This window comes from Staphylococcus microti (genome assembly GCF_000934465.1).
Classification (GTDB): domain Bacteria; phylum Bacillota; class Bacilli; order Staphylococcales; family Staphylococcaceae; genus Staphylococcus; species Staphylococcus microti.
On record NZ_JXWY01000175.1, the window covers coordinates 57672 to 109117 of the forward strand.

Genomic DNA, 51446 nt, shown 5'->3' on the forward strand with positions numbered 1-51446 from the left:
GTTAACAGAAGGTGCAGAACTCACGTGGATGCGTCAACCGCACTATTATATGGGGCTTTATCCGTATACGTATTCTGCAGGTCTTACAATTGGCACGATTATGGCACAACGCATTCAAGCGGAAGGTCAACCTGCTGTGAATGATTGGCTTGCGACATTACAAGCGGGCGATAGTGTGTCTCCTGTCGAACTTGCGAAGATGGCAGGTATTGACGTTACAACCGATCAACCTTTAAAACAAACGATTGCTTATATCGGTAGTTTAGTCGATCAACTGGAAACGTTAACGGATGATTTAGCATAATCCAAAAAAATAGGACGTACAAGCGACAGAAAATTGCTTGTACGTCCTTTAACTTATTTGGCTGATGTGTCTTCAGCACGTGCCCACCCTTTTTTCGTGAGTGTAATGTGACCTGTTTCAATATTGATAATACGTTGTTTATATAAATGACCGATGGCGCGTTTGAATGCCCCTTTACTCATATTGAACACTTCTTTGATTGCTTCAGGACTTGATTTATCCCAAAATGGCAATATGCCATCGTATTCAACGAGCAATTGGAAAATCGTTTCGCCATCATCGTCTAAACGTTCATGTGCGAGTGGTAAGAATGAACCATTTAACTCACCTTTGTCATTGTGTCCGATAATACGTACAGACATCTGTTGACCGAGTCGTGGTTCATGTTGGCGCTCTGATTCATGCACAAAAATTTTATGCCCTCCAGATGTTAGTAAAAATGTACCGACACGTAATAAGCGATATGGACGCGCCGTCAACATGTCGTTTTGGAATTGATCGTCATGAACAGGTGTAAACATCTGTTGTACCGTCGTTTCAGATGCTAAACGTGCGAACATTTGACGGTCACGATCGATACGTAACGTACACAAAACTTCATCTCCTTTTTCAGGCCAAAGCGACTTTAGTTTTGGTAGGTCTTCCCATGGGATTAACACTTCACGTGGCAAGCCAACGTCTACACGCGCCCCATCACGATCTGTGCTTAACACGCGAACAAAGTCATAACGCCCTACTGTAATATCTGGCATATTTTGTGTGGCGAATAAATCTCCAGAACGGTTTGGGTAGACGAAAAAGCTGTATGACTCCCCTATTTCTAATACGTCAGATTCATTGACTTCTGATTGATTAAGCTTGACGATCTCTTTATTCGGGCCTTCAAGGATATATGTTGAACCTTCAAGTGCTTTTACTTCTAAAAACTCAATAGTTCCAACGATTTCATTTTCTTTAAAAGACATAACGTTCTCCTCTTGTTTGTAAGTTACATCTATTATAGCATGCGTCACATTGTTAAGCATTAAAGGATTGCACGTTCTATCATGTAAATACATCATTATATCGAAACCGCGTATGTTATATGGTATAATGCTTCCGTTAGAATATATATAAAGGAGACAGTCCATGTTACAAGTTACGGATGTTAGTTTACGTTTTGGTGACCGTAAATTATTTGAAGACGTTAATATTAAATTTACACCAGGCAACTGTTACGGCTTAATCGGAGCAAATGGTGCCGGTAAGTCGACATTTTTGAAAATTTTATCAGGAGAAATTGATTCTCAAACAGGTCACGTATCATTAGGCAAAGATGAACGCCTTGCTGTGTTGAAGCAAGATCACTTCGCATATGAAGATGTGCGTGTGTTAGACGTTGTGATTAAAGGTCATGAACGTTTATATGAAGTCATGCAAGAAAAAGATGCCATTTATATGAAACCAGATTTCAGCGATGAAGATGGTATTCGTGCTGCAGAACTTGAAGGCGAATTTGCGGAAATGGATGGTTGGAATGCTGAATCAGATGCTGCAACGTTATTATCTGGTCTTGGTATTGAGACAAGCTTGCATGACAAAAAAATGTCTGAGTTAGAAAACAATCAAAAAGTGAAAGTCTTGTTAGCACAAAGCTTGTTCGGTTCACCAGATGTATTATTACTGGATGAGCCTACCAATGGTTTGGATATTCAAGCGATTAGCTGGTTAGAAGACTTTTTAATCAACTTTGACAACACAGTTATTGTCGTATCCCATGACCGACACTTCTTAAATAATGTATGTACACATATTGCCGACTTAGATTTCGGTAAAATTAAAATTTATGTTGGTAACTACGATTTCTGGTATCAATCAAGCCAGCTTGCACAAAAAATGGCGCAAGAACAAAATAAGAAAAAAGAAGATAAAATTAAAGAGTTACAAGAATTTATTGCGCGTTTCTCTGCGAATGCTTCTAAATCAAAACAAGCAACAAGTCGTAAAAAGCAATTAGAAAAAATCGAATTAGATGACATTCAACCGTCATCACGACGTTACCCATTTGTGAAATTTACACCTGAGCGTGAAATTGGTAATGACTTATTGTTCGTTGAAGGCGTGTCAAAAACAGTTGATGGCGAAAAAGTGTTGGATAATATTTCATTTACGATGAATCCAAATGATAAAGCGGTATTAATGGGTCAAAGTGAAATTGCCAAAACAACATTGCTGAAAATTTTAGCAGGCGAGTTAGAACCTGATGAAGGTACAGTTAAATGGGGTGTCACAACATCTCAAAGCTACTTCCCGAAAGACAATTCAGCCTTTTTTGAAGGTGTTGATATGAACCTTGTCGATTGGTTACGTCAATATGCGCCAGAAGATGAGCAAACAGAAACATTTTTACGCGGTTTCTTAGGGCGTATGTTATTCAGCGGCGAAGAAGTAAAGAAAAAAGCGAGCGTACTTTCAGGTGGCGAAAAAGTTCGTTGTATGTTGAGTAAGATGATGCTTTCAAGTGCGAATGTGTTATTACTTGATGAGCCGACAAACCACTTAGACCTTGAAAGTATTACGTCAGTCAACGAAGGCTTGAAATCATTCAAAGGTTCTATTATTTTCACTTCACATGATTTTGAATTTATTAACACAATTGCGAACAGAGTTATCGACTTAGATGTACCAACAGGTTTATCTAAAGAAATACCTTACGAAAGTTATTTAGAAGAAAAAGGTATTTTAAAATCAAAATAAGTATTATAACAAAATCGGACTGAATTATAGGTCCGATTTTTTGCTTGGGAGCGGGACAGAAGCTGATTGTTGTATTTCTACACTTTCAAGTTTGGCACATATCTAATCAACCTTGTAGGGGCACTATGACGAAGCCAATGCTATTAGCTAAGGTTTCTGTAGTACTTCCAAAGTTTTTTAAAGCGTACTTTCACTTCATACACCTACTGCCAATGAGTGCTTTTCTCTCATTACTTAGGATAATTTTCCTTATGTCCCCACCCTAGCCCATTAAAAGCACTTAGTTTTATCAACATTTCGTATATAGCAATAAGTGGACAATCATGATGCTTCAGTACCGTCATTTCTTTAGTGTGTGCTTTTCAGCAGGTCTTGAACGATATAAAGTGTATTTTTATCGAACGTTGTTTACGCATCCTACCCTACTTTTGCTCTATATCTAACATTTTGCACATTATTGTCTGTAAATTTAAAAAAGTTTGCGAATTGGTGTTTACAGGGATAGTCTCAGTATGTATAATATGAACCATATTAATTTAATAATTTTTGATGAGGCGCATCAATCATGAGTAGCTATAGATATTTGTCTGCAAACAATCTATATCCAAAGGGTGCGATGCCGAAATAAACAGACTTTGCAGAATCTGTTTATTGGATTCTAAGGTTAAGAGCTAAGAATCTGTCATTATTCTAATGATAATGGAGTGCATCACTTGTATATAAATGAGACAAGTTCGCACGACGGACTTGTTTTTTTATATATTATGTGACTCTCCCCTATGTGAGGAGGTCAAAAAATGAGACATATTATGATGAAATTAATTGTTGATGGATAACAATATAAAAAGTCAACGATTTATTTTCTGAATTATGCGAAATAAAAAATAACTATTTAAGAAGATGGAGTGAATAGCATGGTAAAATTAGCAGTCGCAGGTGCAACAGGATTAGTAGGTTCTAAAATTTTGGAGACAATTGATCGTAAAGGCATTGCTTTCGATGAACTTGTATTATTTTCATCAAAACGTTCTGCAGGACAAGAGATTGAATTTCAAGGTCAAACGTACATTGTACAAGAGCTTACTGAAGCAGCGACAGATGGTGACTTTGATTATGTGCTAATGAGTGCAGGTGGTGAGACAAGTAAACGCTTTGCCCCACTCTTTGAACAACATGGTGCGATTATTATTGATAATTCAAGTCAATGGCGTATGACGGAAGATGTAGACTTAGTCGTTCCGGAAGTCAATGAACCGAAATTTACACGTGGTATTATTGCCAATCCAAACTGCTCAACGATTCAATCAGTTGTACCGTTGAAACCATTACTTGATCAATATGGATTGAAACGTGTCGCATATACGACATATCAAGCAGTATCAGGTTCAGGTATGCAAGGTAAAAAGGATTTAGCGGATGGTGCAAATGGTGCAGCGCCAAAGGCATACCCGCATCCAATTTATAATAACGTCTTACCACATATCGACGTCTTCTTAGAGGATGGTTATACAAAAGAAGAACAAAAAATGATCGATGAAACGAGAAAAATTTTAAATGAACCTACTTTAAATGTTACAGCTACTTGTGTACGTGTACCAGTGCAAGACAGCCATAGTGTACATATCAATGTAACACTTGATAAACCTGCAACCGTTGAAGAACTTCAAGCGTTATTCGATGAAGATCCACGCGTTGTATTAGTTGATAACCCAGCAAACAATGAATACCCGTTAGCCATTCATTCAACAGGACGTGATGAGGTATTTGTAGGACGTATCCGTAAAGATGACTCATTAGATAATACGTTCCACCTTTGGGTAACATCAGACAACTTATTGAAAGGTGCTGCACTGAACGCTGTACAAGTGTTGGAACAGGTTCTCAAATTGAAGGGAGAATAATGTTATGACACATATTTTTGAAGGGACAGGCGTTGCAATGGTAACCCCTTTTACAAATAACGAGGTAGATTATGAGGCAATTCGCAAACAAGTCAACTTTTTAATCGACAATGGCATTCAATCTTTAGTCGTGAATGGTACGACTGCAGAAAATCCATCACTGACAGATGCTGAAAAAGATCAAATATTACAAACTGTGATTGCGGAAAATCATGGTCGTGTACCGATTATTGTTGGAACGGGTACAAACAATACACAGCGTTCCATTGACGCCTCATTGCGTGCGAAAGCATTGGGTGCAGATGCGATTATGCTCATTACACCGTACTATTTGAAAACGAGTCAGCGTGGGTTGATTGCCCATTTTGAAGCGATTGCTGACGCAGCAGAGCTACCAGTCGTTTTATACAATGTCCCATCAAGAACGAATAGCACAATTGAACCTGAAACAATCGAACATTTAAGTCGACATCCATATATTGTTGCATTAAAAGATGCAACGAATGATTTTGATTACTTAGCAGATATTCAATCGCGTGTAGACACGTCACAATTCGCTTTATATAGCGGTAATGATGACAACATTGTCCAATATTTTAATGAAGGTGGCAATGGACTGATTTCAGTGGCTGCCAATGTCATTCCAGCAGCATTTCAACGTGTTTATACAGATGCTACACATCGTGCGGAACATTTCGAGCCGATTGGCAAACTGTTACAAGCGATGTCAGTTGATGTAAATCCAGTGCCAATCAAATATTTAGCTGCATTGAAAGGATTTGGTCAATATGAAGTGCGCTTGCCATTAGTTGCGTTGAATGAACGAGAACAAGCTGTGTTAAAAGAAGCGTATGATCACTTTAAAGCGGAGGTTCAAGCATGAAAATATTATTAATTGGTTACGGTGCCATGAATCAGCGTGTGGCACGCCTTGCAGAAGCGGAAGGTCATGAAATTGTTGCTGTCATTCCGAATAAAAATCACGACAGTATCCCCTACCCGACTGTTAGCCAAATTAGCGAAGCAGCAGAAGCGGATGTTGCGATTGACTTTTCACATCCAGAGTTATTGTTACCATTGCTTGAGCAAGACTTTGAATTGCCATTAGTCATTGCAACAACTGGTGAAAAAGAGACGATTACCTCAAAACTAGAAGCACTTTCTCAAAAAATGCCTGTCTTTTTTAGCGCCAATATGAGTTATGGTGTACATGTACTGACAAAATTATTAGAAGTTGCAGTACCGTTATTAGAACAATACGACATTGAACTGACAGAAGCACATCACAATCAAAAAGTAGATGCGCCAAGCGGAACACTCGTTAAGTTGTACGATGTAATCGAGCGTTTACGTGATGAAGTTCAACCGATTTATGATCGAAGTCAGCAAAATATAAAACGTGAACAGAAAGAAGTCGGTATTCACTCATTACGTGGTGGTACAATTGTTGGCGAACACGATGTGTTATTTGCAGGTGTTGATGAGACGATTACCCTTTCACACCGTGCACAATCTAAAGATATTTTTGCGAATGGTGCGTTAAATGCAGCACAAAAGCTTATTCAACAAGCACCGGGTTATTATACATTTGATAATTTATAAGGAGTGTTAAACACATGGTCAAAAATTTTACTGCCGAAGAAATCATTCAATATATTAGTGATGCGAAAAAGTCTACCCCATTAAAAGTATATGCAAATGGACATTTTGATGGGATTGCTTTTCCTGAATCATTCAAAGTGTTCGGTTCAGATGATTCTAAAGTAATTTTTTGTGAAGCGAGCGATTGGCAAGCGTTTTACGAACAACATCAATCAGCGATTACTGAATTAGAAATTGAAATGGATCGTCGTAACTCAGCGATTCCATTGAAAAATTTAGTGAATACAAATGCACGTATCGAACCAGGTGCATTTATTCGTGAACATGCGGTGATTGGTGACGGCGCCGTTGTGATGATGGGTGCAACAATTAATATTGGTGCCGTTGTCGGCGAAGGGACAATGGTTGATATGAACGCGACATTAGGTGGTCGTGCAACAACAGGTAAAAACGTACACGTTGGTGCAGGGGCGGTGTTAGCTGGTGTCATTGAACCACCAAGTGCCGATCCGGTTGTGATTGAAGATAATGTCTTAATCGGTGCAAACGCCGTTGTTTTAGAAGGTGTTCGTGTTGGCGAAGGTGCAATTGTAGCTGCCGGTGCAATTGTTACACAAGATGTGCCAGCCGGTGCGGTTGTAGCAGGAACACCCGCTAAAGTCATCAAACAAGCAAGTGATGTTGCAGATTCAAAACGAGAAATCGTTGCAGCATTGCGTAAATTGGATGATTAATCGTCACGTAATATGCCATATATTAGTTGAAATGAAAGAAGCGAGAGTGTAATTTTTAAAAGCTTTCGTTGTCTTAACCCTATTTGGAGTGGGAAAACCAAAACACAAAAGATTTGGGACCCCACTTCTTTTGTTACATAACAAGGAGTGAAAAGAATGAGTGAGTTAGAGTTTGTTACGCAACATAGACGTTATTTACATGCACATCCAGAGTTGAGTTTGCAAGAATATGCAACAACGGATTACATTGTACAGTTTTTAGAAGCTGAAGGTATTGCTTATGAACGCCCGTTAGAAACCGGTGTGATTGCTTATTTAGAAGGTCATTCAAATAAAACACTTGCGTTCAGAGCTGATATTGATGCGCTACCGATACACGAAGAAAACGACATTGACTATCGCAGTAAAGTCGATCAAGTGATGCACGCTTGTGGTCATGATGGTCATACTACCGCGCTGATGTTACATGTTAAAAGATGTAAGGCGCTTTATGATGAAGGTCGTCTTCCCCACAACGTGGTCTTTATTTTTCAACCTGCCGAAGAATCAGGTGGTGGCGCAAACTTGCTCATTAAAACGAGTCGACTTGATGCATATGATATTGATGCGGTTTATGGCGTACATATTATGCCGTTCGTCGATGAAGGTTCTGTTGTTGTACGTGATGAAGAAATTACAGCAAGCGCAACGGAATATCGTTTTTATTTAGAAGGCAAATCTAGTCATGTAGCGAACAAAGAACAAGGTCACTCAACTGGCGAAGCGATGCAACATTTATTAATACAACTCTCACAAATTCAGCAATATCATTTGAATGGTTTGCAACGTAACATCGTCCATATCGGTCGTTTTAATGCAGGAGAAGCGATTAATACTGTCCCTAGTAAAGGTTACTTAGAAGGTACAATCCGAACATACGATTTGACGGATTTACAACAAGTCCAACAGCAAATGCAAAAAATTGCTGAAAGTATCACGTTATTATTTAATGTGCAATGTGAAGTGAAATTTGAAGAAGGCTACCCACCAACGATTAATACGCCGAGCCTTAAAAAGTATGTTGTTGAAAGTTTGAATTACAATCAGCAAACAATTGTAGAGCCTAAAACACCGTATTTATTTGGTGAAGATTTTAGTTTTTATCATCAAATTGCGCCAAGTTATTTCGTTTTTGTTGGTACTCGAAATGAAGCGCGAGAATTTGTACATGGTTTGCATACACCACAGTTGAACTTTGATGAAAAGATATTAATCGGCATTGCCGACTATTATGAACGTCTATTATTTAATTATGATGAGGTGGTCGAATGACAGCGATATGGCAAGTAGACCAACAAATCTTTCAACAAAATGTACGCCAAGTACAAAATGGTCAGCCGATAATGGCAGTCGTTAAAAACAATGCGTACAATTATGGATTAACGTTTGCGGTTGAACAATTTTTGGAAGCAGGCATTAGCTGCTTTAGTACAACATCATCGAATGAAGCAATTAAAATTCGTGAATTAGCCCCTACCGCAACGATATTTTTAATGAATGCGACACGAGAATTTGACGTATTGCGCACGCATGATATTCATATGACACTTCCATCTTTGAGCTTTTATAAAGCACATAAACAAGCTTTAGCCGGTGTCAAAGTACATTTGGAGTATGAAAATTTATTACATCGCTCAGGTTTTAAAACGTATGAAGAAATAGTAGAAGTACTAGAAGATCATGCAGTCAATGACGCACCTAAAATGCAGATTACAGGTTTATGGACGCATTTTGGATATGCCGATGAATTTGATGTGTCTGATTATGAAACAGAGCGTTCTGCATGGCTCAATATCGTCGAAAACTTGTTAAATCAAGGGTATTCATTCGATATGATTCATGCACAAAATAGTGCGAGTTATATACGCGAAGGGCAAATCTTCCCCCATCATACACATGCACGTGTAGGTATCGCATTGTATGGCTCTCGTCCCTACTCGTCTTTGTCGAGATCAATGATCTTACAATCACTTACAGTACAAGCGAATGTGATACAAGTACGAACGGTTCAAGCTGGTCAGCATTGTGGCTATAGCTTTGCATACACAGCAGAACGAGATCATACACGCTTGGCAGTCGTTGATATCGGTTATGGTGACGGTGTATTACGTACACGCGCACAACATGATGTATTAATTAATGGTAGACGCTACCCTATTCGTGCGTTGATGATGAGCCATATGTTTGTAGAAGTGGATGAACATGTTGAAGCGCAAGATATTGTGACATTATATAACGACGAATTAAGAATTGACGATTATACATTCAAAGGTGTAGGTGCAAATTCTGAACAATTGAGTGCACTGAACTTGGATTCTTTAATAAAGGAGTACAAATAAATGACAGTAACATATAATAAATCTGGAGAATTGACAATCGACGGTACAAGTTTGAAAACACTCGCCCAAAGTTTTGGGACGCCAACGATTGTGTACGATGAAAATCAAATCCGCCAACAAATGAGACGTTATCACCAAGCATTTCAACACAACGATATTGGCTACGTTTTATCGTATGCGTCTAAAGCTTTTACGTGTATTCAAATGATTAAACTCGTTGAAGAAGAAGACTTTGACTTAGATGTTGTATCTGAAGGTGAATTGTATACAGCGATTGAAGCGGGCTACGATCCAAAACGTATCCATTTTCATGGTAACAACAAAACGAAACAAGAAATTCAATACGCCCTCTCACAAGGTATTGGCTACTTTGTCGTCGATGCACTTGATGAAATCGCAGTATTAGATGAATATGCGACAGAACCCGTTGAAGTGTTGATTCGTGTCAATCCAGGTGTTGAAGCACATACGCATGAATTTATTCAAACAGGACAAGAGAAAAGTAAATTTGGTTTATCTTTAAAACACGGTCTCGCTGAACAAGCCGTTGAATTGATTCATCAAAGCCACCATTTAACATTAAAAGGCATTCATTTCCATATTGGCTCACAAATTGAAGAAACAACAGGCATGATTGAAACAGCTAAAATGGTGTTAGAGTGGTTAGATGAACATGCGATTGAAATCGAGTTGTTAAATTTAGGCGGTGGTTTTAGCGTAGAATATGTTGAAGGTGATCAATCATTCGATATTGAAGCGGGCATTACTGAAATCGTTCAAGCCATTAAACAAAAATGTCGTGACCTTGACTACCCTATTCCAACGCTAAGTATTGAACCAGGACGTTCTATCGTTGCAGAAGCGGGTGTGACATTATATGAAGTCGGTACAATTAAAGAAATCCCTTCTGTTAATAAATATATTTCAGTAGATGGTGGGATGAGTGATCATATTCGCACAGCGCTTTATGATGCAAAATATAAAGTAATGCTTGTCAATCGTAACGAAAAAGCAGATCAAGTCGTGACATTAGCAGGAAAATTGTGTGAATCAGGTGATATTTTAATTCACGAAGCAGCATTACCTTCAAGTGTTGCACGTGGCGATTACTTAGCAGTATTGTCAACAGGTGCGTACCACTACAGTATGGCATCTAACTACAATCAAATTCAAAAACCAGCTGTGTTCTTTGTAGCCAATGGTAAAGCACGTGAAGTTATTAAACGTCAATCATTACGTCAATTAATTATTAATGATGTAAAATAAATGAACTAAAGCGCCAACATATTAGCCGATAGTGGCTATTACGTTGGCGCTTTAACTATGTAAATATAGAAAAAAGCAAGCACACGTAGTATGCCCGCTTTTTGTAAGTCAACATTGCATCTATTTATTATAGTTTAACAACGTTTGCAGCTTGTGGGCCACGGTCGCCTTCAACTACTTCAAATTCAACTGCTTGACCTTCTTCTAATGATTTGTAACCTTCTTGGTTGATAGCTGAGAAGTGTACGAATACGTCGTTTTCTCCTTCAACTTCGATAAAACCAAAACCTTTTTCAGCGTTAAACCATTTAACTGTACCTTGTTTCATAATATGTGAAACCTCCAAGACTAAAATTCAATATGCGCTATTCGCATATTACAAAAAATACTACTTTTCATCAATATTCTTTGCAATATGGAATAATGCAATTGCTTACATACTATTATAATGTAAGGTAGTACCATTTGCAATACAGAAATTAAAAATTTTTAATCAGTTTATTAATGGTGTGTTTAAATAAATTTCTTTATTTTTTAATACAATAAAACTATAGAAAATTTGAAGATCTTCACCACAATCTTCGCAATAATTCATATCGCAATTATTGTAGAAAGCGTATATATTATGTTTGCCGACCACATGATTATCGTAGTGTTTCATTGCTTGTTTAATCGCTGCTTCATACCCTTCAACAAATGCGTCATAAGTTGTAAAGGATTGTCTTTCGATAATATGTTCCGGCCAGTCATCAAAAAGCCACCAGCCTTCATAGTCTGCACGAATCTTTGTGAGTTCCCACATAAAAATGCCCTCCCAATAAGTACTGACGTTCAGTGAATCAATATGTAAGCTTTTCACAAAATATGAGTTATTATTTGTGAGCCTACTTCAACAACTTAAGACTTTTAGGCGTAAAAATCAAGTTTTTCAACTTAACATACTGTTTATGTAAATGAGATTAAAGAATATTGCATGTGCAATGGTGTCGTTAGTATTGTATGAAAATGGTGTAGCTTATAATATATGTAATTATATTTGCAAAATGGTTTTGTATAATATGTATTGGCGTACAGTAAATATTCGTAAATACTTATAGAATAGCGTATAATTTATACGTAATTATTAAAGATATTAAAAATCTAATAGGGTTAATATAATGATGAAAAAACTTTTATTAAATGTGATTTTGGTTATTTTAGTAATTTCGGTTATGGTAAATATCATGGTTGTAGTAGGCTTTTTGGATTTTAATGGCAGATCTTATGGCGTATTTGTACTTATCACATTATTGTTAGCATTTATTTATTTCAACGGGCATAATAAAGTTCAGAAGTAAGCAACTTAAGCATAGTTTGTTATCTTTTCAATTGTTAGTACTTCATAATTTCACATATATATTTTAATATTTAAAGCTACTTTTCAAATCCTATTCTTCACTCCCTTCAAAATTCCACTTATTTAATGAACATCTAATTACATCCTATTTCTCAATTATTAGTCTTTTACTCTAAAAATACGTATAATTGAAGAGAGAGGTGATATAACATGCAACGTTATTTAATAAGGGTATATGGTCGCGTTCAAGGTGTAGGTTTTCGCTATTTTACGGAACGTCTCGCATTGAAATATCATATAACAGGTACGGTTCAAAATGTGAATGACTATGTTGAGGTTGTTGCACAAGGCGAAGATAAAGACTTAGAAGCATTTACACAAGCAGTAATCAAAGGCGCCTCCCCTGCTTCATCTGTTACACATCACCATATTGAAAGTCTCGACATAGCACCACAACTTGAAAAATTTAAAGTATTGGGATAAAGGAAGTTGTCACGATGAGATATAATCTATCGCGTATTTTAGGGATTATTGTCGGCATACCGGTTGCGACATTGTCATTTTTAGCAAGCGTATTTGGACTAGATATTCAATTTATATTTGATCTGCTGATTGGGAGTGCAGGTTTTGTTTTAGGCTATGTGCCAACACAAAGATTATCATCGAAAAGTTATTTAAACGAATTAGGTTTAACTCGAAAAGACTATCGTTATATTCGACATCAAATGAATGCCGCACAAGGTAAAGTGAAACGTATTTTTAAAACATTCATCAACGTTCGCTCGATTCAAGATTTTAAGCTTGTGAATGATATTTATCGTTTGTCGAGAACAATTAATCAAATTGTTCGTCAACAGCCAAATCAGTTTTATTATATTGAGAGTTTTTATTATTCACATATTGATAATGCGTTGAATTTAGTTGAAAGCTATACGCATTTAGCGAAGATGCCTATGAAATCGAGTGCGGATCAACAAGCATTACATCAGACACGTATAACGCTTGAAGAGATTAAACGCACATTGATTGCGGACTTAAAACGGGTTAATGAGCAACATTACAACCAATTAGATACAGAAATGCGCTTAACAAAACTTTATAAAAAAGATAAAGCAAAGGAGTATGATAATGAAAGAAAGTAAGCAAACAACTACAACTTCAGCACATCCTTTAGATCATTATTTTGAGTCGTTTGAACAATCTGCATCGTCACAAACAAATGCTGTGACGCCAAACGAACAAACTGAAGTTGTCGCACCACAGTTTTCGGAACAAGATCAACAAAAAATTACAGCCTTGGCACAAGAAATTGAGCCACTCAATAATGATAGTTTATTAAAATTTGGTTCTAATGCGCAATCACACTTATCTAACTTTTCACATCAAATGTTGAATGATATACAAACGAAAGATATTGGTACAATCGGTGAAACGCTTGAAAGTTTGATGAAAAAATTAAAAGAAGTTGATCCGGACGAGTTATCTCAAAAAGATATGTCAATGTTAAAAAAATTATTCAAACGTTCTAAAGCATCATTGCAACAAGTGTTTTCACGCATGCAATCAGTGAGTGCACAAGTCGATAGAATTTCAGTAGAACTTGATAAAAACAAGTCTGAGTTAATTAAAGATGCACGTTTATTAGATGAATTGTACCAACAAAATAAAGACTATTATGATGTCCTGAATCTTTACATTGCTGCGGCACAAAATAAACGAGATGATTTGGTACAAAATGTGTTACCACAATTGCGTGAGACGGCGAAAAATTCAGATAATCAAATGGCATTACAGGATGTGGCGGATATGGAGCAATTTTTAGATCGCCTTGAAAAACGCATTTATGATCTTCAACTATCACGTCAAATTACATTACAATCAGCACCACAAATTAGAATGATCCAGAATATCAACCAAGCATTAGCAGAAAAAATTCAAAGTTCTATTTTGACAAGTATCCCCCTTTGGAAAAATCAAATGGCGATTGCTTTAACGTTAAACCGTCAAAATAAAGCAGCGCAAGCGCAAAAACAAGTTACTGATACAACAAATGAAATTTTAATACGCAACTCTGAAATGTTACGTCAAAATGCGCGTATTACTGCTGAAGAAAATGAACGCGGTATCGTCGATATAGAAACATTGAAAACGACACAAGATAACATTATTCAAACAATTGAAGAAACGTTACAAATTCAAGAAGATGGTCGTCAGAAGCGTCATCAAGCTGAACAAGATTTAAAACAACTTGAACAAAACTTACGTGAACGTTTAATGACTGCAAAAGATCAGCGAAATGATTTTAAGTAGTCACATACAAAAAAAGCCCTACCGCGATGGTAAGGCTTTTTTAATATTGCTATTCTTTTTCATAAACGATAATATTAGATGATTTTGCGAAATATCCAATGATGTACGCAATAATTAATGTTACGACAGCAATTGGGAACCATTCAAGTGTATATTCATGGAATGGTAATTGTTCGATGAATGGAATTTTCATCCAACCGTTCGCGTTAACAACACTCAAAATAGATTCAATTGTTACAACCGCAACTGTAATTTGTTGTGTAATACGTCTTGTTGGTACGAAGCGTCCGATCAAGATTAAGAAAACAGTTGTGATTGCGACTGGGTAAACAATTAATAATACTGGAATTGATAATTTGATTACTGCGTTTAATCCTAAATTTGATAAAACAAAGCTAATTAAAGTAAAGATAATAACATATGTTTTATATGATAATTTCGGTAAAATGCTATGGAAATATTCACTAACTGCGACAACCAAGCCACATGCTGTTGTTAAACATGCAAGTGCAACGATAATACCTAGTAAGTATTTACCAAAAGCACCATAACCTGTACCAGCCATTGTGATAAGCAAGTGTGCACCGATGTTTTGATCATTTTCAGTCAATTGTTTCAAAGTTTCTTCGCTAAGCACCATGTGGTTACCGATATATCCTAATGAAATATAAATAAATGCAAGTGCAGCTGCAGCGATTAATCCAGCAATTGCAGTTTGCTTGAAAATATCATCTGCATGTTTGATGCCTGTTGCTTTAATGGCATTTACAACAATCATTGAGAATGCGATTGCAGCGATGGCATCCATTGTTAAATAACCTTCTGTAAACCCTTTTGAAAAGCCTGATAGGTTTGATGAATATACGGCAGGATCAGCTGTTGTGTTTGCTTTGCCACCAAAGTCAATGAAACCTTTAACAATCATAGCTAGAATTGTGATTAATAATAATGGTGTTAAAATTGCACCGATACGGTCAACAATCTTCCCTGGGTTAAAACAAAGATATAATACAATCGCGAAGTAAATCACTGAGAAAACGAATAACCATAATGGGCTACTAGAATTAATGATTGGTGTTACTGTCATCTCAAATGATGTTGATGCTGTACGTGGGATTGCAAACAGTGGACCAATTGTTAAATAAATTGCTACTAAAAATACGACCGAAAAAGCTGGGTGTATTTTGTTGATTGCACCAATATAGCCCTCTTTATCAAGCGCCCCTACAACTACGCCGAGTAAAGGTAAACCGATACCGGTAATAACGAAAGCGATGATAGATGGCCAGAAATATTGGCCACTTGCAAGCCCTAAATTAGGTGGGAAAATCAAGTTACCTGCTCCAAAGAATATAGCAAATAACATAAAGCCGATAAATAAAGTATTTTTGTTCATTTTACTTACTCCTAAACCTTCCTTTTTGAATTTATGACTCATTTTATCATATTAAAAATCATCCGTCTATTAGATTTCTGAAAATTTCTAAAATCATACTTATGCACAACAAAGTTTTAAAGGAGTAAAAACTAAATTATGCAAAAGGTTCTCATAATCTGTGTTTTTACTCCTTTATATTTAAATCGTCTAAAAGGATTTAAGTAATAATTTTTTCAAAAGTGGTGAGAGTTGACTCGGTAAATGTTCGACGCCTTCTACAAAAATCGCAAATGGCCCGTATATGTTATGGATGGTTTGTTCAATTGCTTCTGTAATCGTTTCTTGGCTTAAGAATACATTAAAGACTTCAATGCCCAATTTACGTGACATTTCAACAGCTTCATACGTATCGAGTATCCCTTCTTGTGCATAATTAAATGCAGAAGGTTCGCCATCTGAAAAGACGATCAAGAATTTTTGCTTTTCGGCACGTGTTAACAATCGTTCACTCGCAACACGAATTGCCACTCCATCTCTATTATCATCTTGCGGTGTAAGCGACATAATACGTGGTGCTTCTGCTTGATAAATAGACTGATGATAGTTGATGATTTCGTCGATAATATTTGGCTGGTTATCTTCATCAGAATCGAAAGCGTCTTCGTTAAACGCTAAAATTTCATGGCGGACATTAAGTGCTTTTAATGTTTCGTGGAATAAGACAACGCCTTTAATCGTTTCATCCATTTTGTCGTGCATGCTTGCTGAAGCGTCAATTAGTAATGTAAAAGTCGCATCAAACGTCTGGCTTTGGTCAGCTTTTTTATAAAAGAGCTTGTATTGATCATCAATAAACCAATTAACTAAGTTGCGTTGTAAACGCCCTTTTGTTAAATTCATGCGCATATCTTGGAATTCACGATCAATCGTTTTTTTAATAATTTGTATTAAATCTTTAATTTCGTATTGGACGTCTGTTTGAACTTGACGATAAGACTCAACATATTGTGGCAAAATCGTTGGGACGTTCCATTTGATGCTGACATTTGCATTGATACCGGTAAGCCCTAATAGACTAGAAGATGGCCCTTGACTGCCCCCTTCTTCATTTTCAAGTGTATCTTCGGAACCTTTACCTTTTTTCGATAGCATGTCTGTCATATCATCAGAACTGTCACCTTCACGAGCTGTGTCGTTGTCACTCAATGCTTCGCTACTTTCGCCTTCATGCAATTCTGTTTCTAAATAAGCGCCACCAGCTGTATCTGAATCAGCAGACTTCGAGTCGATTTCTTCAGTTTCGACATCTCCTTGTTCGTCTGTTTGACCGTCTGTCTGTGCCGCATCCATACGTTTGATATCGTCTAAAGTTAAATCTTCTAATGCTTCATATACATGGCGTGGAATGTGATAGTATTCGTTTAACATATCATCTTTAAGCCAATCATCTACTTGGAACATGATACGCTGTGTTAAATACATCGCTTCTTCACTTGAACGAATATTGAAGATGTCTGGTAAATATTGATACATCATTTCTAAAACAGGATTGATTTCTGAATGAATTTCCGGCACTTCAAAAAAGTTCTCTGTTAAAAATGAGCGTTCCAAATTTAAAAACAATAAGTCTGTATACATCGTTTTAGTACGGTAAAAATTAATTTGTGTTTCACAATATTGTAAACGCATTTGGCGGCGTACATTAATCAATTTTGCTGTGCGCGGACGTTCATTTACAATCAGATTTAAAACTCTCATTTCTTCAATTAATTTAAACAATTGACGATACAGTTTTGGATGACGAAAGCCTTCTTCGTTTGAAATGACTTCATTGACGATTTGGGGCGACATATTAAAATAGCTATACGTTGCTAATAAAATATCGGTTTTTAAGCCTGTATGTTCAATATGTTCCGGTCTATGTGACCAGAATGAACTACAAATCACTTCATTGTTAATCGCATCGTAATAAGGAAATTTATGAATTTTTACTTGTGTATTTTCATCTTTTAATAATAAACGTGCAAGGTCTTGTAACATCATGACTTTCATTGCATCAAGTTGTTCATCATTAAATAGGATAAAGCGATCGCTCATTGGTATCACCCTCTAAAAGTTCAGTTCTACAGCATTTTTAACAGCTTGTTGTTCGCGTTCATCTTCCAATTTATCAATAATTGTACGTTGAATGGCACGTTCGATTGGCATAACCGTCGCTAGGTCACTCATATCGATCAATGCACGAATACTTGCAGCCTCTTCAGATAGCTGACCTTGTTGTGTCATTGTACGCATATCTTCGTTAAATTTAATAATTTGATCGATCAACGCATCATCTTGTAATAAACTTTGTGACTTGATGACTTCGTGTAATGTATCGCCATCAATATATTCAACGTTGATAACAACAAAGCGGTTTTTTAACGCTTCATTCATAGGAAGTGTGCCGACATAACCTTCGTTAATCGCAGCAATCACTTTAAAGCCAGGTGCCGCTTTAATCACTTCGCCTGTAAATGGGTTTGTCAGTTGACGACGATAGTCAAGGACACCGTTTAGAATTGGTAATGTTTCAGGTTTTGCCATGTTAATTTCATCAATATATAAAATATGACCTTCTCGCATTGCTTTAATAACAGGGCCGTCAATAAAAACAATTTCTTGATGTCCTTCATCTGACGTTTTAATCGTTTTGAAACCGAGTAGACTTTCAGCGTCTAAATCTACAGAACAGTTAATTTGATGCATTGGGATATTCGTTGTTTCACTTAACGTTTCAGCTAGTCTTGTTTTACCAGATCCTGTAGGTCCTTTAAGTAAAATATTTTTGTTCAAGCTAAATAACTTCTCAGCATCTCCAAATATGGTTTTGTCTGAGTTGATATAACCAGTGTTGATTTGAGTCATGATTCTCACCTTTCTAATACACGTCTATTTTATAATGGAATTTTTAATAAAAACATAAGAAAAAAGCAGATAATACCTAAGTACATCGCTTTTTCATTGCGGCAAAGATAACAAGGTTTGCACGATGTCATGTGCTTTCAAGCCCTTGTTATTGCTTGCCAGTCATTTAATTATGAAAGGACAGATTATACTGTCCCAGGTACTTCTTCAAAATATGTTTTGTAATAGCCACCAACAAGTCCTGAATTATCGATAATTTGATAATATTCTTCAGTTTCATTTACAACATCATATGTTTGACCAATTGTTAACATATCACTGACTGTAAACTTTTTAGCATCTGTATGAAGCACTTTAACTCGTTTGATGGGTGCTTTCTCTTTCCAATTTTCATGTAGCATAACTGTCACCTCTTATAGTAATCCTCATTTATTATGAAATAAAACAACGACTTTGTCCATAAGCTCAGACAATAAAGTTGTGTCATCTAGCGTATCTTGTAGTCTTCAAAACCTATTATAGCTAACTTGAAAATAAAAGTAGCGCATTGTGCTTAAATTATTGAAAAAACACGCCGAACAAAATAAAAATAATGCCTGCGTAAAAATAAAAGGCGCGTTGCTTACGTTCTTGTAAAACATCAAAGCCATATAAGACGATGAGACCTAAGCCGATTGTTTGAAAGACGGGCCAGTAATCGGTCACACCAAACAGGCTTGTTAAAATAAAGATAAAGTTAATTAAAATAATTAATACGCCTAGTGATAAAACAGGAACGAGTAGTTTTTTATTAATTTGCATATGTGAGATCTCCTATTTTTTCATTAACACTAGCGTATCATACATTTGTATTGTGAAAAACCCGGTTATTATAGGAAGTGGAGTTAAATAAGTAACTGTGACATCGATGATAGATGTATGAAGCGACTATGTGTTTTAAGATTAGTTCGAGCGAGGCCTGCAAGAATGCAAGCAATAAAAAAATGTTGGTACTGAAAAAGTGACACCACATCAACATGGTACGCTTTGACATGCCTAGCTGTTTTTGCGCTTTTAATGATTTATCCACCACAGAAGATGGACAGTCAAAGAAAAAAGGAAGCCCCTTTTACAGAGACTTCCCAATAAGTGTGATTCTATCAATTATGATTCAAGTAATAAATCTTCAGGATTTTCAATCAGTTCTTTAATTGTTTTTAAGAATCCAACTGCTTCTTTACCATCAATGATACGGTGGTCATAGCTAAGTGCTAAGTACATCATCGGTCTGTTCTCAATTGTATCTTTGTCGATGGCAATTGGACGTGTGATGATTGAATGCATACCTAGGATGGCTGCTTGGTTACCGTTAATGATTGGTGTTGACATCATTGAACCAAAGATACCGCCATTTGTAATTGTGAATGAGCCATTAATCATATCATCTAATGAAAGTTTGTTGTCACGTGCTTTAGCCGCTAAGTTTGCAATTTCAGCTTCAATTTCAGCGAAGTTTTTCTTATCACAGTCACGCACGTTCGGTACTAACAAGCCACCTGGTGTCGATACAGCAACACCGATGTCGTAGAATTGTTTAGTTACCATATATTCGCCGTCGATTTCTGCATTAACTTCAGGATATTTTTTCAATGCAGCAACTGCTGCTTTTGTGAAGAATGACATGAAACCAAGTTTTGTACCGTTATGGTCTTCCATAAATTTATCTTTTTTGCGTTTACGAAGTTCCATTACGTTTGTCATATCCACTTCATTAAATGTTGTTAACATCGCTGTGTTGTTGCTTACTTCTAATAACTTGCGTGCCGCTGTTTGTTTTCTGCGATTCATTTTTTCACGAATCACTGGTTTTGACGGATTTTGTGGTGCGGCAGGTGCAGCCGGTTTATCAGCTTTTGTTTCAGCTGGTTTTGCGGCTTGTTGTTTACCACGTTCAACATCTTCTTTGCGTACAATATCGCCTGCTTTAGCACTCACTTCAGCTAAGTCAATGCCTTTTTCACGTGCCGCACGACGCGCAGAAGGAGTCGCGTTTACACGTTCGTTTGACGATGGTGTTTCTTCTTTTGAAGGTTTTGCTTCAGCTGCTGGTTCTTCTTTTGCTGCTAGTTTGTCATCTGATGACGCCGCTGTTTTTGCAGCACCTTCTCCAACGATTGCAATTGCTTGTCCCACTTCTACAGTATCGCCAGCTTCGGCAAGTAATTCTTGAATTGTACCTGCTTCTTCAGATACAACTTCAACATTTACTTTGTCCGTTTCAAGTTCTAATAGTGCTTCACCTTTCTCAACGGAATCCCCTACTTGTTTTAACCACTCTGCAATGGTACCTTCCGTAATAGATTCTGCTAATTCTGGAACTTTTACCTCTGCCATTTTGATATGCCCCCTAGATATTTAAGCTATTTTCAATGATTTTATTTTGAACAATTTTATGAATTTCTCCATCGCCTTCAGATGGTGCTGCACGGTGTGGTCTACCTTCATACTCAAGTGTATATTTATCGCCAACAATACGCGTAAGTTGAGGGTAAACAAAGTGCCATGCCCCTTGGTTTTGTGGTTCTTCTTGAACCCATGCTACAGCTTCAAGATTTGGTAATGTTTCAAAGAATTGAAGAATTTCTTCTTCAGGGAATGGATACAATCTTTCTACTGCAACAAGTGCAACTGCTTCATTTGGTTCTTTAGCTAGACGCTCTTTAAGGTCAACGAGCATTTTACCTGATGCAAGAATCACTTTCGTTACTTTTTCAGCATCATGTGTGCCAACTAAAATAGGTTCAAAGCCACCTGAAGTGAACTGATCAATTGGTTGTGCAACTGTTTTATTACGCAATAAGCCTTTCGGTGACATCAGTACAAGAGGTCTCATCGCATCCGTACCTAGACTTGCAGCTTGTGCACGTAATAAGTGGAAGTAGTTGCTTGAACTTGATAAGTTACAAATCGTCATATTATTCTCAGCAGCAAGTTGTAAGAAACGTTCAAGTCGTGCTGAAGAGTGTTCAGGACCTTGACCTTCAAATGAATGTGGTAACAAGAATGTTAAACCAGAACGCTCGCCCCATTTTGCGTTACTTGAGAATACAAAGTTATCAAAGTACATTTGTGCCATGTTAGCGAAGTCACCAAATTGTGCTTCCCAAATATTAAATGACGCTGGATTTTCAACATTGTAGCCATATTCAAAACCAACAACTGCTGATTCAGATAATGGTGAGTTGTGAATATAGAATGATCCTTTTTGATCTGGTACATGTTGTAACGGAATATGCACCTTATCGCTGTTTTGATCATGTAAGACAGCGTGACGATGACTAAATGTACCACGTTCACAGTCTTGACCTGTCATACGAATTGGCGTACCTTCCTGCATCACAGACGCAAAGGCTAATTGTTCAGCGTGTGCCCAATCTACTAAACCATCTTCTTTTTCAAATGGCTGACGTCTTTGTTCTAAAATACGTTGTAACTTACCGAAAATATTAAAGTCTTCAGGATAAGTCAGCATCGCATCATTGATTTCTTTTAGTCTGTCATATGACAATTCTGATGTATTGCTCGCAAGTGGTTCTGCAATATTGTCTGGACGAACCATATCAGCATTGTCATTTTTATTTGTTTTATCAATTTTATCGTGTGCTTGACGCATTTCTTTTTGAACATCATCCATCACAGCTTGCATCGCTTCTTCGCTTAGGATACCCGCATCAACCAATTTTTTACCGTAGATCACTTCAACAGTTTCATGCTTCTTAATGTTTTTATATGGTAGTGGGTTTGTTAACATTGGTTCATCCATTTCGTTATGACCAAAACGACGATAACCAACAATATCAATGACAACATCTTTGTTAAATGCTTTTCTAAATTCCATTGCGATATCAATCGCTTCAATTGTTGCCTCAACATCATCAGCATTGACGTGCATAATTGGGACATCATATCCTTTAGCGACGTCTGTTGCGTACGTTGTTGAACGGCCGTCCGTCGGTTCAGTCGTGAAACCAATACGGTTATTTGTAATTAAATGAATCGTACCACCTGTGCTATAACCTTCTAAGCTACCTAAGTTCATCGTTTCAAAGTTAACACCTTGACCCGGATATGCCGCATCGCCGTGTACAATGATTGGAAGCGCACGATTGAAGTCAGTGTCAAGCTGTCCAGACTGTGCCGCAACGTCTTGAGCTGCTCTCGTACGACCCGTCACAACAGGCGCTACGATTTCTAGATGACTTGGGTTGTTTGCTAAAGTGATGCGTTGTTCAATACCATTTGTTTGGATAGTTTTCACACCGCCGAGATGGTATTTAACATCACTTGTCCAACCTGCTGTCAATTTTAAGCTGCCATCTTCAGGTAAGAATGCCATTGGATCTGTATGCATAAACTCAGAAAGCATCATTTCATATGGCTTTTTCAAAATATGTGTCAGTACATTTAAACGACCACGGTGTGCCATACCGATTTGGATGTTGGCAATGTCGTTTTCTGCTGCACGTTTAATAATTTGTGAAATCATAGGTACAAGTGCATCTACACCTTCAATTGAGAAACGCTTCGCACCTACAAAGTTTTTATGAAGATATTTTTCAAACCCTTCAACGTGTGCAAGTTGTTTGAAAAGATCAACTTTCTCATTATCATTCAAGGTCGCTTTATATGGTGTTTCAATTCTACGTTTTAACCATACACGCTCCTTCGTATTATTAATATGTGTATATTCGAATGCAATAGACCCTTTATATCTCTCTTCCATACGCTGAATTGCTTCATAGGCATTGTCATAAATGTCTTTGAAGTGATCTGAGACAATTTCTGCAGATATGCTCTCAAGCGTTTGTTGGTCTAAGTTAAAATCTTCAATGTTTAACTTTGGAACATTTGTACGTTCTGGTCTATTTACCGGATAGATATCAGCGAGTAAATGTCCGTATTGTCGAATATTGTCAATCAAGCGCATAACACGTTTAATCGTGCTATCCCCCGAGCTTGATTGTGTTGATGTGTTTGAATATGGTGTGTTGTCATTTTTGATTGTGCCGAATAGCACTTGCAAATCTTCAGATACTGAGCTTGGATCTTCTAAAAATTGATCATAAAGTTCTAACATTAATCCTAAGTTCGCTCCAAAATTTACAGGCGCTTCGCTCACCTGTTTATCGTTCTTCATAATCCACCCTCCACTGAAAGAATAAAAACGCTTACAAGTAAATAATAGCATTAAATTGTGAACATTTAAAGGCAAAAAACTAGGATATTTTAATGATGTAGACTTGCATTGAAACTAATCGTAAAAATGGTAAAAGCACCTTCTTCACTATTAACTGTAATATGTCCACCATATAGCTTCACAAGTTTAAGGGCAATTGATAGCCCTAGGCCATTGCCACCTTGTTCACGTGAACGAGATTTATCAACACGGTAGAAGCGGTCAAAAATATGTTCTTGGTCTTCTTTTGGTATCCCCATCCCATGGTCTTTGATTTCGATAAGGACACGGTTATTCACAAACTTCGTCTTAATACATATATTGCGGTTAATTTGATCGTATTTAATCGCATTATCGATAAATATTAATAAAATTTGCTCTAAATGAAAAGCATTCATATTCAGGTAAATAAAATCTTGGTTCGTCTCAAAATTAAACTGATAGTCTGGATGAATTTGTTCTAATGAATGGAGTCGATTTTTAATTTCTAAATTGACGTCTACTTCTTCTGTTTGATATTCAATAGAACGCGGATCATCTTTCGTTAACAACAACAATTCTTCAATAAGCTTCGTAATACGATTCATTTCTTCAATTGAAATTGTGAGTGATTCTTCCAATACAGCCGGATCTTTTTTACCCCAGCGCTGTATGAGATTTAAATGCCCTTGAATAATTTGGAGTGGCGTTCTTAGTTCGTGTGAGGCATCTTCAACAAATTGTCGTTGTTGGTTAAACGAATCTTCTAATTTGACCATCATGCTATTAAAGTTATCAATTAATGCGTCGGTTTCTTCATAATTGGTAGGCACTTCCAATTTTTCTTGGAAACCGTTACGTCTAATTTGCGTCATTTTTTCTGTAATAATATTGATTGGCTTTGTAATTTGAGATGAAAAAGCGTAACTAATCGTTGCCGTTACGAACAAAGCGATTAAACCAAATATTAATGCCAAATATGTTATGAAATTCAATAAGTCATCAAAAACATCTAAAGGATGAATGATTGTTGCGTAGCCTTTAAAAAAGTCTGTGTTGACCGGGTTTGAAACAACGATAAATGAACCATCGCTATTTGTAATAATACCAATATTACGTGATGATGTTTTTTGAAATTCAGGTGTAAATTGAATGTTTGGCGTGTTGGCACTTTCAATAATGTGTTTGCCTTTTTGATCGTATAAAATCGCTTTTTGGTAATTGTTTGTTACAGAGCCAAATTCAAGCGGTGTAATGTCTTTTAATGGTCGTGCGGCTAATAAATGTTTTAATTCATCTGCACTATGCTCTGCTTTTTCAAGTTCATTTTGTTTTAGCAAGCCACCGACTGCATATATGATGAGCAAGCAAAATATAAAAATAGTTAAAAATGTAATGACTGTCGTTACTAAGGTCCATTTTGTTTTTAAAGTTGGCTGTTTCATTGACGAATCACGTACCCAACACCGCGAACGGTCTCAATGATTTTTTCTTTCTGAACTGCTTTTAGTTTATTGCGTAAATATCTGATATACACATCGACAACATTGGTCTCGACTTCAGAGTCATAACCCCAAACATGATTTAAAATCTGTTCACGATGCATGACGTGGTTTTTATTTTCGGCAAGCAGTAATAATAAATCAAATTCTGTCTTTGTTAATTCGATTTTCTGGTCACCGTACGTCACATGGAAGGCATTTTTATCAATGATGATACCACTTACTTCAACGGTATCTTTTGATGCATGCTGTTCATCAGAAGAACGACGAACTAAGGCACGCATTCTAGCGAGTAGTTCTTCAATTTCAAAGGGCTTAACGATATAATCATCGGCACCGTAATCTAGTCCTAGCACTTTATCATAGATTTCGCCTTTTGCTGTAATCATAATAATTGGCGTATCTTTTTGTGTACGCAGGCGTTTACACACCTCTAAGCCATCAATACCGGGTAGCATTAAATCTAACAAAATAATATCAAAGTCTTGTTGTAATGCTGTGTTCAAACCCGATAGACCGTCATTTTTAATCGAGACGTTGTAATTTTCGTGTTTTAATTCGAGTTCAATAAAGCGCGCTAAGTTTTGTTCATCTTCTATTATTAATACATTTTTCATGATGTCACCTCATCTCTAATGATAGGACAAACTAGTTATTTTATAAAGGCAAAAAAAGTTTGTATTTTCTAATTGACAATTATTCTCAATGCGGTATAATGTAATTGAAAATGATTATCAATCCCAACGATCCCCCCACTACAATTCGTTCTTTTGATTGAGTCATTTTCAAGTAATATCCCCTTTTATATGCCCGTATAAAAATTTCGTTGATATTAAACGTAAAATAAAAAGCCGCTGCATACGCTAAGATGCAACGGCTTTTTAAATTATGAAAGTTTCAATGGCTTTTGAAGAATGAGTTGTGTGAGTGTGATAAAAAAGAGACCACCTAGAATCCCTGCCATAATATCTGTAGGGTAATGCACGCCAAGATAAATGCGTGATGCACAGATAAGACCAATCATCACAACACATAAACTACTCATCCACAGTTTTGCTTGTCCTTTAAGAATGCGCAGTGCGATAAAGCATAAACTACCAAAAAATGCTGTAGATCCCATCGCATGCCCACTTGGAAAGCTTAATCCCGAAATATCAATGAGGCGCATAATGTTTGGACGCTCTCTATCAAATATGTGTTTTAAAATGGGATTTGCTAATCCGGATAAAATCATTGTGAGTGCTAAGTATAGTGCTTCCACACGATAGTGATAACGTACTAACAATAATACAGTGAGTAACGTCAAAACAACCATACTTCCAACCTCGCCAATAAATGTTGCAGTTTTAAAGCCGACTGTCGTCCATTGACTTTCACTGGCAAAAATAACGTTATAAATGTTTTGATCAATCCACTGTCCGAGTGATGATTGATGATAAAAACCAATGAGGATAAATATCAATGTACATACAATTAAAAATAAAATCCTTTTCCAATGTGCCATCGTTTACTCCTTTACGCACGTCCATCTTCAATAATTTTATTGAGTAATGCTTCTTTCGTATAACTTTCAGTGAAGTTTTGCATTGCTGAAATATACGTATCACGAGACTGCTCAAGGTTGTGTAATGCGGTACTGATCATACCTGCTGATAATGTTGCTTCATCTAATGTAAGGGCATAGCCTTGTTTGACAAAATAATTCGCATTATCAATTTGGTCTCCACGAGATTGATCTAAGCCTAATGGAATTAACAACATTGGAATGCGCAACGTTAAAAATTCATAAATTGCATTAGAACCTGCACGTGAAATAACTGTATCCGTTATTGCTAACAAGTCAGTAAGTTCATCTGTGACAAATTCATATTGTACATACCCATGTTTTTGAATACTGTCATCTTTTAAACCTTTACCTGTCAAATGAATCACTTGGTAATTCTCTAGCAATGTATCTAATTCTTGGCGAAGACTATCATTGATTTTGGCGCTACCGAGGCTGCCTCCCATGACGAGTAGTGTTTTCTTAGTTGGTTGGAAACCTGTCAATGCGTATCCACGATTTTTATCGCCATTTTTCAAATCTTCACGAATGGTTGCACCGACAAACACCCCTTTATCTTTTGGGACGTGCTTCAATGTATCTTCAAAAGTCGTATAGATTTTTTTAGCGAATTTGATTGCGATTTTATTTGCCAATCCAGGTGTTAAATCCGATTCATGTACAATGACTGGGATATTAAGTGATTTAGCTGCGAGTACCACAGGAACAGAAACAAATCCTCCTTTTGAAAAAATAAGATTTGGTCGTTCACATTTTAAAATTTTGCGTGCATCTAAAATACCTTTCAATACTTTAAAAACGTCTTTTAAATTTTCCATTGAGAGATATCGACGTAGTTTACCACTAGAGATTGGATAATACGGTGTATCTGGCAATTGAGATGTAATCATTTCACGTTCAATGCCATCTTTTGATCCAATGTACATCGTGTCGTACCCTTTTTCAATGGCTGCTGGAATTAAACTTAAGTTTACGGATACGTGGCCGATTGTGCCGCCACCTGTAAATGCAATTTTAACCATAAAGTCCCTCTCATTCTAATTGATTATTTTATAGTATGCGTAAAACGGCTTTCCTTTATCAAAAGGGAAAGTGTTACTTATCATTTCCCCAGTTTTAACAAAATTATGCTTGCTAAATAGTTTTTGTGCACGTTGATTTTGAGAAAATGTGTCCGTAAGTAATGCGTCGTGTTGATGTTGACGAGCATAGAGCAATGCAAAATCCATTAATTTTTGTGCTGTGCCGGGATATTGTGATGATGCGACGAGTCTATGAATGACTAACACATTATCGCGACGAATCGGCCATTCAAGCTGATCGTACCAGCTCGGCGATTCATCGTTAATCACAATAAAACCTTTGATAACATCTTGTTCATCGTCAACAAATAGTGTCTGTTTTGCGATATCTTGTCTAAAATCATCGAGTACTGGATAATGTGCATCCCATTGTGGATTGTTGTCTTGACGCATTAATTCTTTTGCTTCTTCCACTAATACGTAGATTTGTTGTAAATCAGATAAAGTTGCAAGTCGCATCGTTCATCACTCCTTCAGCTTATCTATCGTACGTTTTAACATCGTATCTTCTTCCGATGCTTTTTTAACGAGTTGTTCTGTCATGTTTTGATTGGTTTCTTTATTGAAGATACCATCAACTTCAAGATTATGATCTGTTTGATATAATCGAACGGCATTTTCGAGCGTTGCATCGTAGTCTTCGTTAATGTCACCGACACTGTAACCTAACGCGTCTAAACCAATTTTAACAGACTTAACATAGTTTGAATGGTCGCCTTGTTTAAAGGTTTTGTCAGAAGGAATCACTTTCATATTTTCATATTTTGCACCTTCGACTTTTTCATCAGGCTGAATGCCTTTTCCATGAATGTAATGGCCATCGGGTGTAAGCCACTTCATTTCGGTAAACTTCAACAATGAACCGTCGCTAAATTCACGTGTCGTTTGGACAATACCTTTACCAAATGATTTTTGACCGTAAACTTTAGCTACTTTATGATCTTTTAAAGCACCTGTAAATACTTCGGAAGCACTTGCAGAACCTTCATTAATAAGTATAGAGACATTAAGTTTGTTGACTCCTTTAAGCGGTTCTTGCTCTGTTTGAATGACTTGTCTTTCTTTACCTTTTTCTAATTGGACAACTGTTTGCCCTTGATCAAGGAAAATATTTGCCATGTCAACAGCTTCATCCAGTAAACCACCAGGATTGTTACGCAAGTCGATTAAAATATTTTTAGCCCCTTGTTTTTGTGCTTTTTCAATGGCTGTTCTTAATTCTTTTGCAGTGCCTTCTTGGAATTTATTCACTTTAAACACATGTGTGTTACCATGTTTTTCAGTTTTTACACTGTCCACATGGATTGTATCACGTGTCACTGTGAATTCTTTTAGCTCGCCACCACGTTTAATCGTTAATTTTACATTTGTACCTTTTTTACCACGCACTTTTTTAACAATTTCATTAAGCTGTTTCCCTTTTACTTTTTGTCCATCGACTGCGATCAGCTCATCTTTAGGTTGGATGCCTGCTTTTTCAGCTGGTGCATCTTTGATTGGACTCGCAATATAAATATGTCCGTCTTTTTGTTCCATTTCCGCACCGATACCGACAAAGTCACCGGATACATCTTCGTTGAATGATTTTGTTTCCTCTTTCGTCATATATTCTGTATATGGATCGTTGAGGCTTTTTGTCATGCCTTCGATGGCGTCATCAAGTAACGCATTTTTATCGGTATTTTTATAATAATCTGTTGCGATCACTTCATACACATCGCTTAATTTTTTAGCATTTTCTTCGATCGTTGGATCCGTTGAATGATGCTTCCAATACCACATACCTAAGGTGGATAGTAGCGCTGTAAATACCATGGTTAAAATAATACCAATGACAAAATATTTTAATGGGACATATGTAGGTGTGCTAGCATTTTTAGATGATGATTTTTTCGTGTTAAATGGTTTCATCTTTCAACTCCCTTTTCGTAGTAATACTTTAACTGCTAGACAAAGAAATAGGACGAGACAGAAAGCTCATTAGTACAAAAGCTTTCGTTGTCCCGTCCTGGCATGGGTGTGATGAGAAGTAAAAAGGCTAAAAAACAACTTCACTTCAGACACCTATTGCCATCAACTTAAAATCGGCATAATCATTAAAGGCGACTTTAAGTATGGCGCAGCTTCTTTTAAAACAAGCTATTTGTGATACATCAAGATGGCGACGCACAATGTTCCAAGCAATGTTAGAACTGAAGCCATTCTTGATATTCTTCATAAAGTGCATCGAATACGGATAAAGGCAAAGTGTAATTGCCTTCCGTTTCAATGTAATCAGACAATTGATCGAAGTCAGATTCATATTTAGGAAAATCTAGATCTTCAAATATCATCTCTGCAAATGCACCTTTGTCATCACGTCTACCTCTAACTGTCAAAGCGAATTGGTAAAAAGAGGCATCTTTCATTATTTGACTGTCACGTCTACAACAAGTGATTGTCCTTTTGTTAAGGCTTGTTCTTCATGAATTTGGTGCGTTTCAACATGTTCAGCAGAGTTTGTCATAATCACTGGTGAAATAATTGATTTCGCGTTTTCGTTGATATAGTCTAAGTCAAATGTGACAAGATCATCACCAACAGATACGCGGTCACCACTTTCAACAAGTGTTTCGAAACCTTCACCGTTTAACTGAACAGTATCTAAACCGATGTGTACAAGAACTTCTAAGCCATTGTCAGCTTTAAGACCAATCGCATGTTTTGTTGGGAATACATTATCTACAACACCATCGATTGGTGATACCACTTTACCTTCTGTTGGCTTCACGCCGAAACCATCACCCATCATTTTTTGTGCGAAAACAGGGTCTGGAATATCTTCAACTTTTACATATTCACCTGTCATGGGTGCATAAATTTTAATATCTTTACTTACTTCGTTACCTTTTCCGAATAATTTCTTAAACATCATGTTCACTCCTCTTTATTTGTTAAACATTTGAACGAATTCGCCGTATCCGAGTTGTTCCAATTTTTCATATGGAATAAATTGGATTGCGGCAGAATTGATACAATAACGTAAACCGCCTAATTCTTTTGGACCGTCGTTAAACACGTGTCCTAAATGACTGTTACTACCTTCTGAACGGACTTCTGTTCGTAACATGCCAAAAGATTTATCAACGAGTTCAATAATTTCTTCATCGTTAATCGCTTTTGAAAAACTTGGCCAGCCACAGTCTGATTGAAACTTATCTTCGGACGTAAACAAAGGCTTGCCTGAAAGTTTATCGACATAGATGCCTTTTTCATAGTGATTCCAATACTCATTTTCAAAAGGTGGCTCTGTGCCATCTTGTTGTGTGACAAGATATTCGAGGTCTGTCAATTCTGATTTATCTTTTTTAATCATTGTGTTTCCCCCCAATGTGCTTCAATAAAAGCTTTTCTTCCAGAACCTTTTTGATACTGCTCATAATGCAATGGATTTTTAAGATAATAGTCTTGATGATGTGTTTCAGCAGGATAAAAGTTTTTATAAGGTTCTACGGGTGTAACAATCGGTTTGTTAAAAATACCTTGTGCATCTAAAGTTTTGATTTTATTCAATGCTGTTTGTTGTTGTTCTGTATCGTGATAAAAAATAACAGGACGGTAACTATCGCCTCGATCAAAAAATTGTCCATTCTGATCAGTTGGATCGAATGTTTTAAAATAAATATCTAAAATTGCGTCATATGAGATGATGTCTGGATCATATGTGATTTGTACAGCTTCTACATGACCTGTTGAGTTACTACATACTTGTTCATATGTTGGATTTTTAACCGTACCGCCGCTATAACCTGATACGATGCCTTCGATACCATCATAAGATGTAAATGGTTTAACAAGACACCAAAAACATCCGCCTGCGAGTGTTGCAAGAGCCATAACGATACCTCCTTAATTGGTATTAGTACGTTCCTTCTTTTAATACGATGAGTCCAATGGCACCTGTTCCTGTATGTGTTGAGATAACAGGAGATGTGTGGTTTAATTGGAAACGCCCGACTTCAAATGTTTCATCAAGCTTTTCTTTAAATTTGTGCATGAAACCTTCTGCATCTGCATGAGAAATGCCGACTGCTTCTAGCTTGCCATCACCGACGAACGGTTTAAGGTCGCTTATGATTTGTTTAATACATGCACCTTGTGTACGGACGTTGTGAATCATTTCAAGTTTACCGTCTACGACTTCGCCAATCGGTTTAATTTTCATTAAGTTACCGATAAAGCCTTTTGTTTTACTGATACGGCCACCTTTAATTAATTGATCAAGTTGTCCGATAATAACGAATAACTTAATATTTTTTTGTATCTTTTCAAGTTTTTTCAAAATGTCCTCTGTCGGAATGCCTTCTTCAATCCATTTCGTTAAATATTGTAATTGATATGCCAGTCCCCAAGAAATAGATTTTGAATCAATGACAGTGATTTTACCGTCAACCATTTCACTCGCTTGACGTGCGGTTTGAACGGTACCACTCAGCCCTGATGATAAATGAATGCTGATAATTTCAACGTCATCTTTCATTAATTCTTCATATTTTTCAACGAACTGCCCAAGTGGTGGCTGACTCGTTTTTAAATCATGGTTACCTTCAGCTAAATATTTAGTATATTCCTCTGACGAGATATCAATTTGGTCTTCATATGATTTACCATCAATTGTCACGCTTAATGGAATGACGTGAATATTATGTTCTTCAAAAAATGATGGATCTAAATCAGATGTAGAATCTGTAACAATAATACGTTGCATAGTGTATAGCCTCCAGTTTATTTTCTAGTGAGATGTAAAAATGTATGTGCATATTTATTTTTATCGTCTACGGTGCCCTCAATTGCTGAGTCAACGTGCCAATTTTCAAAAGTATAAGGTGGGAAAAACGTATCCGCTTGGAATTTATCATGAATCACTGTGATGTACATATCATCTACTTTATCAATAAATGATTCAAAAAGCGTTTGTCCGCCAAAGATAAAGACTTTGCCCTCTAATTGTGAAATAGCATCGAGGTTGTGAATGACATCCACACCTTCTGCTTGAAATTCAGGATTACGTGTCAGCACGACATTACGTCTGTTTGGCAAAGGTTTGCCAATAGATTCATATGTTGCGCGTCCCATAACGAGCGTATGGCCTGTCGTTAGTTTTTTTACATGTTTAAGATCATTCGGCAAATGCCATGGTAATTGATTGTTAAAACCAATGCCTCGATTTTCATCGTGTGCGACGAGTATGGATAACGTCAAGATAATCACTCCTCGAAATTACACCGCGATAGGTGCTTTAATAGATGGGTGCGACTCGTAGTTAATGATTTCTAAATCTTCATAATCAATGTCAAAAATCGACTTATCAGAGTTGATGCGTAACGTTGGTGGCGCAAAGCTTGTTCGGGCTAACTGTGTTTGTACAGCGTCAATATGGTTGCTGTAAATGTGTGCATCACCAAACGTATGAACGAACTCGCCAACTTCTAGGCCACATTCTCTTGCGATTAAATGTGTCAACAAGCTATAACTTGCAATGTTGAATGGTACGCCTAGGAAAATGTCAGCACTACGCTGATAAAGCTGACAGCTCAACTTATTATTTTCAACATAAAATTGAAAAAGTGTGTGACATGGTGGCAATGCCATTGTGTCAATTTCTGCAGGATTCCACGCGCTAATAATATGACGTCTTGAGTTCGGATTATGTTTAATTTGTTCAATGACAGTTTGAAGCTGATCATAATGTTTGCCATCAGCACCAACCCAATCACGCCATTGTTTGCCATAGACGTTGCCTAAATCACCATGTTTTTGCATAAATGCGTCGTCTTCGAGAATGGCTTGTTTAAATTTTGCCATTTCCTCATCATACAAAGCTTTAAACGTTGGATCTGTTAATGCGCGGTGACCGAAGTTTGTCATATCAGGCCCTGTATAAACTGCACTTTGAACATATTTTTCGAATGCCCATTCATTCCATATATTGTTGTTATATTGCAGTAAATATCTTAAGTTGGTATCGCCACGAATAAACCAAATGAGTTCAGTTGCAATTAGTTTAAATGATACTTTTTTGGTCGTTAATAACGGAAAACCTTTTGATAAGTCAAAGCGCAATTGATGACCAAATTTTGAAATAGTCCCAGTTGCTGTGCGGTCATCACGTTCATTGCCAATTTTTAATATTTCCGTACATAAATCATGATATGCGCTATCAAATGGATTCATGACGTTCACCTCTTTCCTTTAATCTCTATAATAGACGATTTTTAAAGATTTGAAAAACAAAAAACAAATGCTGGGACAAATGATACGTTGTGCCCCAGCATAGTATGATTAACAGTGTGCATCAAATGCTTCTTTGATATCCATCGCTAAATCATTAATATCTCTACCTTCAATATGTTCACGTGGTGTAAAGTGCACAAGATTTTTTCCTTTGAACAATGCAAAAGAAGGACTTGATGGTACTTGTTGGATGTATGCACGCATCGTTTCAGTTGCTTCTTTATCTTGCCCAGCAAAAACCGTCACTTTATGATCTGGTTTTTTATCGTTTTGTTCAGCTACGGCAACTGCAGCCGGACGTGCTAAACCAGCGGCACAACCACATGTTGAGTTGATCACTACAAATGTCGTTTCATCTTCGTTGCGTGCATCCATATGTGATGTCACAGCTTCAGAAGTTTCTAAGCTCGTAAAACCATTTTGTGTTAATTCTCCGCGCATTTGTGCTGCTAATTCTTTCATATATGCATCATAAGCATTCATGAGTGATTCGCTCCTTTTATATCTTGAATGTTTTATCTTTTGTCATTATAACACCATTTAGCGTTTGCGATTGGCAATTTGTTTCCATACGGAGCCTAACGCTGCTTCACCTTGTTCAATACGTGTTATCGCCATTTCAATTTGTAGGCGTACTTCATAGGCAGCGTCATCTTGATGTGCTTTTAAAGCTGCTAATTGTTCTACCCCGCCTTCATCAAATAAAAACATCGCCGCACGCCAACGTACGATTTTATGCGGGTCATCTAATGCACGGACCATAGCTGGAAGTGCTTCTGCATAGCCTAAATCACTTAATGCGTCGCCAGCAGTTCGTCTTACAGCTGGACTCTTATCTTCCAAACCTCGATATAAATAAGGTAGTGTTTCTTTACTTTCAATCATACTTAACAAAACGACAGCTTCTCGGCGTAACTGTACTTTGTCTTCTGTTAAAGCATATGCTAATAAAGGATAGTCGGCTTCAGTTGGCTTCGGAAAAGCAGTGAGCATACGTAGGCGTTCTTTCCAGTCAGCTGTTTGTTCATAGTCCGCTAATGTAACATGATAGTATGCCTTTTGAGGTACAATATCCGTCGTTTGTTGTGCACGTTCAACGAGTTGTTGTAACGCATTGTCAGGATAAAGTGCCTGCATTTCCTCTTCTACTTCATCCATGATTTCCTCAAGTGTCCCGTAACGAATGCCGAGTGTATGCCATTTTCTTAAAAATACGACATTGTCTCCTGGTTGTTGTGCAGCTGTCATAGCTTCTATAAATCTATCTTCTAGCTGACGTCGTACTTCCTCCGTCGGTGTCGTTAATTTAATTTGGTAAGGAATATCTTTAAATTTTAATATTTCTGCTTTCACTTCGCCAAAATGGGCTTGTGTATCAGCAGACTGTTGCGTGTCATGTTTCTCCCCGTAAGTGTGGCTGTAATACGTGGTAACACATCTTCCCAGTCTGCTTTAGGTATTTTGTCAATCGCCAAAAAATCTAAAACGTAAAAAATGGATTTCACACCATCGACAGCTAACAAATGATTAATAAATGCTGGTTGGTTTTCGTTGATTTCAGTGTAGGTCGTTGATTGATTATCTTGACGTTGCTCCGAAATAACGACTTTCATCGTATTCGGACTTGGCGTCGGTTCAATTTTTATAATTTCCATATTGCGTATTACCCCCGTTATGCAATGGTTATTGCAATTGCTTACCTAAGGTTTGGATACGTTGACCTATTGAACAAGAATGAATACAAAAATGATGTGCAGCCGTTTTACTCTCTTCTTTTCGCAAGTGCGATTTGATGAGGCATTGCGAACAATAGTCGTTCATTAATGTATCAATCGTTGCAATTGCTACTTTTTTGTCTTCAGTTAACATATCTGTCACCTCTCTTAATTGTCGTGATACAAACATACATAATGGTAACATGATTCGCACGCGTGTTGAAATGTTTGACTCAAACCTCAACTGAATAGTTTATCTATAGATCGGACAAGACTAAAAATGTGTTAAGTATGATCAAAGGATATATGTACGCGATGTGTAAATCGTTATTGAAAAATAAGTTTGACTGTTTTATGATAGATAAGTTGTTAATCAGCGGTTTCTAAACACCCGCATTATCAAAATTTAGGAGGATGTTTTATGTATAACGAGTTAGTAGGTCTGGGTGCCTTTCTAGTCACTTTTGTATTAATGGTAATGATGTTCCGATTTTTCGGGAAGCAAGGTTTGTATGCTTGGGTTGCTATGGGAACGATTATTGCCAATATACAAGTGTTAAAAACGGTCGATATTTTTACAATCTCTGCAACATTAGGGAATGTTATGTTTGCCTCTATTTATTTAGCGACAGACATTTTGAACGATATTTATGGTCGTAAAGTCGCTAAAAAAGCAGTGTGGCTTGGTTTTTCTTCAACACTTGTGATGATTGTTGTTATGCAAATCTCATTAGCTTTCGCACCGAGTGAAGCGGATGTTGCACAAGATGCGTTACAAACTATTTTCGGTGTGATTCCACGTATCGCATTGGCGTCGATTGTCGCATATATTATTGGACAGCATATAGATGTCTTTGTGTTTAATGCCATTAAAAAAGTGTTTAAATCAGATCGTACATTTATTATCCGTGCATACGGTAGTACAACATTGAGTTCCATTATTGATACGGCATTATTTGTATTGATTGCTTTTTATGGCGGTCCATTACCAAGCCAAGTGATTTTTGAAATATTCATAACGACATATTTATTAAAATTAGGTTCTACGATTTTCAATGTGCCGTTCGGTTATTGGGCGAAGTCAATGTATCGTCGTGGTAAAATCAATGATGATGACATTTAAAGATTGATATATCATAATAAGGGTGACTCAGAATGTGTTGAACTTTCTGATGTCCCCTTTTTTATAGTTAAGGAGTTTGATAGCATGGCGAAAATTTATTTTGATGCAGCGACTAAAGGAAATCCCGGTATGAGTGCTTGTGGTATTGTGATTGTAGAAAAAGCGGAGCGCCACACGTATGCGCAAGTATTAGGAGAAATGGACAATCATAGCGCGGAATGGGAAGCGTTAATTTATGCGTTACAACAAGCCATAGCGTTACAAGTCCCTAACGCATTGATATATACAGATTCTCAATTAATAGAAGATGCGGTCAATCGCAATTATGTAAAAAACAAACAATTTAAACCATATTTAGAAAAGTTCAATCAACACGCACAAAAGTTTGATTTATGTTTTGTGAAGTGGGTGCCACGTGGACAAAATAAAGAAGCGAATCAACTCGCACAACAAACCCTTTATCGTGCAACAAAACAATAGAGAATATATGAAGAAAGAGACGATAATTCATTTTGAAAAGAAACCTTCTCTTTTTATAAGCTGTCTATCTTTTGATGGATAGATTTTTACAAGTACCTGGATATGTACAGGATATTTTTTGCTATCATTGTTTTTTATCGCTCGCTTTCATGCAAGACTCACTCGAACTAATAAACACTTTAATTTGAAGCATTTTTACGGCTTATGCTGCAAGGCGTCTTGCAATAGAATAGTTCGTTCCAGCTATTATCACGTAAAGTTTAAGCAACTTAGCAAATGAAGTTATTCTTTTAGAAGCTGATACATAAAAAAATTAATAGCACTCAGGATAAAAAAATCCTGTCTATCATCAAAGGAAAATATCAAGTACTTTTTATAGTATGTTTGCATGTTTGCTCTATTTCATTATATTTTTTCACGTTGACGTTTCTTGTCTAAATACCAAAAATGTGTTTTTCTTCCAATGAATAATAATGTCGGTAGGCACAGTAAAAACAGCGTCAAATAGTTCACAAAGCTCATACTTGAAACCTCCAAATATTAATAGTAAGATAAATGTGTAAGGGTGGAGCACAGAGCTCCACATAATGTTTATTCTTTGTTGTTAGGCTTTTGGCTAATGTAACCAAGATGCCATAGCCTAAGTTGTTTTAATGTTCCTGGGATAATCAGTACGGCGAATACTGGATATTCTAGGAACATTTTTATTATGTCTCGCATAAGGCTCACCTCCTTACACATAGAAATGTAAGTCAGTTAATAACTCACAATATCATTAGACTGCTGAAAGGGTGTTTAGTCAATATATTTTCATTATTTATTTAATTTGATGCGATAACCAAATAAAGAGACGGTACTTGTACACGTTTGAATGTACAGCTACCGTCTCTTTTTATATTGTATTGAGATTATAATGTTTGAACATATTTTTTAGCGACACGTAATTCGTGTTGATCACATACGTTTAAAATATGTGAGAAATCAGGTGTGAATGCCATCTGTTGCCATAGTTCATCTGTGTTGATTGGTGCATCACAGACAATTTCAGCAAGTTGTTTTGAACAAACTAAGTTGTCCATATCTGCATTAATTTTTTTCTGTTGTCCTGCTGTTAACGATGCAATGTTGGCGATGACATTCTCAACAGAGCCATATTGTTGAATTAACTTAATGGCTGTTTTTTCGCCAATACCTTTGACGCCAGGATAACCATCAGCTGTATCTCCCATAAATGCTTTGACATCGATCAGTTGTTTTGGTGCTAAGCCATAATGGTCACGAAAAGCGGCATCATCGAATTTCAAATACTCTGTGAAGCCCTTTTTAACAAGCCATATGTGAATGTTTTCAGCTGTACATTGCAGTAAATCACGGTCACCTGTTATCACATACACTTGATGTTCCATGTTTTGCCCTGTTTGTGTTGCGAGTGTTCCGATAACATCATCAGCTTCGTAATTCGGTAAGCCGATGTTAAAGAAACCGAGCGCTTCTGAAATATGCTGAACATGTGAAAATTGTGGCATGAGCGCTTCGGGTGGCTCAGGTCGATTTTGTTTATAACCTTGAAACAGTTCATTACGAAAAGTCGTTTTCCCCATATCCCAACAAATCGCCATATGTGTGGGTTGAATATCTGTAACTGCACGTAAAACATGGCGGACAAAGCCTTGTGTGCCATTCGTTGGAATGCCTTTTGATGTTATCATAAAATTTTTGTGAACACTTGTTGCGTAGAAATGGCGAAATAACAAAGCCATGCCATCTACTAATAGTATGCGTTTCGTCATAATCATTATCCTTTAATTCAATATTTGTTTAAGTTTAAGTAATGCTTGTTGTAATGTCTTTTGTTGTGTTTGATCTAATTCAAACGCTAACAATTTGCTGATCTCTTGTTGTGCCGCTTGTTCAAGTGTTGCTAATTCGTGTTGTGCTGATGTTTTTAAACCGTCAGCATATGTGTGTAGTGCTTCTTTTAATTGCTCAAGACGAGGCTGTAATTGTGTGACTGTCATCTCTTTAATGAGTGTTTGCACTTGTTGTTGCTGTTTCGGTTGTAGGACGTTCTTTTTAGTTAATTGTTTAGGTAACGCATCAACAAACGCCGATAAATCTAATTGTAAATATGGTTTTTCAATATTTTCCGCTGTCAGCTGATGATCTGGTTGTACAATAATATGATGTTGGGCCATTTCAGTCACGTTTGGCGCCAGCTGATGCGCAAATTGTGTTTCAAAATGCTTTTTCATACGATTTACGAGCAAAGTTTGTTCTAAATACAATTTTTGGTGTATGTGATCAAGATACGTCTTTGCAGCATGTCGTTTTGCCACTTTAAAGTCATCGGTATCTGTCATTTGTGTATTAAAGACCGCTTTGACATTATCTTGTAACTGAATGTTAAGACGCTCATTAAGATAATAAATTTGATCGTCTAGTTCACTGTTGTATTGCTGTTGAACGGCATGAATGATTTGTTCAGGGAATACGCGTGTCGTTTCAAAGCGTTGCAAGTATTGACGGTTTTGCTCGATTTGTTGTGCGTTGTTTTCAACATCGGCAAGCATCGTTTCAAGTGATTGTGTAATCGCCTCTAACTGATGGATGACTTGCTTTTCAAGCACTTGTTTTGATTCGACGTCCGCAAATGTTTGAATCGCAGTTTGTAGTTGATCGACACCTGCATCGCCACCACGTAGTGCTTCACGACTCGAAACGTCAAAAATGTCGCAATGCATACCGACTTGTGCAAGTGCGTCTTTCGTATAATCATGTACCGCCTGAAGGTCTTCGGTACTCTCAGCAAGGTCTGTCGCATTAATGACCATTTTGAATGCTTGATGTTCAATAAGTTGGTTCATCTCTTTCATATGTTCAATAAACGCCTTGTCATTATCAGTAAAAGCATGATTGAAATAACTTACATATAAAATTAAATCTGCAGTCGCTAAGATTTTTTCTGTTTCATTCGTATGACGTTGGTTGTTTGAATACAATCCAAGTGAGTCAACGATAATTTTATCTTTTAGCCAGTCATGTTCAAGCTGTAAATGAACGGTTTTGACAAACGTTGCATACGCATCTTTTGCACTCCATTTTTTAAGTTCATCTTGTGGAATTTCCAGGTCATAGCTGTCAGTTGTCAATGATTCATATAGCGTATAATTCGTTTCAATCGCTTCAATAAAAGCGAGTTTATTTTTATCAATACGCCCTTTTAAATCTCGTAAGTCTTGTGCAAAAAAGTCATCAATCGACGTAAAATGATAGTCGACAGCTTCAACGACATCATTCAATTCATCTAATAACATCTCTTTCGTTTTGAACGTTACAGTATTTTGATTACCGTATGAGATTTCAGTCGTTGCTGCCGTTGTTGGGTTCGGTGAGCTCACTAAATATTGGTCGCCGAGCAGTGCGTTAATAAGGCTACTTTTACCGGCACTAAACGTACCGAACACCCCTATTTTAATCACTTGATTGTCCATGCGTGTGATGGTATCTTGCATATTTTTTACTTGTGCATCGTATAGTGACAGTTCAGATAAAGTTGAAAGTGCCTGTTCAATATGATCACGCTGAGATTGATGTGAATTTGTAGCGTTAGTGACATTTTCATCAATTGTCTCACGCGTTTGAGTCGTTGATTGCGCAGGCGTATACGTAATTTGAGTGCGGTCAATCAACTTATCGAGTGAATCATCGAGATGAATGTAATAATGTTGATAGTTTTCTGTGTCTAATGATGTTTTTAACACACGCAATGTGTGATAGCGCTCATAAGCATCCGTCTCATCATTGTGTGACACATGATTGAGTTCTACTTGCACATTGTTGACAATCTCGTCATCGAGTGGCTGAGACTGTTTCATCACGTATTGACCGATTTTTTTCATCAATGCGTCAGAAAAAGTTAAGACGTACTGGTTGCTGATTTTTACTTGCATTTGATATAAATCTGTAACGAGTGTAGCCGGAATATCAATGTTTTGATTTAAAATACGGTCGTTAAGAGCTGTATCATCAATAAAACGCGTTAAAAATACCATATCTGCCTGCATTGGTTTTAAAATTTCTTGAGTTACTTGTGTTTGTAGTGCTGACATAAGTGTGGCAAGGCGTTCTTCACGTGCTTGTTCAATTTTTTTACGTTTATTAAAAAGACCGCCCACTGAAAAATCTTTCGTCATACTTTCTAAATAAAAACGAATATGTTCACGCATGTCATGGGACATAATATAAGCGTTGTCGATAATTGACTTACGTTGCGATTCTAAATGTTGTCGCAACGCTTCTGGATTGCCGATTAATTGTGCTTCATCGTGGACTGACACTTCTTCTAAATGTTTTTCATAAGCGTCGTCAAAAGCAGATGCTTCGATATTTAATGCTTCTAGGCAACTGTCCATTTGCTGTGTTAAATAGTTTGATTGATGTGTTTGAATAAAGTCAACCATGCGTGCAACATAATCTGCCAGCGGTTCACGATGTTCATCTTGTTCGTGCATATACGCTTTTAATGCTTCAAATTGATTTTCAGGATGTTCAAACTTTGTGACATAAAAGATTTTTTCGAGTGTAATGTCCCAATCTGCTAATGATTTTGACACACGTGCTTTAAATGCCTCAAAAGAAAGTTCCGCATCGTTATGTTTATCAATTTGGTTAATAATAAACGTCACTGGAATCCCAGCTTCGTTTAATTGCTTCATGAATTGAAAGTTCAAAGCAGATTGCACATGGTTGTAATCCACTGTATAAAAAACCATGTTACTTGTGTATAAAAAGCGTTCTGTACTATGACTATGTGATTTAACGTTGGAATCGACACCCGGTGTATCTTGGAACGTAAAACCGTTGTGGTAGTCGTCGGATTGGAAACGAATATCAATCGACTCCACATTGTAGTTTTCTTTGTTCATTTGCTTTACATCATCATAAGATGAAAGTTCAGTGTACTGTTGCCCTTCAATATTAGCAGTAATTCCCGGCGTATCTGCAACTGTAACTAATGCCGTATTACTTGTCGTTGGTACCGGAGAGCTTGGCAAGATGTCTTGACCAATGAGATTGTTAATAATAGTTGATTTACCGGCAGAAAAGTGGCCGACAAAAGCCATTGTATAGTGATTTAAATAAACTTTTTTAATCACTTGGTTAATCGTATGTACAAAAGCCGTATGGTCCGACTTTTCAACTTCTTTTTTTAATTTATAAAGTATGTCTAACTGTTCAATATTTTTCATTGTGATAATTCCCCTTGTTTGTTAGTACTTATATGTTATTGTATAGCATTTAAGCGAAAGATAAAATATAAGAAATACACTTCTGTACGTATTCATCTATTGGGGCACAGCGTTGTAACCTAAAAAAAGGGAGCGGGACAGAAAGCTTATTTTTACAAAAAGCTTTCGTCGTCCCGCCCCGGCAAGGGTGACTAGAAGTGAAAAAAGTTTTTTAAAACGTATTTTCACTTCAGACACCTACTGCCATTTACAAATATTTGCTTACTTATTTAAAAAATTTTTCCTATGTGCCAGCCCCTTTTGATTATTCGTACTATGCAAATGGTTGTGGTTTACGACGCATTTTCACAATTTGTGATAACACATAAATGAAAATACCGAACCAGATAAAACAAAATGTAATAAATTGATCCGTGTTGAACGGTTCTTTAAATACAAAGATACCATTTAAGAAAATGAGTGTCGGTCCAACGTACTGGATGAAGCCGATTAATGACAACGGTATGCGGACGGCAGCTGCTGAAAATGCGAGCAATGGGACGGCTGTTACAATACCTGAAAAAAGCAACCAAAATGTGGCGCCATTCAACCCGACACTTAGCCCATGTGTCTGTCCGACTACAAGCAAATAGATCAGTGCCATGGGTGCTGTCGCAACGGTTTCAATGGTGATACTACTTACTGCACTTAATGGTACAAGCTTTTTCAACAAACCGTAAATACCGAATGAAAAGGCTAAAACAAGTGAGATAAATGGAAATTCTCCCACTTTGAATGTCATGTAGAGAACGCCAATTGTAGCGAACAAGATGGCACACCATTCAAGTTTGTTGAAGCGTTCTTTGAAAAAAATCATCGCAAGTACGATACTGACTAACGGGTTAATATAATAGCCTAAACTTGTTTGTAAGACGTAATTTGCATTGATCGCATAAATAAACGTTCCCCAGTTTAGCGTTACCACATAACCTGCTATGATAATGATTAATAGCTTTTGAGGCGCTTTTACAAATTGTTGTAAATCAGATTTTAATTGCGCACCTTGTTTTGTAAGTGGAACGAGTATTGCCATAAATAGTAAAGACAACACAATACGAAACATTAATATCTCTGTTGCATCAATGCCTTTAATAAGTGCCCAATATAATGGCAAAATGCCCCACATCGTATAGGCAGCTAACGCAAAGAAAACGCCTTGTTTAAATGAAGCAGCATTGTTCATTCACTCACTCCCTTTAATGTGATCTGAAATGTACATAGGTTTATTTGTTCGCCCAATATTGATAGTATGTCGTTTCGATATAACCATTGAATAGTTTACGACGTTTCGTTGCTTTACGATTAACGAGATATTCAAATTCTTTACTACTTGTCATAATATACATAGATAGTTGTGGGTTTTGTTGTAGTAACTTGCCTAAGTAGCGATACATTTCTTCTACTTCATCTCTTTCCCCGATACGTTCACCATATGGTGGGTTACCGATTAAGCCGATTGGGCCATCATGATCAACGGTTAATGTGTTGACATCTTTTACTTCAAATTGAATAATGTCGCCAACACCAACTTCATCCGCATTGCGTTGTGCAATTTCAATCATTTCTGGATCAATGTCAGAAGCGAAGATTTGAATGTCTTTGTCATAATCAGCTTGTGCATCAGCATCTGCACGCATTTGTTCAAACAAACCATCTGGAATGATTGACCATTTTTCAGAGACGAAAGAGCGATTAAAACCAGGTGCAATATTTTGTGCGATTAGGCATGCTTCAATGGCAATAGTCCCAGAACCACAGAAAGGATCGATAAGTGGTGTGTCCCCCGTCCAATTTGCTAGTTTCACTAAACTTGCAGCTAATGTTTCTTTAATCGGTGCTTCCCCTTGCGCAAGTCGGTAGCCACGTTTGTTTAAGCCTGATCCAGACGTATCAATTGTCAATAAGACGTTATCTTTTAAAATATTCACTTCGACAGGATACTTAGCACCTGTTTCATCTAACCAACCAGATACTTGGTGTTCGGCTTTTAATTTTTCCACAATGGCCTTTTTAGTAATAGCTTGAACATCAGGTACACTGTGTAACATAGACTTTAAACTACGCCCTTGTACTGGGAATTGTCCGTCTGCAGGAATGATGTCATGCCACGGTAATGCTTTCGTTTTTTCGAATAATTCATCAAATGTCGTTGCTTTAAATTGTCCGACAATCAGCTTCACACGGTCTGCTGTGCGCAACCATAAGTTTGCTTTAACAATAGCTTGTGCATCGCCATTAAAATAAATACGTCCATTTTCAACACGTGTGTCATAGCCTAATTCTTGTACCTCTTTGGCTACAATCGCTTCAAGCCCCATCGGACATACCGCTAATAATTGATACATATTAATCCTCCAAAATGTTGTTTTTCTATTTAAATTCGTTAGATACATAGATTGATAAAGGCTGGGACACATATGATGCCCCAGCCTCGTTTACTAGTCGTAATATTTCTATAAGCCATGTTCTGTTCCTTAGTACTTTATACGTGCACTAGCTGCACTCGTACGCCGGTGGTAATCATCTGTCTAAAGTATGATTTACATACATTCTCGTTTATGCGTTGAATTCCGCTAAACAAGTGCTCCTACCAAATTTGGATTGCTCACTCGAGGGGTTTACCGCGTTCCACCTCTACTATTTCTAGCAGAGCTACGTCACTGTGGCACTTTCAAACTATTATAACCGTATCCTAAGACTTAGGTTAATTCGTTGCCGTCAATTTGCATTGCCTTGACTTATTGTTTCATCAAGCACGAACACTACAATCATCTCAGATTGTGTGAGCATGGACTTTCCTCTATAAATATAAATTTATAGCGATTACCCAAAATATTACTTCAAAATTATATCATCTTAATCATTAAAAGCAATGGTTATTTGCCAAAGACCGCTTTTTCTAAATTTGAAATACGTTTTAAAATATCAACGTTACTGTTTTGACTTGAACCTTGACTTGAAAATCCTTTGCTTTCTTGTGGTCGACCAGAAGCAACTCGAATGCGTAAGTCTTCAATTTCTTTTTTGAGTTTGTGATTTTCTTCTGATAACTTAATCACTTCATTGTTTAAATCTGACATCTTTTGATAATCAACGATAATGTCATCCAAAAAAGCGTCGACTTCTTCCGGACGATAGCCACGTACGACTGTTTTTTCAAAATCTTTTTCATAAATATCTTTTGCAGATAATTTTAACGAAACATCTGACATGTGCGCCACCTCATTTATTTCATATTTCATTTGACCACTGTAAATCATTGATAAAACTCGTGATTTCGTCAAATGTCACAACATCACAAGTATAGTGTGTTTGTTCCATAAAATCAACTAACTTTCTTTTAAAATACTTAGGACTCGCTTCTTGTTCTTCATCATAGATTAAGACTGTTAAATCTGTATGATCTAACATAAATTGATCGGCAGCTTGAAATTGGTGTGGGCCTTCATAGTCTGTGTGATACACACTGTTGACATAATCAGCTTGTGCAATCATCGCTTGATATTGCGCTTGCTGTGCATCACGCCATTTAGATGTATGATTTTGAAACGGCGCGATAACACCCAGTTTTAGTTCGGGATATGTTTCTTTCAATTCAATCACACAGTCAGCTGCCCACAGTTCAATACCGAGTTGTCCTTGTATTAACACCCACTCAAGCCCTTCTTCAATATAACTAATCAATTTCTGTTTAATAAAGGCTTTTAAATATTTTACTTCTTTGGCATCATCGCTAAAAATATTTAGTTCATATGATTTGTAACCTGTTATATACATTGATTTATACATGCTATTTTACCGCCTATTGCATCATCGTCATTATATCGTGTTTCACCGTTTTAAGTTGATCATAAAACTGTTTTTTGCTTGTACGTTTATCGTGACAAGATACCGATAAAGTTTGAAGCAATGTTACTATGCGCGTACGTTGTGTAGAAAATGCGTCTGTCATTTGCTGCATATCGTCAAGTTGCTGATCAATTTGTGCAACGAAAGGCACGATGTCTGTATGAAAATCAAACACATGCCCTGCACGTGCCGCATGGTATCTCGATTCAATTTCTGAAACGTCTAACAGTAATGATTGGCATACATTTTCGGCCATTAAAATCACCTTACCCTCACTCCGTATATTATCATAAAAAGCAACAAAACTTGATAACAACACGCTTTTGGGTAACAGAGAGCGGTCATCTATGTTACAATAATGTCAGTTTATGAATCATATCAATAAGTACGTATTCATAAACCACCTACCCTAATATGTTTATAGGGCATAACAGATGGAATGTAGGTGAGACTATGAACTACCCAAATGGTAAGCCTTTTAGACAAAATAAGACTCAAGGCGGAAGTCATCGTACACCGAAATCAAGTACGATTAAATATGGTGGTCGTGGTATGTCATTGGAAAAGGACATCGAACGATCTAACAAGCATTACTTGAATACAGATGTTGCGGTGATTCATAAAAAACCAACACCCGTTCAAGTAGTACGTGTTGATTACCCAAAACGGAGTCAAGCTGTCATTAAAGAGGCTTACTTTAGAACGCCTTCTACAACGGATTATAACGGTGTTTATCGTGGGCACTACATTGATTTTGAAGCGAAAGAAACGACGAACAAAACATCTTTTCCACTCCAAAATATACATGCACATCAAGTGGAACATATGCGCCAAGTCGTGCAGCATGGTGGGATTGCATTTTTGTTATTGCGTTTTAAAGGAAGAGATGAGACCTATTTACTCTCATACAACGCTTTTATCGGGTTTTGGCAACGCTATTTAGATGACATCAAAAAATCAATTTCAGTTGAAGAAGTGCAAGAAAATGGTTACTATATTCCTTATCAGTATCAACCGAGATTAGATTATCTTAAAGCTGTTGATAAGTTGATATTAGATGAAAGTGAGGACCGCCTATGACGGAAAAAAAAGGGACTTCTAATGGTTCTAAGAAGTCCGGTCAAAAAAAGAATAGAAATATTAAGCGCACAATCATAAAAGTGATCAGCTTTTGTGTATTAGCTTTTGTTATTTTAGCATTACTGGGTGTGCTACTTTTCGCTTATTATGCGTGGAAAGCACCCGCATTTAATGAAGCAAAGTTACAAGATCCAAGCCCTGCTAAAATATATGATCAAAACGATACACTTGTTAAAACACTTGATAACGGTGCGAGACGTGAACATGTTGATTTGAAAGATGTACCAGATCAACTAAAAGACGCTGTACTTGCGACTGAAGACAACCGTTTCTACGATCATGGTGCTTTAGACTATAAACGTCTATTTGGTGCAGTGATTAAGAACGTAACAGGTGGCTTTGGTTCACAAGGGGCATCAACATTGACGCAACAAGTTGTTAAGCGTACATTTTTAACGGATCAAAAGTCGATTGAGCGTAAAGCACAAGAAGCGTACTTATCTTATCGCCTTGAGCAAGAGTATTCTAAAGATGAAATCTTCCAAATGTATTTGAACAAGATTTACTACTCTGATGGTGTGTACGGTGTTAAGGCAGCTGCGAGATACTACTTTGACAAGGACTTAAAAGACTTGAACTTAGCAGAAACAGCTTACCTTGCTGGTTTACCACAAGTGCCGAATACGTACAACATCTATGATAATCCGGAAGAAGCAGAGAAACGTAAAGATACGGTGCTCTATTTGATGGCTTATCATAATCGTATTAGTGAGAAGGAAAAGAAAGAAGCACAAGATACACCTATCACAGCGAACTTGGTAGACCGTTCAGCGGAAGATCGTGAAATCAAGCCAGATGACAGCTCACAACAGTATGATTCATATCTGAACTTTGTGAAGCAAGAACTGATGAACAATGAACAGTTCAAAGGTCGTAACTTATCTGACATCTTGAACAGCGGTATTAAGATTTATACGTACATGGACAAAGATGTTCAAACTGTATTGCAAAGCCGTATCGATAATGGTGGTTACTACAAAAATGATGAACAACAAGTGGGTGCAACAATTGTTGACAGTCAAACAGGTGCATTGACAGCGATTTCTGGTGGTAGAAACTATAAAGACGTTGTACAACGTAACCAAGCGACAGATGCACACCCTACTGGTTCAACATTGAAACCATTCTTAGCGTATGGACCTGCCATTGATAACTTACAATGGGCAACGAATCATTCGTTACAAGATGAATCAGCCTATTATCTTGATGGTGGTACATTCCGAAACTACGATGGTAGAGGCCATGGCGTCGTAACAATCTATGATGCATTGCGACAAAGTTTTAACATTCCTGCGTTGAAAACATGGCAAACAGTTAAAGAACAAGCTGGCGATAGTGCACCAACTGACTTCTCAGCTAAAGTGGGCTTAGAATATGAGAACCCAAATATTGGACCTTCAGAAGTATTAGGTGGTTCATCATCTGAATTCTCCCCTGTTCAACTAGCGTCTGCATACGCATCATTTGCGAATGGTGGTACGTATAACAAAGCGCATTCTATTAAAAAAGTTGTTGAAGCAAATGGTAATACAATTGAGTTTGACCATACGAGTCATCAAGCGATGAACGATTACACAGCGTATATGATTACACAAATCTTAAAAGGTACATTTGATACTTACGGTTCAGCTTATGGTAATGGCGTACCAGGTGTCAATGTTGCAGCGAAAACAGGTACAGGTACGTATGGTGATCAAACATACCAAGAGTACAGCTTACCTGATTCAGCAGCGAAAGATGTATGGATTGCTGGTTACTCACCACGTTACACTATGTCAATATGGATGGGCTTCGGCAAAGTAAAACTTTACGGTGAAAACTCATTCGTCGGAACATCAGAACAAAAATTACCACAATACTTATTTAGAGATGTTATGGGTGATATTAACCCACAAGATGGTATGGACTTCGACCGCCCTGCTTCTGTTGGTGGTAGTGGCCGTAGCTTATACGTAGCACAAGCACCAGATGGCAATGTAACAAGCAACTTTACAGAGTCTAGCGGTGGTACAAATAGCAACTCTAACAATAAGCAAAGTGGTCAAAACTTGAGTAACTCAAACAATCAAGGTAATAGTAACAACAACAATAACAATAATAACGGTGGCTTTTTCAGCAACCTTTTCGGTAATAACTAAATCAAATTAAGAACTGGGATATGATTCCCGGTTCTTTTTTTAATTGGATAAAATGTAAAAAACGCACAACCGATAAGATTGTACGTTTCTATAAGTATCAAATAGTCGATAATTTTTCCTTATACGGCTCCCCTTTAAGGACACGATCGATTGATTTTTTCTTCTGACGTGGTTGTTTCTCTATTGAAAGTTTTGGTGGTACGTCTTGTTTAATGATTTTTAAACAAATGTATAGAACAATTGGATAAGCATTGAAAACAGTCATCAATAATTGTTGTGCCTTTGTTTTATCCACATGTTTCACGTCGTTGTAAATGCGAATATGACCCCAAATTAAAATAAAAGGCATGGCAAATAAAGTGACAAAATTAAATTTCACATTGTTTTCATAAGCACTAATAGCGGTGTAGGCAACTGTTGAGAGATAAAGTACTGTGATACCAGTCAAAATAAAAATAATGAAAATTGTAAGCATCTCGACGATCATAATAATTCACTCCTTTTTACTGTTTCCGTGTCGAAAAAATATAAAGGAAAATATCTATTATACATACGGAAACTAAAATCATTGATACGATGAAATAGCTGATGATGTACCAATGTTGGTTGATAATCATACTAAACCTTTGAAAATGAATGACTAAAATGGCTAATAAGCTATTAAAGAAAAGAAAAAGCGTTGGGAGAATATAACCAATTCTGCGTAAAATAATAGTGATTTTACCGTGAGTGCTTTTTGCGTAGTTTTCGATTGCTATAGGAGAAAAGTATAAAAACACACCTAACATTGCAACGGCAAAATTTTGTGTTTTTATGATGGTCAATATGTTTGCAAAAGCGGCAATAAGACAATACATTGCTTTGATACAATAAATTTTAGCTAGACTTTTATTCATTTTGGTGGAGTTCCTACTTTTGAAAATTTTTGGTCCCTTTCCACGCTACAGGTTTCCTGTATACCCATAAATTTCTGCCACTTACTTCATATCCCATTGATTAGATTATATCACAACAACCGATTAAGTAAATAGTTAAATATAGTTTTCAAATAAATCTAAATTACTCGTATAGATGATTTAAATCGTAGCACACAAGCCTAAGTAAGTGACAAAAAACGTGTGATTAAATGCTTATTATAAACTGGACCCTATAGATTAGACACTAAAAAAAGAGTGTCGGTCTATAGGGTTATTTTAATGTATAATTTGAGTAACTACTCTAATGACTGAGAGGTGCAAATTGATGA

General features: G+C 36.9%; 52 protein-coding genes, 1 other RNA gene, 1 pseudogene and 1 riboswitch (1 of these 55 only partly in view). Of the genes and pseudogenes, 16 read left to right on the forward strand and 38 right to left on the reverse strand.

Annotated features, from left to right (window positions below):
- Positions 1 to 304, forward strand: partial view of an oligoendopeptidase F gene (gene pepF / locus TP70_RS11410; RefSeq protein WP_044361741.1) — the final stretch only. It extends 1499 nt beyond the left edge of the window; the window shows 304 of its 1803 coding nt (coding positions 1500-1803); the start codon falls outside the window, past its left edge; the stop codon is at positions 302 to 304.
- 53 nt (positions 305 to 357) lie between these two features.
- On the opposite strand, the gene TP70_RS11415 is transcribed toward pepF, so the two are convergent.
- Complete coding sequence (locus tag TP70_RS11415) at positions 358 to 1269, reverse strand: CvfB family protein (protein ID WP_044361743.1); 912 nt, start codon at positions 1267 to 1269, stop codon at positions 358 to 360.
- A 163-nt stretch (positions 1270 to 1432) separates the two neighbouring features.
- On the opposite strand from TP70_RS11415, the gene TP70_RS11420 reads away from it, so the two are divergent.
- The 8 genes from TP70_RS11420 to lysA all read left to right on the forward strand — a co-directional run bounded on the left by TP70_RS11420 (position 1433) and on the right by lysA (position 10921).
- A complete protein-coding gene (locus tag TP70_RS11420; RefSeq protein ID WP_044361744.1) occupies positions 1433 to 3040 on the forward strand; it encodes an ABC-F family ATP-binding cassette domain-containing protein in 1608 nt (535 codons plus the stop codon).
- A 541-nt stretch (positions 3041 to 3581) separates the two neighbouring features.
- A riboswitch (Lysine riboswitch) is annotated at positions 3582 to 3758 on the forward strand.
- Positions 3759 to 3954: 196 nt separating this feature from the next.
- Positions 3955 to 4941, forward strand: a complete 987-nt coding sequence (locus tag TP70_RS11425; RefSeq protein WP_044361745.1) for an aspartate-semialdehyde dehydrogenase — start codon at positions 3955 to 3957, stop codon at positions 4939 to 4941.
- A 4-nt stretch (positions 4942 to 4945) separates the two neighbouring features.
- Positions 4946 to 5824: a 4-hydroxy-tetrahydrodipicolinate synthase gene (gene dapA / locus TP70_RS11430; RefSeq protein WP_044361746.1), complete on the forward strand. Its 879-nt coding sequence runs from the start codon at positions 4946 to 4948 to the stop codon at positions 5822 to 5824.
- On the forward strand, positions 5821 to 6543 hold the full coding sequence (gene dapB, locus TP70_RS11435) for a 4-hydroxy-tetrahydrodipicolinate reductase (RefSeq protein ID WP_044361747.1): 723 nt from the start codon (positions 5821 to 5823) through the stop codon (positions 6541 to 6543). Before dapA ends, dapB begins: the two co-directional genes overlap by 4 nt.
- 14 nt (positions 6544 to 6557) lie before the next feature.
- Complete coding sequence (gene dapD, locus TP70_RS11440; RefSeq protein WP_044361748.1) at positions 6558 to 7277, forward strand: 2,3,4,5-tetrahydropyridine-2,6-dicarboxylate N-acetyltransferase; 720 nt, start codon at positions 6558 to 6560, stop codon at positions 7275 to 7277.
- 156 nt (positions 7278 to 7433) lie between these two features.
- Positions 7434 to 8588 carry a M20 metallopeptidase family protein gene (locus TP70_RS11445; protein ID WP_044361749.1) on the forward strand — a complete coding sequence of 385 codons (1155 nt, stop codon included), beginning with the start codon at positions 7434 to 7436 and terminating at the stop codon, positions 8586 to 8588.
- Complete coding sequence (alr, locus tag TP70_RS11450) at positions 8585 to 9655, forward strand: alanine racemase (RefSeq protein ID WP_044361750.1); 1071 nt, start codon at positions 8585 to 8587, stop codon at positions 9653 to 9655. The genes TP70_RS11445 and alr overlap by 4 nt, the downstream gene beginning before the upstream one ends.
- The gene (gene lysA, locus TP70_RS11455) at positions 9656 to 10921 is read left to right on the forward strand and encodes a diaminopimelate decarboxylase (RefSeq protein ID WP_044361751.1); all 1266 of its coding nucleotides are present in this window, start codon (positions 9656 to 9658) and stop codon (positions 10919 to 10921) included.
- 127 nt (positions 10922 to 11048) lie between these two features.
- Here the strand turns inward: lysA and cspA are convergent, their stop codons facing one another.
- Together cspA and msaA are read right to left on the reverse strand one after the other, a co-directional pair.
- The gene (cspA, locus tag TP70_RS11460) at positions 11049 to 11249 is read right to left on the reverse strand and encodes a cold shock protein CspA (RefSeq protein ID WP_015900294.1); all 201 of its coding nucleotides are present in this window, start codon (positions 11247 to 11249) and stop codon (positions 11049 to 11051) included.
- A gap of 165 nt (positions 11250 to 11414) precedes the next feature.
- Positions 11415 to 11723, reverse strand: coding sequence for a regulatory protein MsaA (msaA, locus tag TP70_RS11465; protein WP_044361752.1), 309 nt, complete (start codon positions 11721 to 11723; stop codon positions 11415 to 11417).
- Between the two features lie 744 nt (positions 11724 to 12467).
- Between msaA and TP70_RS11475 the strand changes: the two genes are divergently transcribed.
- Genes TP70_RS11475 through TP70_RS11485 form a run of 3 tightly spaced genes read left to right on the forward strand, consistent with a single transcriptional unit; the run spans position 12468 to position 14567 of the window.
- Complete coding sequence (locus TP70_RS11475) at positions 12468 to 12740, forward strand: acylphosphatase (protein WP_044361754.1); 273 nt, start codon at positions 12468 to 12470, stop codon at positions 12738 to 12740.
- Positions 12741 to 12754: 14 nt separating this feature from the next.
- On the forward strand, positions 12755 to 13399 hold the full coding sequence (locus tag TP70_RS11480) for a 5-bromo-4-chloroindolyl phosphate hydrolysis family protein (protein ID WP_044361755.1): 645 nt from the start codon (positions 12755 to 12757) through the stop codon (positions 13397 to 13399).
- A complete protein-coding gene (locus TP70_RS11485) occupies positions 13386 to 14567 on the forward strand; it encodes a toxic anion resistance protein (protein ID WP_044361756.1) in 1182 nt (393 codons plus the stop codon). The genes TP70_RS11480 and TP70_RS11485 overlap by 14 nt, the downstream gene beginning before the upstream one ends.
- Positions 14568 to 14616: 49 nt before the next feature.
- On the opposite strand, the gene brnQ3 is transcribed toward TP70_RS11485, so the two are convergent.
- The 23 genes and pseudogenes from brnQ3 to TP70_RS11600 form a co-directional block, all read right to left on the reverse strand.
- Positions 14617 to 15963, reverse strand: coding sequence for a branched-chain amino acid-like transporter carrier protein BrnQ3 (gene brnQ3, locus TP70_RS11490; protein WP_044361757.1), 1347 nt, complete (start codon positions 15961 to 15963; stop codon positions 14617 to 14619).
- A 189-nt stretch (positions 15964 to 16152) separates the two neighbouring features.
- The gene (locus TP70_RS11495; protein ID WP_044361758.1) at positions 16153 to 18042 is read right to left on the reverse strand and encodes a vWA domain-containing protein; all 1890 of its coding nucleotides are present in this window, start codon (positions 18040 to 18042) and stop codon (positions 16153 to 16155) included.
- A gap of 12 nt (positions 18043 to 18054) precedes the next feature.
- Positions 18055 to 18852, reverse strand: coding sequence for an ATP-binding protein (locus TP70_RS11500; protein ID WP_044361759.1), 798 nt, complete (start codon positions 18850 to 18852; stop codon positions 18055 to 18057).
- A gap of 185 nt (positions 18853 to 19037) precedes the next feature.
- Positions 19038 to 19253 carry a DUF6501 family protein gene (locus TP70_RS11505; RefSeq protein WP_044361760.1) on the reverse strand — a complete coding sequence of 72 codons (216 nt, stop codon included), beginning with the start codon at positions 19251 to 19253 and terminating at the stop codon, positions 19038 to 19040.
- Between the two features lie 157 nt (positions 19254 to 19410).
- Positions 19411 to 19653, reverse strand: coding sequence for a hypothetical protein (locus TP70_RS11510; protein ID WP_240626972.1), 243 nt, complete (start codon positions 19651 to 19653; stop codon positions 19411 to 19413).
- 342 nt (positions 19654 to 19995) lie between these two features.
- Positions 19996 to 21225, reverse strand: coding sequence for a dihydrolipoyllysine-residue succinyltransferase (gene sucB, locus TP70_RS11515; protein ID WP_044361761.1), 1230 nt, complete (start codon positions 21223 to 21225; stop codon positions 19996 to 19998).
- A gap of 13 nt (positions 21226 to 21238) precedes the next feature.
- A complete protein-coding gene (locus TP70_RS11520) occupies positions 21239 to 24028 on the reverse strand; it encodes a 2-oxoglutarate dehydrogenase E1 component (RefSeq protein ID WP_044361762.1) in 2790 nt (929 codons plus the stop codon).
- Between the two features lie 89 nt (positions 24029 to 24117).
- Complete coding sequence (locus tag TP70_RS11525) at positions 24118 to 25491, reverse strand: HAMP domain-containing sensor histidine kinase (RefSeq protein ID WP_044361763.1); 1374 nt, start codon at positions 25489 to 25491, stop codon at positions 24118 to 24120.
- Positions 25488 to 26165: a response regulator transcription factor gene (locus tag TP70_RS11530; RefSeq protein ID WP_044361764.1), complete on the reverse strand. Its 678-nt coding sequence runs from the start codon at positions 26163 to 26165 to the stop codon at positions 25488 to 25490. Before TP70_RS11530 ends, TP70_RS11525 begins: the two co-directional genes overlap by 4 nt.
- A 269-nt stretch (positions 26166 to 26434) precedes the next feature.
- A complete protein-coding gene (locus TP70_RS11535; protein WP_044361766.1) occupies positions 26435 to 27052 on the reverse strand; it encodes a phosphatase PAP2 family protein in 618 nt (205 codons plus the stop codon).
- An 11-nt stretch (positions 27053 to 27063) separates the two neighbouring features.
- Positions 27064 to 28134, reverse strand: a complete 1071-nt coding sequence (locus TP70_RS11540; protein ID WP_044361767.1) for an undecaprenyldiphospho-muramoylpentapeptide beta-N-acetylglucosaminyltransferase — start codon at positions 28132 to 28134, stop codon at positions 27064 to 27066.
- 15 nt (positions 28135 to 28149) lie between these two features.
- Positions 28150 to 28653 carry a GNAT family N-acetyltransferase gene (locus tag TP70_RS11545; protein ID WP_044361769.1) on the reverse strand — a complete coding sequence of 168 codons (504 nt, stop codon included), beginning with the start codon at positions 28651 to 28653 and terminating at the stop codon, positions 28150 to 28152.
- Between the two features lie 6 nt (positions 28654 to 28659).
- Complete coding sequence (locus TP70_RS11550; RefSeq protein WP_044361770.1) at positions 28660 to 30105, reverse strand: S41 family peptidase; 1446 nt, start codon at positions 30103 to 30105, stop codon at positions 28660 to 28662.
- Positions 30106 to 30380: 275 nt separating this feature from the next.
- Positions 30381 to 30602: a YozE family protein gene (locus tag TP70_RS11555; protein WP_044361772.1), complete on the reverse strand. Its 222-nt coding sequence runs from the start codon at positions 30600 to 30602 to the stop codon at positions 30381 to 30383.
- Positions 30602 to 31105, reverse strand: coding sequence for a PTS sugar transporter subunit IIA (locus tag TP70_RS11560; protein WP_044361774.1), 504 nt, complete (start codon positions 31103 to 31105; stop codon positions 30602 to 30604). Before TP70_RS11560 ends, TP70_RS11555 begins: the two co-directional genes overlap by 1 nt.
- 15 nt (positions 31106 to 31120) lie before the next feature.
- The gene (gene msrB, locus TP70_RS11565) at positions 31121 to 31549 is read right to left on the reverse strand and encodes a peptide-methionine (R)-S-oxide reductase MsrB (protein ID WP_044361776.1); all 429 of its coding nucleotides are present in this window, start codon (positions 31547 to 31549) and stop codon (positions 31121 to 31123) included.
- Positions 31546 to 32070: a peptide-methionine (S)-S-oxide reductase MsrA gene (gene msrA / locus TP70_RS11570; protein ID WP_044361778.1), complete on the reverse strand. Its 525-nt coding sequence runs from the start codon at positions 32068 to 32070 to the stop codon at positions 31546 to 31548. The genes msrB and msrA overlap by 4 nt, the downstream gene beginning before the upstream one ends.
- A 22-nt stretch (positions 32071 to 32092) precedes the next feature.
- Entirely contained in the window at positions 32093 to 32941 is an 849-nt protein-coding gene (locus TP70_RS11575; protein ID WP_044361779.1) for a DegV family protein, read from the reverse strand.
- Positions 32942 to 32958: 17 nt separating this feature from the next.
- Positions 32959 to 33435, reverse strand: coding sequence for a dihydrofolate reductase (locus tag TP70_RS11580; protein WP_044361781.1), 477 nt, complete (start codon positions 33433 to 33435; stop codon positions 32959 to 32961).
- Between the two features lie 18 nt (positions 33436 to 33453).
- Positions 33454 to 34407, reverse strand: a complete 954-nt coding sequence (locus TP70_RS11585) for a thymidylate synthase (protein ID WP_044361783.1) — start codon at positions 34405 to 34407, stop codon at positions 33454 to 33456.
- A gap of 108 nt (positions 34408 to 34515) precedes the next feature.
- A complete protein-coding gene (brxA, locus tag TP70_RS11590; RefSeq protein WP_044361785.1) occupies positions 34516 to 34950 on the reverse strand; it encodes a bacilliredoxin BrxA in 435 nt (144 codons plus the stop codon).
- 57 nt (positions 34951 to 35007) lie between these two features.
- Positions 35008 to 36122 (reverse strand): annotated as a pseudogene (locus TP70_RS11595) (conserved virulence factor C family protein).
- A 28-nt stretch (positions 36123 to 36150) separates the two neighbouring features.
- Positions 36151 to 36387 (reverse strand): zinc-finger domain-containing protein, encoded by a 237-nt coding sequence (locus TP70_RS11600; protein ID WP_411914118.1) that lies wholly within the window; start codon positions 36385 to 36387, stop codon positions 36151 to 36153.
- Positions 36388 to 36603: 216 nt separating this feature from the next.
- Here TP70_RS11600 and TP70_RS11605 point away from each other — a divergent pair, with 216 nt between their 5' ends.
- Both TP70_RS11605 and TP70_RS11610 read left to right on the forward strand, forming a co-directional pair.
- On the forward strand, positions 36604 to 37305 hold the full coding sequence (locus TP70_RS11605; RefSeq protein ID WP_044361787.1) for a queuosine precursor transporter: 702 nt from the start codon (positions 36604 to 36606) through the stop codon (positions 37303 to 37305).
- Between the two features lie 84 nt (positions 37306 to 37389).
- The gene (locus TP70_RS11610; RefSeq protein ID WP_044361789.1) at positions 37390 to 37785 is read left to right on the forward strand and encodes a ribonuclease HI family protein; all 396 of its coding nucleotides are present in this window, start codon (positions 37390 to 37392) and stop codon (positions 37783 to 37785) included.
- Between the two features lie 405 nt (positions 37786 to 38190).
- On the opposite strand, the gene TP70_RS12825 is transcribed toward TP70_RS11610, so the two are convergent.
- The 10 genes from TP70_RS12825 to TP70_RS11645 all read right to left on the reverse strand — a co-directional run bounded on the left by TP70_RS12825 (position 38191) and on the right by TP70_RS11645 (position 47178).
- A complete protein-coding gene (locus TP70_RS12825) occupies positions 38191 to 38307 on the reverse strand; it encodes a hypothetical protein (RefSeq protein WP_240626973.1) in 117 nt (38 codons plus the stop codon).
- A gap of 69 nt (positions 38308 to 38376) precedes the next feature.
- Positions 38377 to 38505: a hypothetical protein gene (locus tag TP70_RS12830; RefSeq protein ID WP_240626974.1), complete on the reverse strand. Its 129-nt coding sequence runs from the start codon at positions 38503 to 38505 to the stop codon at positions 38377 to 38379.
- A gap of 188 nt (positions 38506 to 38693) precedes the next feature.
- On the reverse strand, positions 38694 to 39575 hold the full coding sequence (locus TP70_RS11615) for a 5'-3' exonuclease (RefSeq protein ID WP_044361791.1): 882 nt from the start codon (positions 39573 to 39575) through the stop codon (positions 38694 to 38696).
- Positions 39576 to 39587: 12 nt separating this feature from the next.
- The gene (locus tag TP70_RS11620; protein ID WP_044361793.1) at positions 39588 to 43034 is read right to left on the reverse strand and encodes a dynamin family protein; all 3447 of its coding nucleotides are present in this window, start codon (positions 43032 to 43034) and stop codon (positions 39588 to 39590) included.
- A gap of 313 nt (positions 43035 to 43347) precedes the next feature.
- Positions 43348 to 44256 (reverse strand): EamA family transporter RarD, encoded by a 909-nt coding sequence (gene rarD / locus TP70_RS11625; RefSeq protein WP_044361795.1) that lies wholly within the window; start codon positions 44254 to 44256, stop codon positions 43348 to 43350.
- 40 nt (positions 44257 to 44296) lie between these two features.
- Positions 44297 to 45418, reverse strand: coding sequence for a THUMP domain-containing class I SAM-dependent RNA methyltransferase (locus TP70_RS11630; RefSeq protein ID WP_044361796.1), 1122 nt, complete (start codon positions 45416 to 45418; stop codon positions 44297 to 44299).
- Positions 45419 to 45524: 106 nt separating this feature from the next.
- Positions 45525 to 45908: RNase P RNA component class B (rnpB, locus tag TP70_RS12110), an RNA gene on the reverse strand.
- Between the two features lie 41 nt (positions 45909 to 45949).
- Entirely contained in the window at positions 45950 to 46285 is a 336-nt protein-coding gene (gene gpsB, locus TP70_RS11635; RefSeq protein WP_044361798.1) for a cell division regulator GpsB, read from the reverse strand.
- A gap of 19 nt (positions 46286 to 46304) precedes the next feature.
- Entirely contained in the window at positions 46305 to 46862 is a 558-nt protein-coding gene (locus tag TP70_RS11640) for an SLOG family protein (RefSeq protein ID WP_044361799.1), read from the reverse strand.
- A gap of 13 nt (positions 46863 to 46875) precedes the next feature.
- Complete coding sequence (locus tag TP70_RS11645; protein ID WP_044361800.1) at positions 46876 to 47178, reverse strand: DUF1798 family protein; 303 nt, start codon at positions 47176 to 47178, stop codon at positions 46876 to 46878.
- Positions 47179 to 47375: 197 nt separating this feature from the next.
- Here TP70_RS11645 and recU point away from each other — a divergent pair, with 197 nt between their 5' ends.
- Positions 47376 to 48002: a Holliday junction resolvase RecU gene (gene recU / locus TP70_RS11650; protein WP_044361801.1), complete on the forward strand. Its 627-nt coding sequence runs from the start codon at positions 47376 to 47378 to the stop codon at positions 48000 to 48002.
- On the forward strand, positions 47999 to 50200 hold the full coding sequence (locus TP70_RS11655) for a transglycosylase domain-containing protein (RefSeq protein ID WP_044361802.1): 2202 nt from the start codon (positions 47999 to 48001) through the stop codon (positions 50198 to 50200). Before recU ends, TP70_RS11655 begins: the two co-directional genes overlap by 4 nt.
- A 97-nt stretch (positions 50201 to 50297) precedes the next feature.
- On the opposite strand, the gene TP70_RS11660 is transcribed toward TP70_RS11655, so the two are convergent.
- Both TP70_RS11660 and TP70_RS11665 read right to left on the reverse strand, forming a co-directional pair.
- Complete coding sequence (locus TP70_RS11660; protein WP_044361804.1) at positions 50298 to 50687, reverse strand: hypothetical protein; 390 nt, start codon at positions 50685 to 50687, stop codon at positions 50298 to 50300.
- A gap of 16 nt (positions 50688 to 50703) precedes the next feature.
- Entirely contained in the window at positions 50704 to 51096 is a 393-nt protein-coding gene (locus tag TP70_RS11665) for a hypothetical protein (RefSeq protein WP_052502916.1), read from the reverse strand.
- Between the last annotated feature and the right edge of the window lie 350 nt (positions 51097 to 51446).

What these genes read in the sequence shown, in the direction of transcription:
- gpsB (WP_044361798.1), bottom strand. Translation starts at nt 46,285, where the DNA reads ATGTCAGATGTTTCGTTAAAATTATCTGCAAAAGATATTTATGAAAAA.
- TP70_RS11585 (WP_044361783.1), bottom strand. Translation starts at nt 34,407, where the DNA reads ATGAATCCATTTGATAGCGCATATCATGATTTATGTACGGAAATATTA.
- TP70_RS11500 (WP_044361759.1), bottom strand. Translation starts at nt 18,852, where the DNA reads ATGACTCAAATCAACACTGGTTATATCAACTCAGACAAAACCATATTT.
- TP70_RS11555 (WP_044361772.1), bottom strand. Translation starts at nt 30,602, where the DNA reads ATGAAAGATGCCTCTTTTTACCAATTCGCTTTGACAGTTAGAGGTAGA.
- TP70_RS11540 (WP_044361767.1), bottom strand. Translation starts at nt 28,134, where the DNA reads ATGGTTAAAATTGCATTTACAGGTGGCGGCACAATCGGCCACGTATCC.
- dapD (WP_044361748.1), top strand. Translation starts at nt 6,558, where the DNA reads ATGGTCAAAAATTTTACTGCCGAAGAAATCATTCAATATATTAGTGAT.
- brnQ3 (WP_044361757.1), bottom strand. Translation starts at nt 15,963, where the DNA reads ATGAACAAAAATACTTTATTTATCGGCTTTATGTTATTTGCTATATTC.
- TP70_RS11645 (WP_044361800.1), bottom strand. Translation starts at nt 47,178, where the DNA reads ATGGCCGAAAATGTATGCCAATCATTACTGTTAGACGTTTCAGAAATT.
- dapB (WP_044361747.1), top strand. Translation starts at nt 5,821, where the DNA reads ATGAAAATATTATTAATTGGTTACGGTGCCATGAATCAGCGTGTGGCA.
- TP70_RS12830 (WP_240626974.1), bottom strand. Translation starts at nt 38,505, where the DNA reads ATGCGAGACATAATAAAAATGTTCCTAGAATATCCAGTATTCGCCGTA.
- TP70_RS11425 (WP_044361745.1), top strand. Translation starts at nt 3,955, where the DNA reads ATGGTAAAATTAGCAGTCGCAGGTGCAACAGGATTAGTAGGTTCTAAA.
- msrA (WP_044361778.1), bottom strand. Translation starts at nt 32,070, where the DNA reads ATGGCTCTTGCAACACTCGCAGGCGGATGTTTTTGGTGTCTTGTTAAA.
- TP70_RS11420 (WP_044361744.1), top strand. Translation starts at nt 1,433, where the DNA reads ATGTTACAAGTTACGGATGTTAGTTTACGTTTTGGTGACCGTAAATTA.
- alr (WP_044361750.1), top strand. Translation starts at nt 8,585, where the DNA reads ATGACAGCGATATGGCAAGTAGACCAACAAATCTTTCAACAAAATGTA.
- TP70_RS11535 (WP_044361766.1), bottom strand. Translation starts at nt 27,052, where the DNA reads ATGGCACATTGGAAAAGGATTTTATTTTTAATTGTATGTACATTGATA.
- brxA (WP_044361785.1), bottom strand. Translation starts at nt 34,950, where the DNA reads ATGAATGCTTATGATGCATATATGAAAGAATTAGCAGCACAAATGCGC.
- TP70_RS11630 (WP_044361796.1), bottom strand. Translation starts at nt 45,418, where the DNA reads ATGTATCAATTATTAGCGGTATGTCCGATGGGGCTTGAAGCGATTGTA.
- TP70_RS11545 (WP_044361769.1), bottom strand. Translation starts at nt 28,653, where the DNA reads ATGCGACTTGCAACTTTATCTGATTTACAACAAATCTACGTATTAGTG.
- TP70_RS11520 (WP_044361762.1), bottom strand. Translation starts at nt 24,028, where the DNA reads ATGAAGAACGATAAACAGGTGAGCGAAGCGCCTGTAAATTTTGGAGCG.
- TP70_RS12825 (WP_240626973.1), bottom strand. Translation starts at nt 38,307, where the DNA reads ATGAGCTTTGTGAACTATTTGACGCTGTTTTTACTGTGCCTACCGACA.
- msrB (WP_044361776.1), bottom strand. Translation starts at nt 31,549, where the DNA reads ATGATTAAAAAAGATAAATCAGAATTGACAGACCTCGAATATCTTGTC.
- TP70_RS11610 (WP_044361789.1), top strand. Translation starts at nt 37,390, where the DNA reads ATGGCGAAAATTTATTTTGATGCAGCGACTAAAGGAAATCCCGGTATG.
- TP70_RS11660 (WP_044361804.1), bottom strand. Translation starts at nt 50,687, where the DNA reads ATGATCGTCGAGATGCTTACAATTTTCATTATTTTTATTTTGACTGGT.
- TP70_RS11480 (WP_044361755.1), top strand. Translation starts at nt 12,755, where the DNA reads ATGAGATATAATCTATCGCGTATTTTAGGGATTATTGTCGGCATACCG.
- TP70_RS11415 (WP_044361743.1), bottom strand. Translation starts at nt 1,269, where the DNA reads ATGTCTTTTAAAGAAAATGAAATCGTTGGAACTATTGAGTTTTTAGAA.
- TP70_RS11475 (WP_044361754.1), top strand. Translation starts at nt 12,468, where the DNA reads ATGCAACGTTATTTAATAAGGGTATATGGTCGCGTTCAAGGTGTAGGT.
- msaA (WP_044361752.1), bottom strand. Translation starts at nt 11,723, where the DNA reads ATGTGGGAACTCACAAAGATTCGTGCAGACTATGAAGGCTGGTGGCTT.
- TP70_RS11620 (WP_044361793.1), bottom strand. Translation starts at nt 43,034, where the DNA reads ATGAAAAATATTGAACAGTTAGACATACTTTATAAATTAAAAAAAGAA.
- TP70_RS11560 (WP_044361774.1), bottom strand. Translation starts at nt 31,105, where the DNA reads ATGTTTAAGAAATTATTCGGAAAAGGTAACGAAGTAAGTAAAGATATT.
- sucB (WP_044361761.1), bottom strand. Translation starts at nt 21,225, where the DNA reads ATGGCAGAGGTAAAAGTTCCAGAATTAGCAGAATCTATTACGGAAGGT.
- TP70_RS11655 (WP_044361802.1), top strand. Translation starts at nt 47,999, where the DNA reads ATGACGGAAAAAAAAGGGACTTCTAATGGTTCTAAGAAGTCCGGTCAA.
- TP70_RS11510 (WP_240626972.1), bottom strand. Translation starts at nt 19,653, where the DNA reads ATGCAAATTAATAAAAAACTACTCGTTCCTGTTTTATCACTAGGCGTA.
- TP70_RS11495 (WP_044361758.1), bottom strand. Translation starts at nt 18,042, where the DNA reads ATGAGCGATCGCTTTATCCTATTTAATGATGAACAACTTGATGCAATG.
- TP70_RS11665 (WP_052502916.1), bottom strand. Translation starts at nt 51,096, where the DNA reads ATGAATAAAAGTCTAGCTAAAATTTATTGTATCAAAGCAATGTATTGT.
- TP70_RS11550 (WP_044361770.1), bottom strand. Translation starts at nt 30,105, where the DNA reads ATGAAACCATTTAACACGAAAAAATCATCATCTAAAAATGCTAGCACA.
- rarD (WP_044361795.1), bottom strand. Translation starts at nt 44,256, where the DNA reads ATGAACAATGCTGCTTCATTTAAACAAGGCGTTTTCTTTGCGTTAGCT.
- TP70_RS11640 (WP_044361799.1), bottom strand. Translation starts at nt 46,862, where the DNA reads ATGTATAAATCAATGTATATAACAGGTTACAAATCATATGAACTAAAT.
- TP70_RS11615 (WP_044361791.1), bottom strand. Translation starts at nt 39,575, where the DNA reads ATGACGAAACGCATACTATTAGTAGATGGCATGGCTTTGTTATTTCGC.
- TP70_RS11505 (WP_044361760.1), bottom strand. Translation starts at nt 19,253, where the DNA reads ATGCTACATGAAAATTGGAAAGAGAAAGCACCCATCAAACGAGTTAAA.
- cspA (WP_015900294.1), bottom strand. Translation starts at nt 11,249, where the DNA reads ATGAAACAAGGTACAGTTAAATGGTTTAACGCTGAAAAAGGTTTTGGT.
- TP70_RS11575 (WP_044361779.1), bottom strand. Translation starts at nt 32,941, where the DNA reads ATGCAACGTATTATTGTTACAGATTCTACATCTGATTTAGATCCATCA.
- TP70_RS11485 (WP_044361756.1), top strand. Translation starts at nt 13,386, where the DNA reads ATGAAAGAAAGTAAGCAAACAACTACAACTTCAGCACATCCTTTAGAT.
- TP70_RS11605 (WP_044361787.1), top strand. Translation starts at nt 36,604, where the DNA reads ATGTATAACGAGTTAGTAGGTCTGGGTGCCTTTCTAGTCACTTTTGTA.
- recU (WP_044361801.1), top strand. Translation starts at nt 47,376, where the DNA reads ATGAACTACCCAAATGGTAAGCCTTTTAGACAAAATAAGACTCAAGGC.
- dapA (WP_044361746.1), top strand. Translation starts at nt 4,946, where the DNA reads ATGACACATATTTTTGAAGGGACAGGCGTTGCAATGGTAACCCCTTTT.
- lysA (WP_044361751.1), top strand. Translation starts at nt 9,656, where the DNA reads ATGACAGTAACATATAATAAATCTGGAGAATTGACAATCGACGGTACA.
- TP70_RS11445 (WP_044361749.1), top strand. Translation starts at nt 7,434, where the DNA reads ATGAGTGAGTTAGAGTTTGTTACGCAACATAGACGTTATTTACATGCA.
- TP70_RS11530 (WP_044361764.1), bottom strand. Translation starts at nt 26,165, where the DNA reads ATGAAAAATGTATTAATAATAGAAGATGAACAAAACTTAGCGCGCTTT.
- TP70_RS11525 (WP_044361763.1), bottom strand. Translation starts at nt 25,491, where the DNA reads ATGAAACAGCCAACTTTAAAAACAAAATGGACCTTAGTAACGACAGTC.
- TP70_RS11600 (WP_411914118.1), bottom strand. Translation starts at nt 36,387, where the DNA reads ATGTTACCATTATGTATGTTTGTATCACGACAATTAAGAGAGGTGACA.